At 67.7% G+C, this 56,328-nt stretch carries 54 protein-coding genes, 1 tRNA gene and 1 riboswitch (2 of these 56 running past the window's edge); of the genes, 28 read left to right on the plus strand and 27 right to left on the minus strand.

The annotated features are described in order from the left end of the window. The 5 genes from ACZ54P_RS17175 to mfd form a co-directional block, all read right to left on the minus strand. Positions 1–167, minus strand: the start of a protein-coding gene (locus ACZ54P_RS17175; protein WP_465462497.1) for a zf-HC2 domain-containing protein. The gene continues 649 nt to the left of window position 1, outside the view; only the first 167 of its 816 coding nucleotides appear in the window; it begins with the start codon at positions 165–167; the stop codon falls past the left edge of the window. Continuing rightward, entirely contained in the window at positions 164–706 is a 543-nt protein-coding gene (locus ACZ54P_RS17180; RefSeq protein WP_465462498.1) for an RNA polymerase sigma factor, read from the minus strand. Before ACZ54P_RS17180 ends, ACZ54P_RS17175 begins: the two co-directional genes overlap by 4 nt. A gap of 65 nt (positions 707–771) precedes the next feature. Further along, a complete protein-coding gene (locus tag ACZ54P_RS17185) occupies positions 772–1,692 on the minus strand; it encodes a nucleoside triphosphate pyrophosphohydrolase (protein ID WP_465462499.1) in 921 nt (306 codons plus the stop codon). Next, positions 1,689–2,693, minus strand: a complete 1,005-nt coding sequence (locus ACZ54P_RS17190) for a hypothetical protein (RefSeq protein ID WP_465462500.1) — start codon at positions 2,691–2,693, stop codon at positions 1,689–1,691. The genes ACZ54P_RS17185 and ACZ54P_RS17190 overlap by 4 nt, the downstream gene beginning before the upstream one ends. 67 nt (positions 2,694–2,760) lie before the next feature. Next, the gene (gene mfd, locus ACZ54P_RS17195; protein ID WP_465462626.1) at positions 2,761–6,315 is read right to left on the minus strand and encodes a transcription-repair coupling factor; all 3,555 of its coding nucleotides are present in this window, start codon (positions 6,313–6,315) and stop codon (positions 2,761–2,763) included. A gap of 318 nt (positions 6,316–6,633) precedes the next feature. Here mfd and ACZ54P_RS17200 point away from each other — a divergent pair, with 318 nt between their 5' ends. Both ACZ54P_RS17200 and ACZ54P_RS17205 read left to right on the plus strand, forming a co-directional pair. After that, positions 6,634–7,398, plus strand: a complete 765-nt coding sequence (locus tag ACZ54P_RS17200) for an MmyB family transcriptional regulator (RefSeq protein WP_465462501.1) — start codon at positions 6,634–6,636, stop codon at positions 7,396–7,398. 39 nt (positions 7,399–7,437) lie between these two features. Continuing rightward, complete coding sequence (locus ACZ54P_RS17205) at positions 7,438–8,619, plus strand: PQQ-dependent sugar dehydrogenase (protein WP_465462502.1); 1,182 nt, start codon at positions 7,438–7,440, stop codon at positions 8,617–8,619. On the opposite strand, the gene ACZ54P_RS17210 is transcribed toward ACZ54P_RS17205, so the two are convergent. Continuing rightward, positions 8,616–9,341, minus strand: a complete 726-nt coding sequence (locus ACZ54P_RS17210; RefSeq protein WP_465462503.1) for an SDR family NAD(P)-dependent oxidoreductase — start codon at positions 9,339–9,341, stop codon at positions 8,616–8,618. The two genes, ACZ54P_RS17205 and ACZ54P_RS17210, sit on opposite strands and share 4 nt — an antisense overlap. 32 nt (positions 9,342–9,373) lie before the next feature. Between ACZ54P_RS17210 and ACZ54P_RS17215 the strand changes: the two genes are divergently transcribed. Further along, positions 9,374–9,895 (plus strand): isochorismatase family protein, encoded by a 522-nt coding sequence (locus ACZ54P_RS17215; RefSeq protein ID WP_465462504.1) that lies wholly within the window; start codon positions 9,374–9,376, stop codon positions 9,893–9,895. A 3-nt stretch (positions 9,896–9,898) separates the two neighbouring features. Continuing rightward, positions 9,899–10,291: an NUDIX hydrolase gene (locus tag ACZ54P_RS17220; protein ID WP_465462505.1), complete on the plus strand. Its 393-nt coding sequence runs from the start codon at positions 9,899–9,901 to the stop codon at positions 10,289–10,291. 6 nt (positions 10,292–10,297) lie between these two features. Here ACZ54P_RS17220 and ACZ54P_RS17225 read toward each other — a convergent pair whose 3' ends face one another. The 3 genes from ACZ54P_RS17225 to ACZ54P_RS17235 all read right to left on the minus strand — a co-directional run bounded on the left by ACZ54P_RS17225 (position 10,298) and on the right by ACZ54P_RS17235 (position 12,271). Next, on the minus strand, positions 10,298–10,588 hold the full coding sequence (locus tag ACZ54P_RS17225; RefSeq protein ID WP_465462506.1) for a hypothetical protein: 291 nt from the start codon (positions 10,586–10,588) through the stop codon (positions 10,298–10,300). Between the two features lie 40 nt (positions 10,589–10,628). Further along, positions 10,629–11,222, minus strand: a complete 594-nt coding sequence (locus ACZ54P_RS17230; protein ID WP_465462507.1) for a TetR family transcriptional regulator — start codon at positions 11,220–11,222, stop codon at positions 10,629–10,631. A gap of 98 nt (positions 11,223–11,320) precedes the next feature. Then, positions 11,321–12,271, minus strand: coding sequence for an acyl-CoA desaturase (locus ACZ54P_RS17235; RefSeq protein WP_465462508.1), 951 nt, complete (start codon positions 12,269–12,271; stop codon positions 11,321–11,323). Between the two features lie 175 nt (positions 12,272–12,446). Here ACZ54P_RS17235 and ACZ54P_RS17240 point away from each other — a divergent pair. From ACZ54P_RS17240 to ACZ54P_RS17260, 5 genes are all read left to right on the plus strand, one after another. Next, positions 12,447–12,518 (plus strand) — tRNA-Gln (locus ACZ54P_RS17240). 43 nt (positions 12,519–12,561) lie between these two features. Then, positions 12,562–14,319, plus strand: coding sequence for a GGDEF domain-containing protein (locus ACZ54P_RS17245; RefSeq protein ID WP_465462509.1), 1,758 nt, complete (start codon positions 12,562–12,564; stop codon positions 14,317–14,319). A gap of 44 nt (positions 14,320–14,363) precedes the next feature. After that, the gene (gene glmU / locus ACZ54P_RS17250; RefSeq protein WP_465462510.1) at positions 14,364–15,851 is read left to right on the plus strand and encodes a bifunctional UDP-N-acetylglucosamine diphosphorylase/glucosamine-1-phosphate N-acetyltransferase GlmU; all 1,488 of its coding nucleotides are present in this window, start codon (positions 14,364–14,366) and stop codon (positions 15,849–15,851) included. After that, complete coding sequence (locus ACZ54P_RS17255) at positions 15,848–16,828, plus strand: ribose-phosphate diphosphokinase (protein ID WP_465462511.1); 981 nt, start codon at positions 15,848–15,850, stop codon at positions 16,826–16,828. The genes glmU and ACZ54P_RS17255 overlap by 4 nt, the downstream gene beginning before the upstream one ends. Positions 16,829–16,956: 128 nt before the next feature. Further along, a complete protein-coding gene (locus ACZ54P_RS17260; protein ID WP_465462512.1) occupies positions 16,957–17,826 on the plus strand; it encodes a TIGR03621 family F420-dependent LLM class oxidoreductase in 870 nt (289 codons plus the stop codon). Here ACZ54P_RS17260 and ACZ54P_RS17265 read toward each other — a convergent pair. Both ACZ54P_RS17265 and ACZ54P_RS17270 read right to left on the minus strand, forming a co-directional pair. Beyond that, a complete protein-coding gene (locus ACZ54P_RS17265) occupies positions 17,820–18,437 on the minus strand; it encodes an NAD(P)-dependent oxidoreductase (RefSeq protein ID WP_465462513.1) in 618 nt (205 codons plus the stop codon). The two genes, ACZ54P_RS17260 and ACZ54P_RS17265, sit on opposite strands and share 7 nt — an antisense overlap. 94 nt (positions 18,438–18,531) lie before the next feature. Next, positions 18,532–19,653, minus strand: a complete 1,122-nt coding sequence (locus tag ACZ54P_RS17270; RefSeq protein ID WP_465462514.1) for a hypothetical protein — start codon at positions 19,651–19,653, stop codon at positions 18,532–18,534. Between the two features lie 340 nt (positions 19,654–19,993). Between ACZ54P_RS17270 and ACZ54P_RS17275 the strand changes: the two genes are divergently transcribed. From ACZ54P_RS17275 to ACZ54P_RS17290, 4 genes are all read left to right on the plus strand, one after another. Further along, positions 19,994–20,599, plus strand: a complete 606-nt coding sequence (locus ACZ54P_RS17275) for a 50S ribosomal protein L25/general stress protein Ctc (protein WP_465462515.1) — start codon at positions 19,994–19,996, stop codon at positions 20,597–20,599. Between the two features lie 10 nt (positions 20,600–20,609). Beyond that, positions 20,610–21,206, plus strand: coding sequence for an aminoacyl-tRNA hydrolase (pth, locus tag ACZ54P_RS17280; RefSeq protein WP_465462516.1), 597 nt, complete (start codon positions 20,610–20,612; stop codon positions 21,204–21,206). A 157-nt stretch (positions 21,207–21,363) separates the two neighbouring features. Then, positions 21,364–21,723: a DivIVA domain-containing protein gene (locus ACZ54P_RS17285; RefSeq protein ID WP_465462517.1), complete on the plus strand. Its 360-nt coding sequence runs from the start codon at positions 21,364–21,366 to the stop codon at positions 21,721–21,723. Next, positions 21,723–22,052 (plus strand): DivIVA domain-containing protein, encoded by a 330-nt coding sequence (locus ACZ54P_RS17290; protein WP_465462518.1) that lies wholly within the window; start codon positions 21,723–21,725, stop codon positions 22,050–22,052. The genes ACZ54P_RS17285 and ACZ54P_RS17290 overlap by 1 nt, the downstream gene beginning before the upstream one ends. A 61-nt stretch (positions 22,053–22,113) precedes the next feature. Here ACZ54P_RS17290 and ACZ54P_RS17295 read toward each other — a convergent pair whose 3' ends face one another. The 5 genes from ACZ54P_RS17295 to rsmA form a co-directional block, all read right to left on the minus strand. Then, positions 22,114–23,805: a fatty acyl-AMP ligase gene (locus ACZ54P_RS17295; RefSeq protein WP_465462519.1), complete on the minus strand. Its 1,692-nt coding sequence runs from the start codon at positions 23,803–23,805 to the stop codon at positions 22,114–22,116. Positions 23,806–23,856: 51 nt separating this feature from the next. Next, the gene (locus ACZ54P_RS17300; protein ID WP_465462520.1) at positions 23,857–25,629 is read right to left on the minus strand and encodes an ABC-F family ATP-binding cassette domain-containing protein; all 1,773 of its coding nucleotides are present in this window, start codon (positions 25,627–25,629) and stop codon (positions 23,857–23,859) included. Between the two features lie 67 nt (positions 25,630–25,696). Then, the gene (locus ACZ54P_RS17305) at positions 25,697–26,662 is read right to left on the minus strand and encodes a 4-(cytidine 5'-diphospho)-2-C-methyl-D-erythritol kinase (RefSeq protein ID WP_465462521.1); all 966 of its coding nucleotides are present in this window, start codon (positions 26,660–26,662) and stop codon (positions 25,697–25,699) included. Between the two features lie 121 nt (positions 26,663–26,783). Further along, positions 26,784–27,794, minus strand: coding sequence for a methionine ABC transporter ATP-binding protein (locus tag ACZ54P_RS17310; RefSeq protein ID WP_465462522.1), 1,011 nt, complete (start codon positions 27,792–27,794; stop codon positions 26,784–26,786). A gap of 210 nt (positions 27,795–28,004) precedes the next feature. Next, positions 28,005–28,095: riboswitch (SAM riboswitch) on the minus strand. A gap of 241 nt (positions 28,096–28,336) precedes the next feature. After that, positions 28,337–29,173, minus strand: a complete 837-nt coding sequence (rsmA, locus tag ACZ54P_RS17315; protein ID WP_465462523.1) for a 16S rRNA (adenine(1518)-N(6)/adenine(1519)-N(6))-dimethyltransferase RsmA — start codon at positions 29,171–29,173, stop codon at positions 28,337–28,339. A gap of 261 nt (positions 29,174–29,434) precedes the next feature. Here rsmA and ACZ54P_RS17320 point away from each other — a divergent pair, with 261 nt between their 5' ends. Next, positions 29,435–30,499 carry a DUF222 domain-containing protein gene (locus ACZ54P_RS17320; RefSeq protein ID WP_465462524.1) on the plus strand — a complete coding sequence of 355 codons (1,065 nt, stop codon included), beginning with the start codon at positions 29,435–29,437 and terminating at the stop codon, positions 30,497–30,499. Between the two features lie 59 nt (positions 30,500–30,558). On the opposite strand, the gene ACZ54P_RS17325 is transcribed toward ACZ54P_RS17320, so the two are convergent. The 3 genes from ACZ54P_RS17325 to metG form a co-directional block, all read right to left on the minus strand. Next, positions 30,559–31,935: a transglycosylase family protein gene (locus ACZ54P_RS17325; RefSeq protein ID WP_465462627.1), complete on the minus strand. Its 1,377-nt coding sequence runs from the start codon at positions 31,933–31,935 to the stop codon at positions 30,559–30,561. Positions 31,936–32,348: 413 nt separating this feature from the next. Continuing rightward, complete coding sequence (locus tag ACZ54P_RS17330; protein WP_465462525.1) at positions 32,349–33,185, minus strand: TatD family hydrolase; 837 nt, start codon at positions 33,183–33,185, stop codon at positions 32,349–32,351. Between the two features lie 7 nt (positions 33,186–33,192). Continuing rightward, on the minus strand, positions 33,193–34,986 hold the full coding sequence (metG, locus tag ACZ54P_RS17335) for a methionine--tRNA ligase (RefSeq protein WP_465462526.1): 1,794 nt from the start codon (positions 34,984–34,986) through the stop codon (positions 33,193–33,195). Between the two features lie 62 nt (positions 34,987–35,048). Here metG and ACZ54P_RS17340 point away from each other — a divergent pair, with 62 nt between their 5' ends. The 5 genes from ACZ54P_RS17340 to ACZ54P_RS17360 all read left to right on the plus strand — a co-directional run bounded on the left by ACZ54P_RS17340 (position 35,049) and on the right by ACZ54P_RS17360 (position 39,599). After that, positions 35,049–35,642 (plus strand): PadR family transcriptional regulator, encoded by a 594-nt coding sequence (locus ACZ54P_RS17340; RefSeq protein ID WP_465462527.1) that lies wholly within the window; start codon positions 35,049–35,051, stop codon positions 35,640–35,642. Positions 35,643–35,729: 87 nt separating this feature from the next. Next, positions 35,730–36,740 (plus strand): ATP-binding cassette domain-containing protein, encoded by a 1,011-nt coding sequence (locus ACZ54P_RS17345; RefSeq protein WP_465462528.1) that lies wholly within the window; start codon positions 35,730–35,732, stop codon positions 36,738–36,740. Beyond that, complete coding sequence (locus ACZ54P_RS17350) at positions 36,730–37,494, plus strand: ABC transporter permease (RefSeq protein WP_465462529.1); 765 nt, start codon at positions 36,730–36,732, stop codon at positions 37,492–37,494. The genes ACZ54P_RS17345 and ACZ54P_RS17350 overlap by 11 nt, the downstream gene beginning before the upstream one ends. A 92-nt stretch (positions 37,495–37,586) precedes the next feature. Then, complete coding sequence (locus ACZ54P_RS17355; protein WP_465462628.1) at positions 37,587–38,201, plus strand: glycoside hydrolase family 25 protein; 615 nt, start codon at positions 37,587–37,589, stop codon at positions 38,199–38,201. Between the two features lie 120 nt (positions 38,202–38,321). Further along, positions 38,322–39,599, plus strand: a complete 1,278-nt coding sequence (locus ACZ54P_RS17360; RefSeq protein ID WP_465462530.1) for an aminodeoxychorismate synthase component I — start codon at positions 38,322–38,324, stop codon at positions 39,597–39,599. Position 39,600: 1 nt separating this feature from the next. Here ACZ54P_RS17360 and ACZ54P_RS17365 read toward each other — a convergent pair whose 3' ends face one another. Further along, the gene (locus tag ACZ54P_RS17365) at positions 39,601–40,560 is read right to left on the minus strand and encodes a quinone oxidoreductase family protein (RefSeq protein ID WP_465462531.1); all 960 of its coding nucleotides are present in this window, start codon (positions 40,558–40,560) and stop codon (positions 39,601–39,603) included. 123 nt (positions 40,561–40,683) lie between these two features. Between ACZ54P_RS17365 and ACZ54P_RS17370 the strand changes: the two genes are divergently transcribed. After that, positions 40,684–41,214 carry a QsdR family transcriptional regulator gene (locus ACZ54P_RS17370; RefSeq protein ID WP_465462532.1) on the plus strand — a complete coding sequence of 177 codons (531 nt, stop codon included), beginning with the start codon at positions 40,684–40,686 and terminating at the stop codon, positions 41,212–41,214. 4 nt (positions 41,215–41,218) lie between these two features. Here the strand turns inward: ACZ54P_RS17370 and rsmI are convergent, their stop codons facing one another. Then, positions 41,219–42,052, minus strand: a complete 834-nt coding sequence (gene rsmI, locus ACZ54P_RS17375) for a 16S rRNA (cytidine(1402)-2'-O)-methyltransferase (RefSeq protein WP_465462533.1) — start codon at positions 42,050–42,052, stop codon at positions 41,219–41,221. Between the two features lie 68 nt (positions 42,053–42,120). On the opposite strand from rsmI, the gene ACZ54P_RS17380 reads away from it, so the two are divergent. Together ACZ54P_RS17380 and ACZ54P_RS17385 are read left to right on the plus strand one after the other, a co-directional pair. Then, a complete protein-coding gene (locus ACZ54P_RS17380) occupies positions 42,121–43,692 on the plus strand; it encodes a dolichyl-phosphate-mannose--protein mannosyltransferase (protein WP_465462534.1) in 1,572 nt (523 codons plus the stop codon). A gap of 84 nt (positions 43,693–43,776) precedes the next feature. Continuing rightward, on the plus strand, positions 43,777–44,820 hold the full coding sequence (locus ACZ54P_RS17385) for a DUF3558 family protein (RefSeq protein ID WP_465462535.1): 1,044 nt from the start codon (positions 43,777–43,779) through the stop codon (positions 44,818–44,820). Positions 44,821–44,856: 36 nt separating this feature from the next. Here ACZ54P_RS17385 and ACZ54P_RS17390 read toward each other — a convergent pair whose 3' ends face one another. Continuing rightward, positions 44,857–45,114, minus strand: a complete 258-nt coding sequence (locus ACZ54P_RS17390) for a hypothetical protein (RefSeq protein ID WP_465462536.1) — start codon at positions 45,112–45,114, stop codon at positions 44,857–44,859. Positions 45,115–45,124: 10 nt separating this feature from the next. Between ACZ54P_RS17390 and ACZ54P_RS17395 the strand changes: the two genes are divergently transcribed. Continuing rightward, on the plus strand, positions 45,125–45,466 hold the full coding sequence (locus ACZ54P_RS17395) for a hypothetical protein (protein ID WP_465462537.1): 342 nt from the start codon (positions 45,125–45,127) through the stop codon (positions 45,464–45,466). Between the two features lie 88 nt (positions 45,467–45,554). On the opposite strand, the gene ACZ54P_RS17400 is transcribed toward ACZ54P_RS17395, so the two are convergent. Then, positions 45,555–47,318: a protein kinase domain-containing protein gene (locus tag ACZ54P_RS17400; RefSeq protein WP_465462538.1), complete on the minus strand. Its 1,764-nt coding sequence runs from the start codon at positions 47,316–47,318 to the stop codon at positions 45,555–45,557. A 184-nt stretch (positions 47,319–47,502) separates the two neighbouring features. On the opposite strand from ACZ54P_RS17400, the gene ACZ54P_RS17405 reads away from it, so the two are divergent. Continuing rightward, on the plus strand, positions 47,503–49,374 hold the full coding sequence (locus tag ACZ54P_RS17405) for a propionyl-CoA synthetase (RefSeq protein ID WP_465462539.1): 1,872 nt from the start codon (positions 47,503–47,505) through the stop codon (positions 49,372–49,374). Between the two features lie 109 nt (positions 49,375–49,483). Beyond that, positions 49,484–51,076 (plus strand): beta-N-acetylhexosaminidase, encoded by a 1,593-nt coding sequence (locus ACZ54P_RS17410; protein ID WP_465462540.1) that lies wholly within the window; start codon positions 49,484–49,486, stop codon positions 51,074–51,076. Between the two features lie 58 nt (positions 51,077–51,134). Here the strand turns inward: ACZ54P_RS17410 and ACZ54P_RS17415 are convergent, their stop codons facing one another. Together ACZ54P_RS17415 and ACZ54P_RS17420 are read right to left on the minus strand one after the other, a co-directional pair. Next, positions 51,135–51,746, minus strand: a complete 612-nt coding sequence (locus ACZ54P_RS17415; protein ID WP_465462541.1) for a TetR/AcrR family transcriptional regulator — start codon at positions 51,744–51,746, stop codon at positions 51,135–51,137. Next, the gene (locus ACZ54P_RS17420; protein ID WP_465462542.1) at positions 51,736–52,431 is read right to left on the minus strand and encodes an MOSC domain-containing protein; all 696 of its coding nucleotides are present in this window, start codon (positions 52,429–52,431) and stop codon (positions 51,736–51,738) included. The genes ACZ54P_RS17415 and ACZ54P_RS17420 overlap by 11 nt, the downstream gene beginning before the upstream one ends. A gap of 40 nt (positions 52,432–52,471) precedes the next feature. Here ACZ54P_RS17420 and ACZ54P_RS17425 point away from each other — a divergent pair, with 40 nt between their 5' ends. After that, positions 52,472–53,068, plus strand: coding sequence for a TIGR03086 family metal-binding protein (locus ACZ54P_RS17425; protein ID WP_465462543.1), 597 nt, complete (start codon positions 52,472–52,474; stop codon positions 53,066–53,068). 207 nt (positions 53,069–53,275) lie between these two features. Here the strand turns inward: ACZ54P_RS17425 and ACZ54P_RS17430 are convergent, their stop codons facing one another. Further along, positions 53,276–54,340 (minus strand): aldo/keto reductase, encoded by a 1,065-nt coding sequence (locus ACZ54P_RS17430; protein WP_465462544.1) that lies wholly within the window; start codon positions 54,338–54,340, stop codon positions 53,276–53,278. A gap of 111 nt (positions 54,341–54,451) precedes the next feature. On the opposite strand from ACZ54P_RS17430, the gene ACZ54P_RS17435 reads away from it, so the two are divergent. Then, positions 54,452–55,282 (plus strand): helix-turn-helix transcriptional regulator, encoded by an 831-nt coding sequence (locus ACZ54P_RS17435; protein WP_465462545.1) that lies wholly within the window; start codon positions 54,452–54,454, stop codon positions 55,280–55,282. Between the two features lie 22 nt (positions 55,283–55,304). Here the strand turns inward: ACZ54P_RS17435 and ACZ54P_RS17440 are convergent, their stop codons facing one another. Next, entirely contained in the window at positions 55,305–55,904 is a 600-nt protein-coding gene (locus ACZ54P_RS17440; protein WP_465462546.1) for a DinB family protein, read from the minus strand. Positions 55,905–55,995: 91 nt separating this feature from the next. Here ACZ54P_RS17440 and ACZ54P_RS17445 point away from each other — a divergent pair, with 91 nt between their 5' ends. Beyond that, positions 55,996–56,328: the 5' portion of an SGNH/GDSL hydrolase family protein gene (locus ACZ54P_RS17445; RefSeq protein ID WP_465462547.1), read on the plus strand. The gene runs 468 nt beyond the window's last position; the window shows 333 of its 801 coding nt (coding positions 1–333); the start codon lies at positions 55,996–55,998; its stop codon lies beyond the right edge, outside the window.

The raw sequence follows: 56,328 nt of genomic DNA on the forward strand, positions 1-56,328 counted from the left end.
TCCACCAGTGTCGACACCGCGGGCATGCTGAGCACGGCGAGCCGTCCCCGGCATTCCGCACACGACTCCAGATGGGCCTCGACCGCCCAGATCTCGTCGCTCGCCACGCCGTCGTCGCCTCGGACGTAGCCGGTGAGAAGCTGTTGGGACATGTGTTCCTTGTTCACGACAGCGCCTCCCGCATCGCGATCCGAGCCCGCCTGGCGCGGGTTTTGACGGTTCCTTCCGGCAGGCCGAGCAGGACCGCGGTCTCGCGGACGGTCAGCCCGTCGAGCACCATGGCCTGCAGGACCAGACGTAATTCGGGAGCGAGCCGGCGCAACGCGTCGCCGACGTGGTCGCCGACAGACCCGGCCAGTGCCTCGTCCTCGGCGGCGGGTGCGACAGCGGTTTCCGCGACCGGAAGCGGCTGCGCGTCCCGCGCCCGACGTCGGAAGGCGTCGACGAGCCGCCGCGCGGCGATCGTCCACAACCAGCCGACGGCGCTCCCGCCGACGGCCGAACCGGCGAACGCCCCAGCAGCGCGCCAAACCGCGAGGTAGGTCTCCTGCATCACCTCGGCGACGATCTGCTCGTCGGCGCAGCGACGGCGCAGGCGCACGGCCAGCCACGGCGACGTACGGCGGTAGAGCTCCTCGAACGCCGCACGGTCGCCTTTGGCTGTGCGGCGGACGAGCCGCTCTTCGTCCGGTTCCGTTCCCTTCACATCCGGCAAGACGCCGGGACCGCGGAAACGGTTCTCACTCGATTGTGTGCTGCATCACAGTTGGGCTAGCTAGGCCAGAACTTGCGCCAGCCGTCGGCTTCGAGCGTCATCGGTTCGAGACCGGCGTCGCGGGCGGCCTGTTCCGCATCGCGGATGTCGCGCGCGAACCGTTTCGCGACGGCGCGAAGCTCACCTTCGGGATCGACGCCCGCTCGGCGAGCGGTCGCGGCCAACCGGAACAACTGGGCCGCCGCTTCGGAACCTTCGGGAAACAGGTCGAGCGGGATCCCGGCACGCCCACTGCGTTGTCCGAGCTTCCCGGCCAGCGCCACGGCGGGCTGGCCGAGCGCGACGCCATCCACAATGGACTGCCTGCTCTTCTCGGCCTGTTTCAGTTCTTCCCATTTGAGGTTCTGGTGATCGACGCTCTCGACCCGTGGGGCGTCGGTGAATACGTGGGGGTGACGTCCGACGAGTTTCGCGACCAGGTCGGCCGCGACCTCGTCGATCCCGAACGGATTTCCCGTGTCCTCGGAAGCGACCCGCGCGTGGAACAGCACCTGCAGCAGGACGTCGCCGAGTTCCTCGCGCAGAGCGGCCCGATCGCCTTCTTCGATGGCGTCGAGCAGCTCGTAGGTCTCCTCCACCAGGTACTGGCGCAGTGATTCGTGCGTCTGGACGGCGTCCCACGGGCAGCCACCCGGCGAGCGAAGGCGGTCCATCACCTCGGCGGCCTCGACGAGCGGCGGAACAGGCGCTTCGAGCACCCGTGCGCCCGACCTGATCAACGCCGCGGCCTTCGGTTCCCTTCGCGAACCCGCTATCAGCACGAGGTCGCGCACCGGTGCGTCACCGAGCGGGGGCACGCCGAAAACGGCGGGATCGACGTCGGATGCCGCGTACACGGCATCGCTGCTTCGCAGGATCGGGAGTGCCGCGGCGGGCAGAGTCGCCCCGCGGGCGACCACGACTACGGCAGCGCTCACCGCTGTTGCGGAGTGGCACCGTGCACAGGCAGCACGATGCCCTTCTTCGAAGCTTCGTTGGCCGCGAGGTTCATCTCCACAACATCCCACACGCCGTAACGCGGATTCACCTTGAGGTCGACCTGGTCGAGGTACGGCTGGAGGAGCCGGACACCGACCTTGGCCAGCTGCTGAGCACTCGGCTGGGCGGCCTGATCCGACGCGACGGGTTTGTCGGCGGTCCGCTCACGCATCACGACGACGACCCACAGCGGCTGCTGCGGCGATGGCTGGAACGCGGCGACGGTGTTGGGCTGGATACCGAACAGGACGGTGGCCGCGGTCGCGGGCGACTGCATCGCCGGCAGCTTCTGACCGGCGCCGGCCTGCGTGTCGCTCGTCTGCTGGTCCTGCGCGATCAGCTCGGCGGCGGCGTTCGGCGAGGCGGCGAATCGCCGCGCCTTCTCGATCGCCTGCTCACGCAGCTTGTCCGCGTCGCCGCCGGTGGCGTCGGTCGACGAGACCGAGCTGAAATCGAACGTGACGGAAAGCTTGTCCAGGTACTTCAGCCCGAGCTGGCTCTGCAGCGCGGCGTCGATCAGGGCTTCGCGATGGTCCCGCACGCGGGCGACGAGCTGCTCGACGCTGGTTTCGGGCGCGTCCTGCTGCTTGACCTCCATCGGCTTCGCCAGCGGGTCCTTCTGCAACGCGGCCACGACGAGGGACTCGTCGACCCGGATCCCCTCACGCTGTGCGGCGCGCTCGGTGAGCTTGTGCAGGATCTCCTGCCGCACGATCTCCCGGCCGACCAGATCGAGCTTGTGCTCCTTGGCGAGCTGCTGCCCGTACGGATGTTCACGGACGGCCTTGTCGATCATCTGCTGTACGCGATCCACCGAGACGGACGCGCCGTCGATGATCACCGCCGCGCCGACCTGCCCCGGTCCGGCATTGCAGCCGGCGAGGAGGAGAGAACCGGCAAGAACCCCGACCAGCGCGCGACGGCGCCCCATGATCCGCATCACAGCGCATACCCTCTCATACCGGCCTCGGTGAGAGAACCAGGTTGTAGCTCGGGATTTCGGTCGGTCACGCGACGGGCGCCGGTGACTTCATCAGATTCGTCAGCAGTTTCGCGCACCAGTCCAGTAGCTCCTCGTCCCGCAACGCCGGCGCGCCGATGCGGCCACCGGCCGCGCCCTCGGTCGGCTTCGGTACGGAAACCGTGTTCGTCACGGCCTTGAAGAGAGCCTTCGGGTACAAGCGCTTCAGCCGTACCAACTGCGAATCCGCCAGCGGCAGCGGCGCGAACCGGATCGACGTGCCCTGTACGGCGACCTCGGTGACGCCCGCCGCCCGGCAGTGGTGCCGGAACGCGGCGACGGCGAGCAGCCTTCGCACCGCGGCGGGCGGCTGGCCGTAGCGGTCGATCAGTTCTTCGCGCACCGCGTCGAGCCCCGCCTGGTCGGGCGCGGCCGCGATCTTGCGGTACGCCTCCAGCCGCAGCCGCTCCCCCGGGACGTAGTCGTGCGGGATATGCGCGTCCACCGGGAGGTCGACCCGGACGTCGGCGAGTTCTTCCTCCTCCGGCGTGTCCGCGCCCGCGTGCCGCCGGAACGCGTCGACCGCTTCGCCGACGAGCCGCACATACAGATCGAAACCGACGCCCGCGATATGCCCGGACTGCTCCGCGCCGAGGATGTTGCCCGCGCCGCGGATTTCGAGGTCCTTCATCGCGACGGCCATTCCCGCGCCGAGTTCGGTGTTCTGCGCGATGGTCGCCAGCCGGTCGTGCGCCGTCTCGGTGAGCGGTGCCTCCGGCGGGTACAGGAAGTACGCGTACCCGCGCTCGCGTCCTCGCCCGACCCGGCCGCGCAACTGGTGCAGCTGCGCGAGGCCCAGCAGGTCACCGCGTTCCACCAGCAGCGTGTTGGCGTTCGAGATGTCCAGCCCGGTCTCGACGATCGTGGTGCAGACGAGCACGTCGTACTCGTTCTCCCAGAACCCCTCGATGATCTTCTCGAGTTTGTCCTCGTTCATCTGCCCGTGGGCGGTGACGACACGCGCCTCGGGCACCAGCTCGCGAAGGCGCTTCGCGGCCTTCTCGATCGAAGAAACCCTGTTGTGGACGTAGAAGACCTGGCCGTCGCGCAGCAGCTCACGCCGGATCGCCGCACCGACCTGTTTGTCGTCGTACGCGCCGACGTAGGTCAGGATCGGGTGCCTGTCCTCGGGCGGGGTCAGGATCGTGGACATCTCGCGGATCCCGGCGAGCGACATCTCCAGCGTCCGCGGGATCGGGGTCGCCGACATCGTCAGGACGTCGACGTGTGTCCGCAGCGCCTTGATGTGCTCCTTGTGCTCGACACCGAACCGCTGCTCTTCGTCGACGATCACCAGGCCGAGGTCCTTGTACCGGATTCCGGTCTGCAGCAGGCGATGCGTGCCGATCACGATGTCGACGTCGCCGGAAGCCAGCTGCTCCAGGATCGCGTCCGACTCGATCTTGTTGGTGAACCGCGAAAGGCCCCTGATCTTCACCGGGAACGAGCTCATCCGTTCGGCGAAGGTGTTGAGATGCTGCTGCGCGAGCAGCGTCGTGGGCACCAGCACCGCGACCTGCTTGCCGTCCTGCACCGCCTTGAACGCCGCGCGCACCGCGATCTCGGTCTTGCCGTAGCCGACGTCGCCGCAGATGACCCGGTCCATCGGGACGCCGCGTTCCATATCCGCCTTGACCTCGTCGATCGCGGCGAGCTGATCGTTGGTCTCGGTGAACGGGAAGGCGTCCTCGAGTTCGTTCTGCCACGGGGTGTCCGGCCCGAACGCGTGCCCGGGCGCGGCCTGCCGCGCGGCGTAGAGCTGCACCAGTTCGGCGGCGATCTCCTTGACCGCCTTCTTCGCCCTGGCCTTGGTGTTCTTCCAGTCGGAGCCGCCGAGCTTGTTCAGCGTCGGCAGCTCACCGCCGACGTAGCGGGACACCTCGTCGAGCTGGTCGGTCGGCACGAACAGCCGGTCGCCGGGATGGCCGCGTTTGGAAGAGGCGTACTCCAGCAACAGGTATTCGCGGGTGGCGCCGGCGACGGTGCGCTGCACCATCTCGACGAACCGCCCGATGCCGTGCTGGTCGTGCACGACGTAGTCGCCGGCCTTGAGGGCGAGCGGGTCGACGGCGTTGCGGCGCCGCGACGGCATCTTGGTGCTGAAGTCCTTTGTGGACGTTCCAGCGCCGGAGCCCCGCCCGGTCAGATCCGACTCGGACAACACGACCAGCGCGCGCTCCGGCGACACGAAACCGTCCGACAGACCGCCACAGGTCACCGTCACGACACCGGCCGTCGGCGGGCCGGTGAGCCCTTCCGCCAGCGTCGCGGGCACGTCACCGGCGGACAGCTGCTCGACCGCGCGTGCCGCGGTGCCGTGCCCGGCGACGACGAGCACGGCCGCCCCGCCCGCGGCTGTATGCGCGCGCAGGTCGGTCGTCGCGCGCTCGACCTCGCCGCGGTAGTTCGGCGCGGCCTCGATCGAGACGCGGTAGACGTCGGGATCGTCGCTGGCCAGCTGCGTCAGCGTCCACCAGGGCCGCTTCGTCTCCTGAGCGCGCTTCGCGACCTCCGCGAGGCCCCGATACGCGGAGGCGCCGAGGTCGATCGGCGCCTGACCGCCCGCGGCGGCCGTGGTCCAGGACGCTTCGAGGAACTCCTGCCCGGTGCGGACCAGGTCGGCCGCGCGGGCCCGGATCTTCTCCGGATCGGCCAGCAGCACGTGCGTGCCCGTGGGCATCGCGTCGGTGAGCAGCTCCAGATCGTCTTCGCACAGCACGGGGATGAGCGCTTCCATCCCCTCGACGGGGATCCCGCCGGACAGCTTGGTGAGCATCTCGGTGAGCTGGGCGTCCGCTTCGTAGGTCGTCGCCAGCTCCGCCGCCTTCGCGCGTACCGGCTCGGTGAGCAGCAGCTCACGGCACGGCGGCGCGCTGACGTGCCGGATCTCCCCCGGCAGCGACCGCTGGTCGGAGACCGCGAACGCGCGGATCTCACTGACCTCGTCGCCCCAGAACTCGACCCGCACCGGATGCTGCGCCGTCGGCCCGAACAGGTCGAGGATGCCGCCGCGCACGGCGAACTCGCCGCGCTTCTCGACCATGTCCACCCGCGTGTAGGCCAGCTCGACCAGCCGGTCCAGCAGGCCTTCGAAACTCTGCTCCTCGCCGACGACCAGGTCGATCGGCGCGAGTGAACCCAGCCCGGGCGCCATCGGCTGGATCAGGCTGCGCACGGTCGCGACGACGACACGCAGGTCGTCGTCTCCCGTCTTGAGCCGGTGCAGCACCTCCAGCCGTCGTCCGACGGTGTCCGCCCGCGGGGACAGCCGCTCGTGCGGCAGCGTCTCCCAGGACGGGAAGTCGGCGACGGCGCCCTCGCCGAGGAACGACGTCAGCGAAGCGGTCAGTTCGTCGGCCTCGCGGCCGGTGGCCGTCACCGCGAGCACGGGGCGGCCGGCGCCCTCGTCCGCGGCGAGGGCGGCCACGACCAGCTGCCGGGTCGCGATCGCGCCCTGGAGTTCGAGCAAGGGGGCGCCGGCCCGCTCGACGACCCCGCGCAGGGCCGGATCGGGAAGGATGGAATGAAGGAGTCCGGACAATGGAGCGTTTGTCACCGTCCCAGCCTACGTGGGGGCACCGACAGTCCGCCGCGCGATTACCTGGCCAGTGTCTCGGCCACCTTCGGAAGCTGCTCGTCGAATTCGGCCGGTTACCTGCGTCGCGACGCGGATCAACACGTGTTCGGCACCCGCTCCGGCGTATTCGCGAAGCCTCGCGGCGACCTGGGCCCGCGAACCCCGCGCCGACCCCGAGACCCAGACCGAATTTCATGCCGGAAGCATCTCCACGGCGGGGAATCGTCTTAATTCCTTCGAGGGAATGGCGGCGGCACGCGCGACTCGGCCAGGATGACGGCCATGGTTTCCGGATTCGGTCCCGCGCTCCGGGGCTGGCGCGAGCGGCGGCGGTGGTCCCAGCTGGAACTGGCGCTCCGGGCAGGCACCACCCAGCGGCACGTGAGTTTCCTGGAAGGCGGCCGGTCGATCCCCGGCCGCGGCCTGGTGCTGCGCGTCGCCGAATCGCTCGAACTCCCGCTCCGGGAACGTAACGGTCTGCTGCTCGCGGCGGGGTTCGCGCCCGGTTTCCCCGAGACTTCCCTGGACGATCCCGGACTGCGGCCGGTCCTCGACGGCATGCGGCGGCTGCTCGACGGGCATCGGCCGTACCCGGCCATCGTGGTCGACCGCTACGGCGTCCTCGTCGCCCGCAACGACGCGCTCGACCTGCTCTTCGAGGACGTGGCGCCGGAACTGCTGGAAGAACCGGTCAACACCCTGCGGCTCGCGCTGCATCCGAAGGGGATGGCGCCGCGGGTGCGCAACCTCGCGTACTGGGCCCGGCACATCCTGGAGCGGTTGACGCGGGAGATCGCGCACGCCCCCGACGAGCGGCTCACGGACCTGCTGGCCGAACTCGAAGGCTACGTTCCGGAGCCCGGACCGCCAGGGCCGGATCACCTCGGGTCCGCCGTCCCGATGCGCCTGTCCACTTCGGCCGGTGAACTGCGGCTGATCACGGCCATCACGACGTTCGCGACCACCGCCGACGTCACGGTGTCGGAGCTGAAACTGGAGACGTTCCTGCCCGCCGATGCCGCAACCGCCGAGATCCTGACCCGCTGACCGGCGGTGCCGCGCGCCCGCAGGTGGCATGCTGAGGTCATGCGCTCTACGGCTGTCGTCGCGTTCACGTCCCTGTCCTTGCTGGTCACGGCCTGTTCGGGGGCGTCGAGTGAGACGGTGCAGAGCGCGCCGCCGGTCACCTCGAAACCCGCCGTGTCGAAACTGAAGGTCGAGCAGGTGACGGCGGGCCTCGAACACGGCTGGGACGTCGGCTTCCTGCCGGACGGGAAGATCCTCGTCACCCAGCGCCCCGGGAAGCTGGCCCTGGTCGACGGAGGTACGAAACGCGACGTCACCGCCGACTTCTCCGACGTCCACGTGCGCGGCGAAGGCGGCCTGATGGGGATGGTGATCAGCAAGGATTTCGCGACGTCGCGTGAGTTCATCACCTGCCAGACCCACAAGGAGGGCGACAACGCCGTCGACATCCGGCTGGTCACCTGGCGGCTTTCCGAGGACGGCGCGAACGCCACGAAGGTCAAGGATCTGCTGACCGGTCTGCCGGTGAATCCCAGCGGCAGGCATTCGGGCTGCCGTCCCACGTTCGGCGCGGACGGAGCGCTGCTGGTCGGCACCGGCGACACCGCCCGCCCACAGCATCCGCAAGACCGTACGAGCCTCGGCGGCAAGGTGCTGCGCGTCGACGCGAAGACCGGGAACCCGTTGCCCGACAACCCGTTCATCACCTCGGCGAACCCGAACGAACAGCGGGTCTTCACCTACGGGCACCGCAATGTCCAGGGCGTGACGGTCCGGCCCGGCTCCGGCCAGCTGTTCACCGCCGAGCACGGGCCGACCATCGACGACGAGGTCAACCTGGAACGGGCGGGCGCGAACTACGGCTGGGATCCGTCGAAGGGCGGCACCCAGACCAGCTACGACGAAAGCGTGCCGATGACCGACACACAACGGTTTCCGGACGCCGTCCGGCCTTTGTGGACAACCGGGGAGATCACCGAGGCGATCTGTGGCGCCGAATTCCTCACCGGATCGCAGTGGGGCGCACTCGAAGGCTCCCTCGCCGTCACCGCGCTCAAGGGCCAGAAGCTGCTGCTGTTCCGCCTCGACGACACCGGCAAGGTCACCGAAGTGACGCTGCCGCCGGAGTTCGACGACAAGTTCGGCAGGCTGCGCGCCGTCCGCGCCGCGCCGGACGGCTCCCTCTACGTGACGACCTCGGAAGGTGAGGACGACAAACTGCTGCGCGTCACGCCGGCCTAGCGGCCGAGGTAAGCACCGCCGTTGACGTGGACGACCTGGCCGGTGACGTGCCGCGCGGCCGGGCTCGCCAGGAACGTCACCACTTCGGCGACGTCGGCGGGCTCACCGGCGCGTTTGGTCAGCGTGTTGCCGATCAGCATCGCACGGCGTTCGTCGGAGAGCTTGCCGTGGAAGAACTCGGTGTCCCCGACCAGACCGGGTGCGACGACGTTCGCGGTGATCCCGCGCGGTCCGAATTCCCTCGCCACATCGACGTTCCAGGCTTCCAGCGCGGCCTTGGCGGCACCGTAGGAACCGGCTCCGGTGTGGGCGGCGATGGAACCGATGGTGACGATCCGCGCGCCGTCGGCGAGCCTGTCCCGCAGGGCGCGGGTGACCAGGACGGCGCTGAACACGTTCGCGGCCAGATTGGCCTGCCAGTTCGCGGCGAACGCTTTCAGGTCCTCGACGGGGCCGGTCTGGAAATCGATGTTGCCACCGGCGTTGTTGACGAGGACGTCGACCCGTTCCGGCAGCGCCGCCAGCGCCCGCTCCACCGCGTCCGGATCGGCCGCGTCGAACGGCACCGGGTTCGCGCCGAGCAACGTGGCGGCTTCGGTGAGGACCTGTTCGCGTCGGCCGGTGATCGTGACGCGTTCGCCCTGCGCGGCGAACGCCGCCGCGACCGCGTACCCGATTCCCGTTCCACCGCCGGTGACCACGACTTCCCTGTGCTTCCCCATAACTTCAGCATAGGGACACTAGGCTCTCGCGCATGACGAAGATCGACCCGGCGACGACCGCGCTCGTCCTGATCGACCTCCAGACGCGGATCGTCGCACTCGAAACCGTGCCGATCGAAGGCACCGAAGTCGTGTCGAACGCCGTCCTGCTGCGTGACGCCTTCAGCTCGGCAGGCGCACCGATCGTCCATGTGCGGGCGCATCGGCCGGACGTCGACGAACAACCGCCCGGCAGTGAACTGGTCACCGAACTGACGCCCCGCGAGGGCGAACAACTGATCACGAAGCACACGATCGGCGCGTTCTACCGCACCGGACTCGACGAACTCCTGCGTGGGCTCGGCGTGAAGACACTGGTGCTCGGCGGGATCGCCACGGAGTACGGCGTCGAATCGACTTTGCGCGCCGCGATCGACCACGGCTACGAGACCATCGCCGTTTCGGACGCGATGACGGGTATCGCCGCGGTCTCCCACGAATCGGCGATCACGAAGGTGTTCCCGCGGCTGGGCGAAGTGCTCACGACCGCCGAGACCGCCGCGGCGCTGGGCTGAGCCGTGATCGACAAGATCGCTTGGCTGCACCTGCGGGACGGCCGGATCCTGAGCACGCGCTCACGCGGCAAGTCCGTGTTCTACCTGCCCGGCGGCAAACGCGAACCCGGCGAAAGCGACGCCGAGACGCTGATCCGGGAGATCCGCGAGGAACTGACCGTCGAGATCGTCCCGGCGAGCGTCGAGCCCGCCGGGGTCTTCGAGGCGCAGGCCGACGGGCATACGGCGGGCGTCGTGGTCCGGATGACGTGCTACACCGCCGATTTCGCCGGAACGCTCACGGCCAGCAGCGAGATCGACGAGGTCGCGTGGCTCGGCTACGCCGACAGGGACCGGGTCTCCGCGGTGGACAAGATCATCTTCGACCACCTGCGGGAGAGCGGCCTCCTGCGCTGACGATCCCTACTTCAGTTCATCGAGGCACAGCACCCGTTCGCGAGGGATCAGCCCGCCGGACTGCCTTTCAATGGCGAGCACCTTGAAATGCGCTCCCGCGCAGCCCACCTTCTCGAGCTTCTGCGACGCGAAGACATCCGCGGGGAGGCAGTCGCCGACGGCAGGCAACCGCGGGCCCGGATTCTTGAGATTTTCCAGGCAAAGCAGCGTGCCGTCGGAAGCCGTCTTCTTGCCCTGGAAGTAGTACAGGTCGGCGGTGGGATAATCGTCGCATTCGAATCCACCGGAGAGCCTCAACCCGGTGCCCGGAGAACGTTACTGCCGCGCCACGCAGCTCTCAGTACAGCCGCAGCTTGGGCTTGTGCTCCAAATTGGACAGACCGTTCCAGGCGAGGTTCACCAGATGCGCGGCGACCTCGTCCCGCTTCGGTTTCCGCGCGTCGAGCCACCATTGCCCGGTCAGCGCGACCATCCCGACGAGCGCCTGCGCGTACAGCGCGGCCAGCTTCTCGTCGTAGCCCCGCGCGGCGAACTGCTGCGCGAGGATGTGCTCGACCTGGCTGGCGATGTCGTTCAGCACCGTGGAGAACGTGCCCGTCGAACTCGCGACCGGTGAATCCCGCACCAGGATGCGGAAACCGTCGTGCGAATCCTCGACGTAGGAGAGCAATGCGATCGCCGCCTGCTCCAGCATCACCCTCGGGTGCCCGCCGTGGAGAGTGGAGACCATCCGGTCGAGCAGCGCCTGCGTTTCGCGGTCGACGACGACGGCGTAGATGCCTTCCTTGCCACCGAAATGTTCGTAAACCACCGGTTTGGAGACGTTCGCGCGATGCGCGATCTCCTCGATGGAAGTGCCTTCGAAACCCTTCTCCGCGAAAAGGGCTCTGGCGACGTTGAGCAGTTGCTGCCTGCGCTCGGTCCCCGTCATGCGCACCCGGGCCACCGGGGCGACTGGACGTGCCCCGGTGACCACTTCACGTTTGCTTCGCCGTCTCCCCGCCATTCGAGAAGACTAACGCGACCTCGCTATTTGCTTTCGGCGGCGATGCGCGCGAGGCGCTGCGGGGTCGGCCAGCGCACGTCATGGGCCCAGCCGAACTTCTCGAAGAGCCAAATGAGCCGCGCGGAAATGTCGATCTGACCGCGCTGCACGCCGTGCCGGGCCGAGGTCGGGTCCGCGTGGTGCAGGTTGTGCCACGACTCGCCGAAGGAAAAGATCGCCAGCGGCCAGAAGTTGGCCGACTTGTCACGGGCGGCGAACGGGCGCTCGCCGATCATGTGGCAGACCGAGTTGACCGACCAGGTCACGTGGTGCAGCACGCAGACCCGGACGAGCCCGGCCCAGAAGAACGCGGTCACCCCGCCCCAGAACGACCAGGTGATCAAACCACCGAGGATCCCGGGCAGCACGAGGGTGAGCAGGCTCCACAGCCAGAACAGGTCGTCGACCTTCTTGATGGCCGGATCCTTCACCAGGTCCGGCGCAAAACGCTCGGCGTTGGTCTGGTCGCGGTCGAACAGCCAGCCCATGTGCGCGTGCCAGAAACCCTTGGCGATGGCGACCGGGGTCGTCCCGAACAGCCACGGCGAGTGCGGGTCGCCGTCACGGTCGGAAAAGGCGTGGTGGCGCCGGTGGTCGGCGACCCAGGTGATCACGGGGCCCTGTACGGCCATGCTGCCGGCGATCGCCATCGCGACGCGCAGCCACGGCTTGGCCTTGAACGAGCCGTGCGTGAAGTACCGGTGGTACGAGACGGTGATACCGAGTCCGCTGATCGCGTAGAAGACCACGAACAGGCCGACGTCGACCCACGTCAATCCCCAGCCCCAGGCGAACGGGACAGCCGCGAGCAACGCGGCGAGCGGGAAGATGACCCCGAGGTAGACCGAGAGCTGCACGCCGCTCGATCGGTGTCCTTCCAGAACCGGCTTGGGGCCCTTCGCGGGCGTCTGGGAACGGTCGAGGGTAGCCGTCATGCAGTCACTTCTTTTCTCCGTGCAACCCTTGGGGGGCGACCCTAAGGGTGTCCTTACCTACGATGCCGTAAGTTACGGTACAGGAGGTTTCGCCCGCTGGGGAGAGGCCGCGGCCGTGAGGTAACCCCCGGGCGCGCGCGGGCGTCTCCGGCATGGCTATCCTGACCAGGATCGATCCGCCGTAGTGTAATCGGCAGCACTTCAGATTTTGGTTCTGACAGTTCAGGTTCGAATCCTGGCGGCGGAGCAGACGAACAGATGACCAGCGGCGTTTTCAACGGTGGGGGTGTGTGCGGCTGACCGAGGACGCGATCGACCCGACGACCAGCAGCAGGCGGCCGGCGCTTGCCGAGATGTCCGACGCCTGGCTGTACGGTCGCGCGCGCGAACTCGGTGCGGCCATCCAGCGCGTCGCCTTCGCCGAGCAGCTGGACATCGTGACCAGCCTCGACGAACTCCTCGACGAGACGCAGCGCCGCGGCGAACCACTGCTGGTCGCGCAGCTGCTGCGCTACTCCGCGGTGGCCAGGCTGGTCACCCGCGGCCTCGCGGCCGAAGCCGAACCCCGGCTCGACGAGATGCTCGCGCACACCAGGCGGCACGGTCTCGCGTTGATGCGGGCCGACGCGCACGCCCTGCGCGGACGTCGGCTGGTGATCGCCAAACAGGAGGACGCCGCCCTCACCGAGATCGCCAGGGCGCTGGCCATCCTCGACGACTCCGCGGTCCCGGACCGTCAGGTCGGCAGGCGCAACTGGGACCGGATGCTGTCCTCGACCCTGGTCGACTGCTGGCTCGTGCTGAACCAGCTGGGCGTCTACGAGGCGGCCGAGGAGGCCATCGCCCGCGCCGCGCAGGCGATCCGCGACAGCGCGAGCCCGCACGAGATCGCGCTCCAGCTGATCAACCGGGTCAAGATGCTGCTGGGCTGGGGCCTGCGGCTCGAACGCATCGAGCGGTACGACGAGGGAGCGGACAAGTTCCGCACCGCGGCCTCGATGGCGCAAGCCGCCGAGGGCCCGTTCACCGAGTCGCTGTTCCCACGCAAATCCGGGGTGCCCGCGATCGACCAGGTCGGCGTCCTCGCCGCGGCCGCCGCGCTCGCGTCGCCCGATTCGTCGCATATCGAACGGTTGAACTCCCTGCTGCATCCGGAGCTGATGTTCCCGCACGAACGCGAGATCATCGCCATCGCGCTGGCCCGTTGCCTGGACAACACCGGCCGCCGCGAGGAAGCGCTGCAAGTCCTCAAGGAGGTCCGTGAGGACAACGAGGACGGCTCGCTGCCTTCGATGCGGCTGAATCTCGCTCGCGAGCTGGCCAGGCTCGACACCACCCCCGACTACGCGTCCGGGGCGAGCCAGTCGCTCATCGACTACGCGACCATCCTGGAATCGGAGATGTGGTCGCTGCGGGAATCGCAGATCGCCACGCTCAACGCACGCCGCGAACACGAACGCCTGTCCGCCGAGCACGGCGCGATCACCCAGCAGGCTTTGCAAGACCCGCTCACCGGGCTGCCGAACCGGCGCGCGCTCGACGAAAAGCTGCGTTCGCTGGCGTCGTCCGCGGACGCCCAGCCGCTCGCGGTCGCGCTGGTCGACCTCGACGGTTTCAAGGACGTCAACGACAAGCAGTCGCACGCCGAGGGCGACAACGTGCTCCGTGTCATCGCGAGCACGCTGCGCGACGCCCTGCGCGGCGACGACGTCGTCGCCCGATACGGCGGCGACGAGTTCATAGTGCTTCTACCTGGGGCTCCGGCGTCGGCGGCGAAGCAGGCGCTCGGTCGCTCTGTGAATGCCGTCGCATCTCTGCCGCACCACCTTTCGCACGGGGTCACCCTCTCCGTCGGCCTCGTCTCGCTCCGCCCGCAGGAGCGGGCCGAACAGGTCCTCGCGCGTGCCGACGCGGCCATGTACCAGGCGAAACGCGGCGGCGGGAACCAGGTTTCGTCGGTGAACTCGATGGCCGTCGATCCGGTGACCGGATGGCCCGGCGAGGATGCTCCGACCGACCCCGCGTGGGGCTCCGAGCAGCCCACGTAGGATCAATGCCCGACAACCACCGTTGGTGAAATGTTGGGAGCGCCGTGACCGGCCCGCTGAGCACGTTGATCCTCGCCGCGGGTGAGGGCACCCGCATGCGTTCGTCCACCCCGAAGGTGCTGCACCCCATCGCCGGCCGTCCGCTGGTCGAGCACGCGGTGCGGGCCGCCGCGGGGCTGAACCCGGAACACCTGGTCGTGGTCATCGGCCACGGTCGCGACTCGGTCGGCGCGAAGCTGGCGAAGGTCGGCGAGGCGCTCGGCCGCGAGGTCGTCACCGCCGTCCAGGAAGAGCAGAAGGGCACCGGGCACGCCGTCTCGTGCGCGCTCTCGGCGCTGCCGGGCGGACTGACCGGCACCGTCGTCGTCAGCTACGGCGACGTCCCGCTGCTCGACACCGAAACGCTCGGTTCCCTGGTCGCCGAGCACACCTCGACGGGTAACGCGGTCACCGTACTGACCGCGGTCGTCGCGGACCCGACCGGTTACGGCCGGATCGTCCGTGCCGCGAACGGCGTCGTCACCTCGATCGTCGAGCAGAAGGACGCCACCCCCGAACAGCACGAAATCGCCGAAATCAACTCCGGCGTCTACGCCTTCGACGCTTCGGTACTGGTCGACGGGCTCTCGAAGCTTTCGACCGACAACGCGCAAGGCGAGCTCTACCTCACCGACGTCCTCGGCATCGCCCGCGGCGACGGCAAGGGTGTCGGCGCGCTGGTCATCGACGACCCGTGGGTGACCGAAGGCGTCAACGACCGCGTGCAGCTCTCGGTACTCGGCGCCGAACTGAACCGCCGGATCGTCCGCGGCTGGCAGCGGGCCGGCGTCACCGTCGTCGACCCGTCCAGCACCTGGATCGACGCGGGAGTGACCCTCTCGCGCGACGTCGTCATCGAGCCCGGCGTGCAACTGAAGGGTTCGACGTCGGTCGGCGAAGGCGCGCAGCTCGGCCCGGACAGCACCCTGGAAAACGTCTCCGTCGGCGCGGGCGCGTCAGTGGTGCGGACGCACGGTTCCGATTCGGAACTGGGCGACGGCGTGAAGGTCGGCCCGTTCACCTACCTGCGGCCCGGCACGAAGCTGGGGACCAAGGGCAAGCTCGGCGCGTTCGTCGAGACGAAGAACGCGGACATCGGGGCCGGGACGAAGGTTCCGCACCTGACCTACGTCGGCGACGCGACCATCGGCGAAAACAGCAACATCGGTTGTTCCAGCGTCTTCGTCAACTACGACGGCGTGAACAAGCACCACACCACGATCGGCTCCCATGTGCGGCTCGGCGCGGACAACACGTTCGTCGCCCCGGTGACCATCGGCGATGGCGCTTACAGTGGGGCGGGCACCGTGATCAGGCAGGACGTGCCCCCGGGCGCGCTCGCCGTGTCGACCGGGCCGCAGCGCAACATCGAAGACTGGGTGTCCCGGCGCAGGCCGGGCACACCCGCGGCGGAAGCAGCTTCCGCCGCGAAGCAGGACACCACCGCCGTGTCCGATTCAAATAAGGGAAACGACGGGGAGTCGCCAGCATGAGTTCGAAGTCCGGCACACCGAAGAAGAACCTGATGCTCTTTTCCGGGCGCGCACACCCGGAGCTCGCGCAGGAGGTGGCCAAACACCTCAACGTGTCGGTCGTTCCGCAGACCGCGCACAACTTCGCCAACGGGGAGATCTTCGTCCGGTTCAACGAATCGGTGCGCGGGACCGACGCGTTCGTGATCCAGAGCCACCCGGCGCCCATCAACGAATGGGTGATGGAGCAGCTGATCATGGTGGACGCCCTCAAGCGGGCGAGCGCCAAGCGGATCACCGTGATCATGCCGTTCTACCCGTACGCGCGGCAGGACAAGAAGCACAAGGGCCGCGAGCCGATCTCCGCGCGCCTGATCGCGGACCTGTTCAAGACCGCGGGCGCCGACCGGATCATGACGGTCGATCTGCACACCGCGCAGATCCAGGGCTTCTTCGACGGCCCGGTCGACCACCTGCTCGCGCAGAACGTGCTGGCCGCGCACATCAACAAGACCTACCACGGTGAGAACATCACCGTCGTCTCGCCGGACTCGGGCCGCGTGCGGCTCGCCGAGAAGTGGGCGGCGCAGCTGGGCGACCGGCCGATCGCGTTCATCCACAAGACCCGCGACCCGGACAAGCCGAACCAGGCCGTCGCCAACCGCGTCGTCGGCAAGGTCCGCGGTCAGCTGTGCGTGCTGATCGACGACATGATCGACACCGGTGGCACGATCGTGAAGGCCACCGAGGCCCTGCTCGACGAAGGCGCGGCCGACGTCGTCATCGCCTCGACCCACGGCATCCTGTCCGACCCCGCCACCGAGCGGCTGTCGAACTGCAAGGCGCGCGAGGTGATCGTCACCAACACGCTGCCGATCCCGGAGGAGAAGCGGTTCCCGGGCCTGACCGTGCTGTCCATCGCTCCGCTGCTGGCGCAGGCGATCCAGCAGGTCTTCGAGGACGGGTCGGTCACGTCCCTCTTCGACGGCAACGCCTGATCCCCTCGAAGCAAGGGACCTTTGCTATCGCTCTCTCCCGGAGAGTGACAGCAAAGGTCCCTTGCTTCGTTTTCGGCTCCTCGCGAAAAGGGCGCGCCCAGCCACCCCGCGTGACTAGGTTGCCGTTCATGGGGAAATTCAAGTTCGGCGTGAACCTGTGGGGCGCCGAGAACCGCGAAGACTGGGTCAAGAAGTGCCACCGCGTCGAGGCCCTCGGCTACGACGTCATCTCCGTGCCCGACCATCTCGGCCCAGGGCGGAACGCGCCTTTCCCGGCTTTGACCATGGCCGCCGCGGTGACCCAGCGGCCGCGCGTAGGCACTCTTGTCTCCAACGTCCCCTTCTACAACTTCGCGCTCTTCGCCCGCGAAGTCGCGACGACGGTGAAGATGACCGGCGACCGGCTGGACCTCGGCCTCGGCTCCGGCCACATGAAATCGGAATTCGACGATGCCGGCCTGCCGTGGAGCCCCGCCAAGGAACGCATCGAATACCTCACGAAGAGCCTTGACCACCTGCGCGAACACTTCGCCGCCGAAAGGGTCACGCCTCCGCCGCTGCTCCTCGCGGGCAACAGCGACGGCGTGCTCTCCCTCGCCGCCCGCGAAGCCGACATAGCCGGTTTCGCGGGTCTGCGCCAAGCACCGGGAAAGCCGCCGGGCACCTTCCGTCTGGACGACGCCGAGCGCATGGACGAACGCGTCGCCTTCTTCCGCTCACACGCGAACGGCCGGGACCCCGAACTGAACATGCTCGTCCAGCGCGTCGTCGTCACGGACGACCGGCGCGCTGCCGCCGAGGCCTGGCAGGAAGAAGACGAAGACGGCCTCGACGTGGACAGGCTGCTCGAAACGCCACAATTGCTGTTCGGGACCGTCGACGAGATCGTCCGGCTACTCCAGGAGCGTCGTGAACGGTACGGCTTCTCCTACATCACGGTGTTCGAACCGATGCTGGAAACGTTCGCGCCGGTCGTGAAGGAATTGTCCGGTCAGTAGGCGACGCAGAAACGCTGACGGCGGTGCTGCGGCTTTTCGATCTCGTCGACGAACGCGCTCGCGTAGTCGGCGCCGCTGATCTTCGATCCACCGTTCTCGTCGGTCAGGAGCACGTCGCTCCCGAGCCGGAAGTCGCCGGTCCGCTCGCCCTCGGCCCACGCGCCGAACTCGGCGGCCGGGCTGAGGTAGAACCAGTCGATGTCCTCGGGAAGCGCCCGGAACGCTTCCAGCACCTTCGCGTGCGACCCCGCTTCGCCCTTGTACTCGTCCGGGAACTCGGGGGTGTCGATCAGCCGTGGCCCGCCCTCGGCCACGTGCAGGCTCCCGGCACCGCCGACCACGCCGATCCGGGCGCCGTTGTCCTTCGCGGCCTGAGCGATCGAGGGCACCGCGTCCAGCAGGCCGCTCTGCCCGTGAACCGCGATGACCAGGACGTCGGCACCCTTGGCGACCTCGGCCAGGAACGCCTCGTCGTACAGCGACCCCGCCCGGGCGCCCTCACCTTCGGCGGTCCTCGACACCGCCAGGACCTCGTGCCCGCGGCCGCGCGCTTCAGCGGTGATCTTCCCGCCCGCGTACCCGGTTCCTCCGAACACAACCAGCTTCGCCATCACGTTCTCCCTTATCTCGGTGGTGACACCGATGCTAAGAACGCAAGATCGGCTACTTCAACGTATGCAACGCACCCCGAGGTGAGTGTGCAGGTCAGCCGCCCAGCGCGGTGAACTCGGTCTTGAGCTTCTCGCGTACGCCGTTGACGTCGACCGGGGCACGGACCTCGCCGCGAGCCGACGGCTTGGCCTGCACTTGATAGCTGGCGTTCCGATTCGGCAGCCTGAACTTGACCTCGCAGCTCATGGGCGTCGTGGTGTCCGGCGCCGCGTTCGCCTCCGTCGTGCAGGTCTGGGCACCAAGCGATTGAGCGGTGAATTCGACGGACAGCATCAGATGCACGGGTGTCCCGCCCACGTCACCGATGACGGTGTTGGCGACGTCGATGGTCGCCCGGCAGGTCCCGACGAAGTCCGTGCAGTCCAGTTTGTCGTTGACCACGCTGACGCTGACCTGGGTGAGCGCGTCGAACGGCTGTCCGATCCCGCCGATCGCGCCGTCCAGATCCGTCTGGAGTTTCTTGAGCGTGTCCCCGGCGAGCGGCTCGACCCGCATCTCGGCGCCGAGCGTCTTGCCGCCCGCCGCGTCGATGAGGGAGGGCGCGAAACTGATCACGCGATGCGGCGCCGCCGTGGTCACCCTCAGCATCCCGATCCCGCTCCCGACGTCGTAGACCTCGGTCCCGTCGGGCAACTTCGAACGAACCGGATCGGTCAGCCGGTTCATCGCGGACACCGCTGTCCGGAGCGTCGACGCGGCCTTGCGCGGGCTGAGCACCTCGACGGCGTTCACCGGCAGGTCGGTGCTGTCGGTGCGGACCCAGCTGGTGCCGTACTGGTCGCTGTTGCCGAGCCCGTGCGCCTTCCAGTACTCCGGCGTCGCCGAGAGGTACAGCTGCTTGTCGGCCGAGAGCACCTGGATGGCCTGGCCTTCGACCGGCAGCGCGCCAAGTGCGCTTCCGTTGCGGGTGATCCGGAACAGCAATTCGGCCGGATTACCCGAGGCATCCTTGATTGTCGACTTGTAGACAACAGCTGGTGCCTGCTCGAGCACCTTCAACGCGCTCTCGACAGCACCGCGCTGCTCCGCGCGCCGGTCCACCCGCTGCTGTTCGGCGGGCGAGATCCCCGCCGTACCGTCGATCGCGACATCGCAACCGGCCACGAGGCAGCACAAAACGGTGATAGCGCCGATCCTCAACCGTCGTGCCGGCATTCCGCCCCCTGTGTCTCGCGTGCGAAGAGATCACACCTTAGAAAAGGGGTCGCGCACCACCACATCCGCGGGTCCCGGAAGCAGCTGTCACCGACTTGTCACCTGAACGAGCCACCCGGCGGGACCCCGGTGCGACCGGTTGGTCTACACTTTCCCGGTCTCGGCGAGGCGGGTTCCGTGAGCACCTGGTGCCCGACGTGATCGACGCGGCGGCTTGAGTGGCCACACGCGGTCGAGCACGCCTGTGGAATTCGCCGCCGAACACCAGAACCGCCCCGAACCATCCCCACCTCAGCATGATTTCGCTGAACATGTTGGTGAATTGAAGGAGTGCTACACCGTGTCCGAGGTACGCCTGTCCGTCGAGCCCCGCACCGAATTCGGCAAGGGTGCCGCGCGCCGCACGCGTCGCGCCGGCAAGATCCCCGCGGTGCTGTACGGGCACGGCTCGGAGCCCCGTCACTACGCCCTGCCCGCCATCGAGTTCGCCCGCGTCGTGCGTGAGAACGGCAGCAACGCCGTCATCACCCTCGACCTCGAGGGCAAGAGCGAGCTGGCGCTGACGAAGACCATCGTCGTCCACCCGCTGAAGAACTACATCGAGCACGTCGACCTGCTGGTCGTCATCCGCGGCGAGAAGGTCACCGTCGACATCCCGGTCGTCGTCACCGGCACCCCCGGCCCCGGCACCCTGGTCACCACCGACCTCGACGCCATCCAGATCGAGGTCGAGGCGCTGCACATCCCCGAGCAGGTCGAGGTCTCGGTCGAGGGCGTCGTCGCCGGCACCCAGATCAACGCTTCGGACGTCACCCTGCCGAAGGGCGCGACCCTGGTCACCGACCCCGACGCGCTGGTCGTCGCGGTGAACGAGTCGCCGTCCGAGGCCGCGCTCGAGGGCGAAGAGGCCGAGGCGGAGGAGCCCCCCGCCGAGGCCGCCGAATAAAGTCACTCGTGTGACCGAAGCAGTACTTCCCGGGGCCGGCGAGCAGATCCTGCTCGCCGGCCTCGGCAATCCCGGGCCCCAGTACGCAGGCAACCGGCACAACGTCGGCTTCATGGTGCTCGACGAGCTCGCCGCCCGCGTCGGCGGCAAGTTCAAGGCCCACAAGAGCGGCGCTGAAGTCCTCGAAGGCAGGCTCGCCGGGCAGCGAGTGGTCCTGGCCAAGCCGCGCTCGTACATGAACCTCTCAGGCGGCCCTGTGGTGGGCGTGGCCCGGTTCTACAAGATCCCCCCGGCCGGTGTCGTGGTCGTCCACGACGAGCTCGACGTCGATTTCGGCGCGCTCAAGATGAAGCTGGGCGGCGGCGACAACGGCCACAACGGTCTCCGCTCGATCACCAAATCTCTCGGCACGAAGGACTACTACCGCGTCCGTTTCGGTGTCGGACGCCCGCCTGGACGACAGGATCCGGCGGATTTCGTGCTGAAAGACTTCTCGACGGTCGAACGCAAGGAGCTCGCTTTCGAGATCGATCGTTGCGCCGACGCCGTTGAAGCGCTTATCAGCACCGGACTCGCTGCGGCCCAGAACACCTTCCACGCTGGGTGAACCCGCTCACATGGCGCTGTGTTACCTCGCATCACTCGAAGGCGTTCACCACGCCCCTGATCGAGTCGTGGAATAGGGCGAACTCTTCCGGGGAACTCTCAAACCCGTTAGGACGGAATGCGGAGATCGCATTCCCCACGAAACCGGAGAGAGTTTCATGTCGTTTACGGCCGAAGACATCACCGGCGCCACTTTCCCGAACGCCCCGATCGGGCGGCGCGGATACGCCAAACACGAAGTCGACGCGTTCCTGGAGCGGATCGCGGACACGATCTCGGACCGGGACGACCTGACGGCGGCCGAAGTCCACCACGTCATGTTCTCGCGCCCGCTGATCGGGAAGCGCGGCTACGACGAACGCGAAGTCGACGAGTTCCTCGACAAGGTCGAAGGGCAACTCGCTCACCGGACCGGCCAGCAGGTACTCGGAGTGCCCGGCGCACGTAAAGAAGACCAGACGACCACCGAACGCGCCGTTCCGGACCGCGGTCCCGTCGAGTTCCTCCAGGAGCGCTAGTGCCCGTCACCGCGTTCGAGGCGAGAACCCGGCAGTTCGACCGCGCGCCCATCGGCGCCCGGGGATACCACGAACCCGCGGTCGACGCCTTCCTCGAACGCGTCGCGGCGACCCTCGACGGCGACGACGACCTCTCGGTTTCGGACGTCCACAACGTGGCGTTCGCCAAAGCGCCGCTCTCGAAACGAGGCTACGACCCGGCGGCCGTCGACGCGTTCCTCCGGGATGTGGAAGGCACGCTGGCCGGACTCTCCCAGTCCGCCGACTACTACATAGCGCCGGCTTTGGAACACACCCACATCCGCAAGCCGCTCTGGCGACGCCGCTGACCCACGGGAGGTGCGACGACGGAGCCGGGCCGGTGATGTCCACCAGCCCGACCCCTTCGTGTCAGGTGGTGGCCGCGTTCTTGGCGATCTTGTCCGCGAACTGGGTGGCCGTCGCGGCTCGTTTCACCTTGCCCGACGGCGTCTTGGGCAGACTTCCGGCCGGAAGCACGACGACCGCGAACGGCCGCATGTCGACCGCATCGCGCACTTTGGCCGCGACCTCCTTCGCCAGCGCCTTCTCGGTGTCGGGGTCCCCAGCGAGCTTCGACTCGACGACGATGGCGAACCGCTCCCGACGGCTGCCGGCGTCGATCCGCACGGCCACCGCGTTCCCCGCTCGAACCCCCTCGACCGACATGGCCGCGCGTTCGATATCGGTCGGATACAGATTCCTGCCGCCCATGATGATGACGTCCTTGTGGCGACCACAGATCACGATCATGCCGTCCACCAGGTAACCGAGGTCGCCGGTGAGCAGCCAGCCGTTCTCGTCCTGTGTCGCGAGCGGACCGTCCATCGTCAGGTACCCCGGCGTGACGGCCTCACCGCGCAGGCGGATCTCCCCGACCTGGCGCTCACCGAGAACAGTGCCCTTGTCGTCGACGATCTCAGCCTCGAGCCCATCGAGCGGTGGCCCGAGGATCGCGAACGAGCGGACGGCGTCGGTCCCGCGCCGCGGGTCGCCCTCGGGCACCGGAACCGCGCGGTTGTCCGTTTCGAGCGCATCGGCTTCGACGATGTCGAGGGTCAGCCCTGTGAACAACGGCGCGAACGAAACCGCGAGAGTCGCCTCCGCCATGCCGTACGCGGGGAAAACGCATTCGGCGGGCATCTTGAACCGTGCCCCGGCGTCCACGAACGTCTGCACAGCCGTCTCATCGATCGGCTCGGCACCGTTCAGCGCGATCCGAAGCTTCGAGAGGTCATAGGCGTCGTCATCGTCGACACGCGCCATCCGCTTTCCCACGATCGCGTACGCGAAGTTCGGCGCGGCCGTGGTCGTCCCGTTGTACTTGCTGATCAGCTGAGGCCAGATCAACGGCCCCGACAGGAACTCGAGCGGCGTGATCTTGACCAGTTCGACGCCGAAGGTCATCGGAACGGTCAGGAACCCGACCATCCCCATGTCGTGGAAGGTGGGGAGCCAGGAAACCATCACATCGACGTCGAAATCGAACTCGGCGCGGTCGACCATCGCCTTGACGTTCGAGTAGAGGTTTCCGTAGGTGATCTGAACGGCTTTCGGGTCCGCCGTCGACCCACTGGTCAGCTGCAGGAGCGCGGTGTCGGATTCGGCCGTCGGAACGGGCTCGGCCAGCGGTTCGGCCTCAAGCAGCTCGGTGATCACCTGGAAGGCGATGCCATGCTCGGTGAGCACCGGCGCCAGCTGATCGAACGGCTCACCGAGCAGAACCAGACCGGATCCGATCATCCGCAGCACGCGAACGGTGTCCTCGGCCCATTCGGCCAGGTCAGTGCGCTGGGTGGGCTGGTGCAGCATCGTCACGCTGCCACCGGCGAGCCATACGGCCTGCACCGTCGGCGCGATCAACGATGGCGCCGCCGCCAGGACCGCGACCGCCTTGCCCGGCTCCAGCCCGCCGGCGACCAGGCCACCGGCCACCCGCTTGGCCTGCTCGTGAATTTCGGCCCAGGTACGCCGAACCGGCTCCTTGGGCTCACCCGTGACCATTCCCCGCTGCTGACCCCGCCCCGCCGCGGTGGCGACGAGCGTGTCCACGAACCGACTCATGCGCGTCACATTACTGTCCGCCCTGGAACGCCCGCTCGCCGTCGAGTGAACTCACTCGGCCGCTTCGGAGGTCTCGAGCCACTGGGCCTCGACCTCCTCCTTTTCCGTTTCGACGGCTTTCAGTTCGGTGTTGAGCTCGATGAGCTTCGTCGGATCGGTCGCCGCGGCGAGCAGTGCCGCGTGCAGCTTCCCTTCCTTGGCGTGCAACTGATCGAGCTTGCGCTCGAGGCGGGACAGCTCCTTCTGCGCCGCTCGCTGTTCCGCGGCACTCTTCTTGGGCTCGGACGCCTGCCCGCTGCCCGACTTCCTGTCGGCACTGGCCTTCGCCAGGCTCTTGACCCGCCGTTCGAGGTACTCCTCGATACCGCCCGGCAGATGGGTCACGTGCCCGTCGCCGAACAAGGCGACGATGGTGTCGCAGACACGTTCCACCAGGTACCGGTCGTGTGAAACGACGACGAGGCTGCCCGGCCACGAGTCGAGCAGGTCTTCCAGCTGCTGCAAAGTGTCGATATCCAGGTCGTTCGTCGGTTCGTCGAGCAGCAGCACGTTGGGTTCGGCCATCAGGAGCCGGCACAGCTGCAGCCGACGGCGTTCACCACCGGAAAGGTCTTCGACCGGGGTCCACTGCCTCGCCGCGGGGAAACCCAGCTTTTCGGCCAGCTGCGAAGCGGAAAGCTCCTGCTTGCCGAACACGACGCGTCCGGAGATCTCTTCGATCGCCTGCAGGACACGCAGGTCGCCCGGCAGGTCGTCGAGTTCCTGCCGAAGGTGCGCGAGGCTGACCGTCTTTCCCTCGATGCGGCGCCCCGTCTCGGGCTCCTTGTCGCCGCCGAGCAGCTTGAGCAACGTCGTCTTGCCCGACCCGTTGACGCCGACCAACCCGATCCGGTCGCCGGGCCCGATCCGCCACGTGACGTGGTCGAGCAGCGTGCGGTCGCCGGCGGTCAGGGTGGCGTCCTCGATTTCCAGGACGGTCTTCCCCAGCCGTCGCCGCGCGAACGTCTGCAGTTCGACCGAGTCACGCGGCTCCGGGACATCGGAGATCAGCGCCTCCGCCGCTTCGACTCGGTAACGCGGCTTCGAAGTCCTGGCCTGTGGGCCGCGCCGCAGCCACGCGAGTTCCTTGCGCGCCAGGTTCTGCCGCTTCTCCTCGGCTGTCGCCGCCAACCTCGCCCGCTCCGCCCGCGCGAAGATCCAGTCCGCGTAGCCACCTTCGTACTGTTCGACGCGACCGTTGGCGACCTCCCAGGTCACACTCGCGACCGTGTCGAGGAACCACCGGTCGTGGGTGACGACCACGACCGCGATCTTGCGGTTGAGCAGGTGATCCGCCAGCCAGCGCACACCTTCGACGTCCAAGTGGTTCGTCGGCTCGTCGAGCACCACGAGGTCCAGCTCGCCGGTGAGAGCCGCGGCCAGCGCGACTCGGCGCCGTTCACCGCCGGACAGGTTCGCCGTCGGGGTGTCGACACCGAGAGCGGTGATCCCCAAACCGTCCATAATGGACCTGACTCGCGCGTCGGCGGCCCATTCGTGCTCCGCGCCGTATCGCTCAAGCACGACGTCGCCGATGGTGCTGCCACCGGGAAGTTCGGTGCGCTGGGTAACGACAGCCATCCGCAGGCCACGGACATGACTCACCCGCCCCGCGTCCGGCTCACTGAGCCCCGCGAGGACTTCCAGCAATGTCGTCTTCCCGCCTCCGTTGAGGCCGACGACGCCGACGCGCTGTCCCTCCGCCACACCAAGCGAAACACCGTCGAGCAGCGGGCGCACCCCGTAGGACTTGCTCACCGACTCCAGGTTGACCAAGTTGGCCATGCCTCAGCCGATCCTTTCCAAAAAGCTTGCACCACAAGGAAATTGATAGACGTCCAGCCGGACATCCTCACGCGTGTACTCGAGGCGGCGCCGGTCGCGGCGCGTCATCCCCACCGACCAGCCGGGCGCCGGGAACCGGCCCGTGCGCGACCCGAACCGTCCGGCACACTCCCGCACCGGACAACTCCGCGGCGACCTCGACCGCCGACTGCGCGTCCTCGCAGAGGAACGCGCAGGTCGGCCCGGAGCCGGAGACGGTACCCGCGAGTGCCCCCGCGTTGACTCCCGCCCGCAAGGTGCGCCGCAGTCCAGGACGCAACGAGACGGCGGCCGCCTGCAGGTCGTTGCCCAGGAGAAGAGCCAGCTGCCGAGGGTCGCCCGACGCCAGCGCTTCGACCACCGGAGTATGGGAACCGATCCGCGGCGGGTCGCCCTCTTCGCGCAACCTGTCCAGTTCGCCGAACACACGCGGGGTCGAAAGACCACGCTGGTCGAACGCCAATACCCAGTGGAAGGTGTGCCGCGACAGGACCGGCACCAGTTGCTCACCTCGACCTGTCCCCAGCGCGGTCCCACCGTAGAGCGCGAAGGGGACGTCGCTGCCGAGCTTGGCTGCGATACCAGCCAGTTCGTCGCGGGAGATGTCGAGTTTCCAAAGCGACGCGAGTCCGACCAGGGTCGCGGCCGCGTCAGCGCTGCCCCCGGCCATCCCGCCGGCGACCGGGATGCCTTTGCGAAGCACCACGCGAACCTTGGATTCGCCTTCCGTCTTGCCCACATGAGCCGCCAACGCTTGCGCGGCCTTCCATGCCAGGTTGTTGGCCCCGGTCGGCACGGAACCTTCCCCCTCGCCATAGACCTCGACACCCGGGTCTTCGGTGACCGCCACGGTCACCTCGTCGGTCAGGGAAAGCGCCTGGAACACGGTCACCAGCTCGTGGTAGCCGTCCGGACGTACGTCACCGACCGACAGGTGCAGGTTGACCTTGGCGGGAACCCTGACGGTGACTGGAGGCGGTACGACGGCGAGCACGAGCCAAGCCTACGTGGCCGCCCCACTTGTGCTGCCACCAGGAGAAAGAGAACAGGACGAGTCAGACATGAACTCGCCGCCCTGGACGGATTCCGTCCAGGGCGGCGAGTTCGGGAAGAAATCAGGCGGCGACGCCCTGCGGTCCGCGAACCGGGTGGGTCACGTGGCCGCCGCGTTCGGCGATCCAGGCGAGCGCGGCGTCCGCGTGCTCACCGCGCACGCCGAGGCGGAACCGGCCGACCGGCGTGTCGCCGATGCGGGTCAGACCGCCCCCGATGGTGGCGAGTTCGACGTCGAAGCGACCGGCGGCCTCGGGCAACAGGGCGCCGACCGACGCGAAGCCGACGAGCACGACGTCCACCGCGCGGTCGTACTTCGAGGCCTGAGCCCGGCTGGTTTCGATCGAGGGAAGCAGCGCCTGCGCGGTCCGGCTGTTCGGGTCGGAGACCAAGTCGAGCACGGTCCCACGCTCGATGATCGCACCGGCTTCGAGCACCGCCACGTCATCGCAGACACGGCGAACCACGCCGGCGTCAGGTGTGGTGAGCAGCACGGTCACGCCGAGCTCGGCGCGCGCACGGTCGAGCACGGTCAACACCGCGCCGGACTCCTCCGGCCGCACACCCGCGGTCGGGTCGTCGGCCAGAAGCACGGACGGCCCGGCGGCCAAGGCCTTGGCGATCGCCACCCGGCGCAGCTGCCCCTCGGACAGTTCACTCGGCCGCTGACCTGCTCGCGGCGTGAGTCCGACCAGGTCGAGCAGGTTGCCCACCCGGTTTCGGCGCTGCGGTCCATCGAGGCCGAGCTGCTCGAGCGGCGAGGCGATGTTGCCGGCAATGGTGCGCTCCGCGAGCAACTCCGACTTGGTGCTCACGACACCGACCTGGCGGCGAATCTCGCGCAGGCGGCGTCCGTCCAGAGTGCCGGTGTTGAGACCGTCGAGCCGGACGACGCCCCGGTCAGGACGCTCCTGCAGCCCGATGCAACGAGCGAGGGTCGACTTGCCGGAGCCGGCCGGACCGACGACTCCGAACAACGAGCCGGCTTGGATGTCCACGCTGACGTCGCGCAGGGCGACGACGGGATTTCCGTTGAGGGGGAAAGACTTGGACAAGTTTTCGACAGTGATCACGAAAGGCTCCATGCGCATGGGGCGCCGCTTCTTTCGAGCGCGCCAACCGTCACCGATTGACCGTCCAGACCGGACGGATTTCAGAGGTAAGGGAAAGACTCAGGCAGTAACGGTGGAGCGTCGACACGCACTTACCGTGCGGCGACCTTCATCGACGACACGTCGCCTGGTCAGCAGGAGCGGGTGGGTGACCCTGTTCATTAGGCACAGCCTCCATCGGTCCTGGCGGTAGCACCTGCCCTGTGGAGGGTGGTTGCTGCGACTTCGGCGAGCCAGGTCTCTCAGTCGCTCGGGATGGCCCACTGAGTAAAACCGATCCCACTGGATGAAAGCAAGCGCGTAGGCGCAGATCACACGTCTGGTCGCGTCCATACTACAGGATTGACTGTCCATACTATGAGACAGCGGCAGCGATTCCAGATCTACGTCAAGGTCTCTGCCTGCTAAGACAGGCTAGGGCAGCGCAGATCGAGAAGAAGGTTTATGCCGTCGTGCCGACCTCGGCTGGCATCTGGGCGGCGCCCGTCATGACCACCCGCTGGTCACTCGGCCGCAGCGGCGATCCGAGCGAATTGATGAACATCCAACTGCTCGCCACGGGCTTTGGGGTCGACACCCGCCTTCTCGAGCAACTCCCCCGCGCGTTCGGCGGAACCGGCCCATGACGCCAACGCCGCGCGCAAAGTCTTTCGCCGCTGCGAGAAGGCGGCGTCGACGACCGCGAACAGCCGCTGCCTGTCCACGGACCACACCAAGTCGCCACGTTCGAAGGCGACCAATGCGGAATCCACATTCGGCACCGGCCAGAACACCGACCGGGGCACCGCGGCGACTTTGCGCGCCTTCCCGTACCACGCCAGCTTGACACTGGGCACGCCGTAAGTCCGGCTTCCCGGCCCGGCGGCCATCCGGTCCGCGACCTCGGTCTGGACCATCACGAGACCACTGGTCAGCGACGGCAGCTCGGCGAGTAGGTGAAGAACGACGGGAACGGCGACGTTGTACGGGAGATTCGCGACAAGCGCCGTGGGCCGTTCAGGCAGGTCCTCCGCTTTGATCCGCAGAGCGTCCGCCCCGACGACCGTCAGTCTTTCGGCCCCACCTCGCCCGGCCACCGTGTCCGGCAACCGCCCGGCCAGGACGGGATCGATCTCGACCGCGACGACCTTGGCGCCGGTCGCGAGCAGACCGAGCGTCAACGAGCCGAGCCCCGGTCCGACTTCCAGCACGACGTCGTCTTCGCCGACTCCCGAAAGGTCGACGATACGGCGCACGGTGTTCGGATCGTGCACGAAATTCTGGCCGAGCTTCTTGGTCGGACGTACGTCCAGCTCGGCCGCCAACGCCCTGATCTCCGCAGGCCCGAGCAGTTCAGTCACCTGACGATCGTAGCCAGCCCCGGCGGGCCGCGATTGGCCGGTGGACGACGTCGCACTCGAAGGCGAGAAAGTCTGGCCGGGGCGCATCAACGGCGTCCGGCTCCGCTCCCCCTCAACTCGCCCGCATCATCCTTGGGCGTCTTCCACGCGACCTAAGTCATTCGTCGGAGTGATGGGCGCAAGTTCGGCCCGCCGGAGCGTGATCAACATCTACCCGATCGATACCGTGCACTAGTTCGAATTTGGCTCGACAATCGAGGGATGACCAGCACAAACACTTCCAAGACCTTCCCGCTGAATCTGCCGGAAGGTGACCCCGAGCTGCTTCTCCACGAGTTGCAGACACGACTGCGCGAAGGGCGACGCCTTTTCGCCGAAGTCGGCCAGATCCTGGCCGAGATCGAATCCCGCGGTGTCCGAGACCTCTACGGGTACAACTCGATCGCCGTCTTCTACGAGCATGTGGCCCGGGTTTCCCGAGCCGAGGCGAACAAGGTGACCGGTCGAGCGCTGGCCCTCAACTCGAGACGGACGCGCGACGGGACCACGACTCCACCCGTCGCGCCGATGACCGGAGCCGCAGCCGCCACCGGCGTACTGGCCGATGCCGGCATCGACCGAATTGTCACGGTGATGAAGAGGTTGCCAGAGCACGTCGCCGCGAGTGCCCGGCTCGACGCCGAAAAAGTCCTGGTCGACCTCGCCAGCGTCGTAAGACCACGCGACGTCACGATTGCCGGAACGGACCTGCTCACGCGCCTCGATCCTGACGGCAACGACACCCACGACCCGACCCCGAGAACTCCGCGAAGCGAGTTCTGGTTGCGTCAGAAACGCACCGGTCGCTGGGACATGCGGGGCAACCTCGACGCAGAGACGGGCGCTCGCCTGAACGCGCTTCTCGTGCCGTTGGCGAAACCGGCCCCGGACGGGCAAGCCGACAGCCGTACGCCGGCGGAAAGACGCGGCGACGCTTTCGCAGAGATCGTCGATCTCGCGGAGAGCGGCCCGGAGGTCCCTTTGCCTCGGCATGAATCAGAGCGGATCACCGAGCAGCCTGAGACCGCGGAGCCGGGTGAGAAACCAGCGAACAGCTCCGCTACCGCCCAGCCACCGGAACAGGGCCACCAAAGTGCGCACAGCGACAGCGACAGCGTGCGGTCGGACAAGGCTCGCGACGTGACCCACATACGCCCACCGCGCTGGTGGTTCCGGCTGTCGAGACCAAGACCTGGCGCCGAATCCCCATCGCTGACGCTTGACCGATCGGTTGGGCAAATCCCCGACGAAAACGCTACGCACTCTCAACGGCGAAAAACGGCCTGAAGGCCACCCTGCGGGAGGAATCCACACGATGGCCTTCAGGAAAGGAGAGTGATCTGGCGTCAGGCCTTCTTGCCGCAGTGCGGCCAAGCGCCGTAACCGCCACGGTCGTCGCGGACCTTCTCGGCGACAGCGATCTGCTGGGCCTTGCTGGCCTGATGCGGGTACGCGGCGTACTCATCGCCACCGTAAGCGTCCCAGGTGCTCTTGTTGAACTGCAGGCCACCGTAGTAGCCGTTGCCGGTGTTGGCGGACCAGTTGCCGGTCGACTCGCACTGCGCGATGCGGTCCCAGGCGCCGGCGTCACCGATGACCGGGTCCGCGGGCTTCTTCGTACCGACCTTGACGATCTTGGGCTTGGCCTCGGTGATGACCTCTTCGGAGACCTTCTCGCGGCCGACCTCTTTGCCGTTGCGCTGGGTGACCTTGTAGGTCACGGTCTTCTGGCCAGGGGTGCCCGGGTCTTCGACCTTGGTCTTGCCCTTTTCGAGCTCCGGGTCGTCGACCTTCTGCTCGGGCGGCGCGATTTCCTCGTTCTGCTTGACCATGGTGACGCCGGTCCGGCTGACGTGGACCTCGGCGCCGTCGACCAGCTTGACGTCGAGGCCGCCGACGGCCTCGTCGTCCGGGCCGAGGGTCATCCGCAGCTCGCCAAGGAATTCCTTGGTGGTGACCGAGTTGGTCTGGACCTTGCGGGGTTCGTTCGCACCGTCGTAGAGGGTGACGTTCTTGAGGGTTTTGACCTCGACAGTGGCGCCCTCGAGGGGGAGTTCGCCGTTCTGCGGCATCGAGGTCCAGGTACCGGCCTTCGCGAGATCGGCACGGCCGAGCTGGTTCAGGGCCTCACCGAGGTTGGTCGCGCGAACCCAGGATTCCTGCGCTACGCCGTCGACGACCAGGTTCAGCTTGCGGCCGCGCTCCAGCTTGATGACGCCGCCGTCGCCGACCTCGGCCTGAGGTGAGGGCGAGAGCGAGTCGTGCGCACCGACGGAGAGGCCGGCGTCTTCGAGGACCTCGCCGACCGTGTCGCCGAAGCTGTGAACAGTGCGCTGCTGGCCGTCGATGTCGAGCGTGACGCTCTTGTTCATCGCCAACGCGGCCGCGCCGCCACCACCGAGGGTGAGCAGCACCGCCATGACGGTTCCCTTGAGGAAACGCTTCTTCCACACACGGGTCGAGTTCGAGATGACCTCGTCCTTGGTCGCGGCCCTCATCGGCGCGCCCGCGGTGCGGTCCTCGGCCACCTCGTCCGGAATGACGATCGGCGGGAGCATGGTGGTCTCGGCGCTGATGAGGCGAATCAGCTCGTCGACATCGACGTCGATCTCGGCCATCAGGGCATCGGCGTCGGGGCCGAGCGCGGCCAGGACGTCCTGGTGCGTGATGCGCGGATCGTCGGAGTAGTCCAGCTCGCCGTAGTGGGTATCGCGGTCGAGCACGGCAACCGAACCGGCGGAAGCGAAGGTGTTCGTCTCTGCGCCGAGGCGCGAGGCATCCTGCCTACTGCTACCAGTCACTGGGTCGTTCCCTTTCCCAAGACGTCAAGGAACTCGACAACCGCTCCACAACGTCCTTCGTCTCGATGCGCGCTTCGGCACACCTCATAGAAGTCCGACACCCGCAGCCAGCGCCATCGTCACGGTTCCAGGCCGTACCTCTCCTGGTTCCGCTTCCCCGACGTGCACTGACGTGACTGAGGGCGTACAGCCGGAGACCGCATGAGCGAGCACCGACCGGCACGATCACGGGACAGTAACGAACCTCGCCGGGTTGCGCAAACACCGCCCGGAGTGTCGTGACGTTGGTCACTCATCAGAGTGGCCCATCGGTGATCACTAATGTCGCAATCCGTTCAACTGGGGGTGACTGTGGGCAAACGGAAGACCCGTTCAGCGGTAACCCGCACCGATTCGGCCACCTCGTGCACCGCCTCGCCCCTGAACGAGGCGAGGTGACGAACGGTGTAGGCGGCGCAGTAGGGCTCGTTAGGTCGCCCACGGAACGGATGAGGGGTCAGGAACGGCGCGTCCGTCTCGACGAGGTACTGGCCCGCCGGAACGATTCGTGCCGCCTCATGGAGTCCGCGGGCGTTGCGAAAGCTGACCGTGCCGGCGAACGAGAGCACATATCCCGCGTCGATGCAGCGGCGAGCGATGTGTTCGTCCCCGGAGAAGCAGTGGAAGACGACCTGCTCGGGCGCTTCCTCTTCCTCGAGGATCCGGAGGACGTCGTCGTGAGCGTCTCGATCATGGATCATCAGCGGCTTGCCGATCCGCTTCGCGAGATCGATGTGCCACCGGAAGGCGTCCTGCTGCGCATCGTGGGGCGAGTAGTCCCAGTAGTAGTCGAGGCCGGTCTCGCCGACCGCGACCACTCTGGACTCCTTCGCGAGACTCTCCACTTCGGATTTCTCGGCCTCACCGAAATCCTTGGTGCGCGTGGGATGGATCGCGACGGCGGCCCAGACCCGAGAGTCCCAAGTGGACGCCTGCGCGGCCCAGCGAGCGGCCGCGAGATCGTCCGCGACGGTGATCACCCGCGAGACACCGGCGCGTTCGGCGCGGTCGACCATGGCGGTGACATCCGCCGCGGTGACCGCGCCGCACGCGTCGAGGTGGGTGTGCGCGTCCACCACCGAAACCGGCAGCCTGTCCGGGATCGGTGGCAACTCCTTCTTCTCTGCGCCCATCAGCTGATCATTTCGAGATCGGCGCCCATTCGGGGCCGGTCTCGCCCAGCTCCGGGTCCAGCTTGGCGAACAACGGGGTCGGCTTTTCGAGCGGCTTGCCGACCTCGATCGGCACGGACTTCCAGCGCGCCTGCTCGGTCTTGTAGTCCCCGGTCAGGATGGGGTTGATCCGGCCGGGGATGTCGAGGTCCTCGACCTCCTGCAGTTCGGGCTGGGCGGCCCAGACTCCGGAACCGCCGAGTGCCTCGTGCACCTTCTGAGCCGAGTGGGGCAGGAAGGGGGTCAGCAGTGTGTTGGCGTCCGAAACGACCTGCAGAGCGGTGTGCAGGACGCTGTCGCGGCGAGCCGGGTCGTCCTTGAGCTTCCAGGGCTCCTGGTCCGAGAGGTAGCGGTTCGCGGCGGTGACGACGCGCATGGCCTCGCTCGCCGCCGCTTTGAACCTGGACCGCTGCAGGTGGGCACCGGCGGTGTCGAATGCCTTGCGGGAGAGTGTCTTGAGTTCCTCGTCCGCGGCCATGGGAGCGTCCGGACGCGGAATGGCGCCGACGTTCTTGTGCGCCATCGAAATGGACCGGTTGACGAGGTTGCCCCATTCGTTGGCCAGCTCGAAGTTGGTCCGGCGGACGAATTCGTCCCAGGTGAAGTCGGTGTCCTGCGTCTCCGGGCCCGCGACCGAGATGAAGTAGCGCAGGGTGTCCGGGCCGAAGTCGCGCAGGAAGTCGTGGACGTAGATGACCGTGCCGCGCGAAGTCGAGAACTTCGAGCCGCTCATGGTGAGGAACTCGCTGGAGACGATCTCGTCCGGCAGGTGCAGCTTGCCGTACTTACCGGGCTCTCCGCCTCGGTCGCCCTCGCCGTTGTGACCGAACAGCAGCGCCGGCCAGATCTGGGCGTGGAAGGTGATGTTGTCCTTGCCCATGAAGTAATAGGCGCGGGCGTCCGGGTTGCTCCACCATTCCTGCCAGGCGTCCGGGTTGCCGGATCGGCGCGCCCACTCGATGCTCGCCGAGAAGTAACCGATGACCGCGTCGAACCAGACGTAGAACCGCTTGAGCGGCTGGTCGCGCCAGCCTTCCAGCGGGATCTTCACGCCCCAGTCGAGATCGCGGGTGATCGGCCGCGGCCGCATGTCGTCGATCAGGTTCTTGGTGAAGTTGAGGACGTTCGGGCGCCAGTCGGTCTTGCTGGACAGCCACTTGCCCAAGGTGTCGACGAACGCGGTCAAGTCGAGGAAGTAGTGCTCGGTCTCGACGAACTTCGGCGTTTCACCGTTGATGCGGGACTTCGGGTTGATCAACTCGGCGGCGTCGAGCTGGTTACCGCAGTTGTCGCACTGGTCGCCGCGCGCGCCGTCGTAGCCGCAGATCGGACACGTGCCCTCGATGTACCGGTCGGGCAAAGTGCGGCCGGTCGAGGGGCTGATCGCGCCGCGGGCGGTCTTGGGGACCACGTAACCGTTGCGGTGCAGCGCGAGGAAGATCTGCTGCGTGACCTCGGCGTGGTTGCCGGTGGTGGTACGGGTGAACAGGTCGTAGGTGAGGCCGAGCCCCTGCAGGTCCTGGCCGATCTGACGGGTGTACTTGTCCGCCGTCTGCTGGGAGGTCAGGCCTTCCTTGTCGGCCTGGACGGTGATCGGGGTGCCGTGTTCGTCGGTACCGGACACCATGAGCACCCGGTTGCCGGCCATTCGCTGGTAGCGGGAGAAGACGTCGGACGGGACGCCGAATCCGGACACGTGGCCGATGTGGCGGGGGCCGTTGGCGTAGGGCCAGGCCACCGCAGTCAACACTGGGGTGCTCATGCTTGTTTAGCCTACGGACGTCGTCTAAGGCATTGTTGTCCGGGAGAGGATCGGAGGCCTCGGTGTCCGCCACGCGTCTGCTGGTGCTGGGTGTCGTGCGCATGTACGGGAAGGCACACGGCTATCAGGTCCGGCGCGAGCTTCTCTCGTGGGCTGCCGACAAGTGGGGCAATGTCCAGCCTGGTTCGATCTATCACGCGCTGAAGAAGATGACCACCGAAGGCCTCCTGGAACAGGTCGAGGACATCGAGGCCGGCGGCGGGCCTGACCGGACCGCGTACAGGCTGACCGACGACGGCGAGACCGAGTTCCTCGTGCAACTCGGCAGGGCGTTGTCGAGCGATGACGCGACCGGGTACTCGCTGTCGGCGGCGGTCACGTTCATGCCGAGCCTGCCGCGATCGCAGGTGCTGGCCCTGTTGAAACAGCAGCTGGCGAATATGGAAGCGCACGCGAAGTCGACCCACTACGCCCGTGAGCACGCGACCGACCTGGGGAAGCCGGCACACGTCAGCGAGCTGTACCGCCTGTGGAGCGTCCACGCCGAGGCGAACGTGACCTGGATGAAAGATCTGATCAGCCGGCTTGAAGCGGGCGAGTACGTCATGGCGGGCGAAGGCGACGGTGAAGCGGTGTTCGGCGCGCCGCCCAAGTAATCAAATTTGACTATGGAGCGACTCCTAGGGCACAGTGCGCCCGGCAACTAGTCAAGTTTGATTAGTTGGACTCGGAAAGGAGTAGTCATGATCAAGGCACGCGGCCTCGAGCGGCGGTTCCGCCGCAAGGGCCGCAATGGGGGCGAGGTCCACGCCGTCAAGGGCGTCGATCTCGACGTGTCGGCCGGGGAACTGGTCGGCTTCCTCGGACCGAACGGCGCCGGTAAAACCACGACCCTGCGCATGCTGACCACGTTGCTCAAGCCCACGGCGGGCGAAGCGACCGTGGGGGGCTGTGACCTGCTCACCGACCCGCTGGGGGTACGTCGTCGAATCGGCTACGTCGCACAGGGCGGCGGCACCGCGCCGGCCAGCAAAGTCGTCGAGGAGATCGAATTCCAGGGCAGGCTGTACCGGATGAGCAAGGCGGACGCGCTCGCGCGTGGGGCCGTCCTCGCCGAACAGCTGGACCTGGCCGGGCTCGACCAGCGGACGACCGCGACCCTGTCGGGCGGGCAGCGCCGTCGCCTCGACATCGCGCTCGGGCTGATCCACTCGCCTGGCCTCGTCTTCCTCGACGAGCCGTCGACGGGGCTCGATCCGCAGAGCCGCGCGAACCTGTGGGACCACATCCGCAGACTGCGCGACGAACAGGGCGTCACGGTCTTCCTGACCACGCACTACCTCGACGAGGCCGACGCGCTCTCCGACCGGCTGATCGTCATCGACGACGGGAAGATCGTCGCCGAAGGCACGCCGGATGCGCTGAAAGCGAGGGTCTCGGGCGACAGCGTCGTCATCGGGGTTCCACCGGAATCGGCGGCGGAGACCGCGGAGATCGCGGGCAGGCTCGAAGGGGCCCACGAAATGACCGTCACCGACGGCACGGTGCGGTTCCGGGTGCCTCGCGGGGACACCGCGATGCCCGAACTGCTGCGGGCTCTGGACGCGCGTGCGATCACGATGACGTCCATGCAGGTGCACCGGCCGACGCTCGATGACGTCTTCCTGACCTTGACGGGACGAAGCCTGCGTGACGCCGAGGAAGGCGCGCCGGTCGACGACGCTCCGGCGAAGGAGTCCACGCATGTTGCATGACACTTGGTTGATCTTCCGCCGGGACATGCTCGCGGCGTTGCGCAACCCGACGTGGCTCGCGATCGGCATCATGCAGCCACTGCTTTATCTCTTCTTTTTCGGGCCGCTTCTGGTGAAGGCGCTCAACGCGCAAGGGCTGTCCGATGTGGACGGCTGGATGATCTTCACCCCGGCGATCATCGCGCAGCTCGCGCTGTTCGGCAGTTCGTTCGTCGGGTTCGGCCTCCTCGCGGAATACCGCTCGGGCGTGGTCGAGCGGATGCGTGTGACGCCGGTGAGCCGGGTGGCGCTGTTGCTGGGCAAAGTGCTCGCCAACGCGCTGCAGACCATCGTCCAGGCTTTGGTCATCATCGCGCTGGCGTATCTGGTCTTCGACCTGAACGCGCCGTTCGCTGGTGTCGTGCTCAGCCTGGTGATCGTCTTCCTCTTGGCGGTCACGCTGGCGTCGTGCTCCTACGCGCTGGCGCTGACGCTCAAGAGCGAGGACGCTTTCCCCGCTTTGCTCAACGCGGTTCTCATGCCGTTGCTGCTGCTTTCCGGAATCCTGATCCCGATCACCGCGGGATCGGCGCCGGCGTGGCTGTACACGATTTCCCGCATCAATCCGTTCCGGCATGTGGTCGATGTGGAGCGGAACAGTTTCCGCGGCGACTTCTCGATGGACGCGCTGTTCACCGGCAGTGTCGTGGTGCTGGTGATGGCGGTGCTGGCCATCTGGTGGGGCTCACGAACGTTCCAACGCGAAAACGCCTGAGACACGCTGTACCGAAAGGTCACCTTATGTCCGCTCCTCGGACGTAAGGTGACCTTTCCGGCGTACTGGGGTGAAATTCGAGGCAGGTGACTTTGATCGATCCGGAAGGTGAGCACGGCGTCACCCTGTCCCATCGTGAGACGGTGACGGACTGGGCGGCGGTGCGTGGCGCCGACATCCGGTTCGCCTCGGTCACCGTCAGCGAGAACACCAACTGGCGGGACGTCGCCGCGGAACGCAATCTGGCCGGTGCGCAGCACGCCGGTATCCACACCGGCGCACGGCACTACGCGCGTCCCGGTGCCGTCCACGATCAGGCCGACCATTTCGTGCGGACGGCCAGCGCGCTCGGCGCCTTCGCGCCCGGTTCGCTCGCGCCGGCGCTCGAAGTGGAGGCGCCCAGCGTCGACGACCGTTTCGTCAAGGCGTGGATCAAACACGTCAGGCAGGCGGCACGCGTCGAGCGCGTCCTGGTGTACGCCGGGCTCGACTGCTGGACGAACCGTCTGCATCCGGACAAATGGGCGGACAGCGAAGTGGTGTTGTGGCTGGTCAGGCACAACGAGATCCCGGGACGGCCGGGATGGTTCCACTCCCGGCTGGGCCTGCACCAGCATGGCTTCGGCACTGGCTTGCCGGGGGTGACCGGGCCGATCGCCCAAGACACCGTGGTCTACCCCTTCAAGCTCGGGGACGTCCTCCTGTAGCGATCCGCCAGTGACCGCGGGTGCGCCCAAAGTGACCGACGTCGGCTCGCGTGGTCGCGGACGTCACTTTCCGACGGACGCGGGTTGCCTTTTCGCCCGCTCGGACGGCGACAATGTCGCGTGCGGTTGATGTGCCGGAAGCTGCGGACGGACGTCACGCCCGAACGGGCGCTGACGGCCCTCGGCGTACGGGCCGAGGCGCTCGGACTCGCACCGCCTGCGGCGCTTTGCGGAGACTGGTTCTCCTCACGCGCGGTCATCGCACCGAGCGTTTCCCTCTCTCCTGTCCGGGATGTGGCCGAAGCGTTCGCGATTCCCACCCGGCTGCCTCTGATTCGTGACGCGGTGCCCGGCGCCGTCGGCGGCGGCTGGTTCGGTTACCTGGGTTACGACCTGACTGATCCTTCCGGGCGTTCGGGCGACCTTCCGCCGGCCGCCTGGGGCTGGGTCGACCGGGTGCTGCGCCTGGACGAGCACGGTTCGTGGTGGTTCGAGGCGCTGCTTCCCGACGGCGATCCGGACCCGGCCGACGAGGTATCCGCGATGGAATCGTCGCTGGCAGGGCAGTTCGACGAGACAACCTGGAAGTCCGGTCCGTTGTCGCGTCCGCTTCCCTCGGAGCACTACGACGCGGTCAAGGCGTGTGTGCACGCCATCGAGGCGGGTGAGCTGTTCCAAGCGAACATCTGTGCTCGCTTCACCGGGGGATTCACGGGTGCTCCGATCGCGTTGTTCGCCGAAGGTGTGCGCCGTCTGCGGGCCCGGCGGTCGGCGTTCCTCGACGGCGATTGGGGCTCGATCGTCTCGTTCTCCCCTGAGCTTTTCCTTGCCAGACATGGGCAGCGGGTCCGGTCGACGCCGATCAAGGGGACTCTCCCTCGGCGGGACGCGGCCGACGAGCACTTCGCGCGGCTGCTGCGGGAATCCACCAAGGACGTCGCCGAGAACGTGATGATCACCGACCTCGTCCGCAACGACCTCGGCCGCGTGTGCGCCACCGGCAGCGTTCGCGTCCCGGAACTGCTCAAGGTCCGCCCCGCTCCGGGAGTCTGGCATCTTGAGTCCTCTGTGGAGGGATTGCTCGCCGACGGGGTCGACGACGCGGATTTGCTCGCGGCGACGTTCCCGCCGGGTTCGGTGACCGGAGCCCCGAAGATCCGGGCGCTGGAGCTGATCGCCGAACTGGAACCCACGGCGCGTGGTGTCTACACGGGCGCGATCGGGCTCGCGTCGCCGGTCGCCGGCCTGGAGCTGAACGTCGCGATCAGAACCTTCGAAATCCACGACGGCATGATCGCGCTGGGAGTCGGCGGCGGGATCACCGCCGACTCCGGCAGCGAAGCGGAATGGCAGGAATGCCTGCACAAATCCGCTCCGCTGGAGCGGCTGCTCGGCTGACCTACTTGGTGGGGTCCAGCAGGAGCTTGCCGGAGGTGCCGCGCGAACGCAGGGCCTCATGGGCGGCACGTGCGTCCGACAGCGCGTACTCACCGCCGGCGACAGCGCGGATCTGACCGGCGAGCGCCAGCGAGAAGAGGTCGTCGAGCGCGCGACCGAAGACGTTTCCGGGAAGTTTGAAGACGTGCGGCAGCCACATCCCGGACACGGTGGTGCTGTGCCCGAGGAGGTTGCGGGCCTCGATCGGCTTGGGTTGCTGCCGGCTGGCCATTCCGTAGAACGCGAGGCGGCCGAAGGGCGCGAGCGCCGCGATGCTCTGGTCGGTTACAGCGCCGCCGGTCATGTCGAGAACGACGTCGACGCGTTTGCCGCCATTCGCCTCACGAAGTGCGTCGGTCATGTTCTCGGCGCGCGAATCGATGGCGACATCGGCGCCGAGCTCGAGGGCGAGGGCCCGCTTCTCGTCACTGCTGGCGGTCGCGATGACGCGGCTCGCTCCCCATGCCTTCGCGAGCTGGACGGCGATGGAGCCGACCCCGCCCGCCGCCGCGTGCACGACGACGGATTCGCCGGGCTCGAGGTGGGCGTTCTTGCGCAGCAGGATCGCGGCGGTGGTGCCCTGGACGATGAAGGACAGCGCGGTCAGGTCGTCGACGCCGTCGGGCACGCCGAAGGTGGTGGCCTCGTCCGCCACCGCGCGCTCGGCGTAGCCGCCACCGCCGTTGAGCAGCGCGACGACACGTTTGCCGTCGGTGGTGCGGCCGACGACCTCGCCGCCGGGCACGAGCGGGAGCTTGCTCGGCGCGAGATAGGAGTTTTCGGCCTGGTGCGTATCGGCGTAGTTGACGCCGATCCGGTCGACCTCGATGACCAGCTGACCTGGGCCGGGGACGGGATCGGGCAGGTCGACGAGGTCGAGCACCTCGGGTCCGCCGAATTCGGTCACCTGTACTGCACGCATCCGCATCCTCCTCGTCGAGATGAGACATTCTTGCATATGTCTCATCCTTGAGACATCGCGTGATATGTTTCACTCATCGAAACCGCACTCGAACGCCAGCTGACCTCGCCGCGCCCGGACGCCGTGCGCGCGTTCACGATCGCGCGTGCCTGGTTCCTGGAGGGCCGCCGCGTCGACATGGGTGATCTCGCGGGCGAACTGGGGATCAGCCGGGCCACCCTGCACCGCTGGGTAGGCGGCCGGGATCAGCTGCTCGGCGAGATCCTGTGGTCGATGACCGTGGAGGTGTTCGAAGCGCGGGCTTCCGGCAAGCTCGGCCGCGGCGCGGCGGGGATCGCGGAGCTCATCGGCACGTTCGTCCGTACCGTGAACGACTCGAAGCCGTTCCGTGAGTTCCTGCGCAACGAGCCCGAGCGGGCACTGCGGATCCTGACGACGAAGGCCAGCGTGGTGCAGAGCCGGGCGATCGCGAAGATGCGCGAGTTCCTCGACGAAGAGGTCACAGCCGGGCGGCTGACCCCGCCGCTGCCGGTGGAGGACCTGGCCTACCTGCTCGTGCGGATCAGCGAGTCCTTCATCTACACCGACGTCATCACCGGCGCCGAGCCCGATGCCGCGAAGGCGTATGCGGCCGCGTCGGCCTTGCTGACCTGAACCCTTACTTCCGCGACGCGAGGACAGCGTCGTAAAGCTCCTTCTTCGACACTCCCGTCGCTTCGGCGACCTCGGCTGCGGCGGATTTGAGGCGTTCGCCCGCCGCGACCCGCGACGAAACTTCCGAAACCAGATCCGCGACGCTCACCGCACGCGGCGGCGCGCCCGCGAGAACGACGGTGATCTCGCCCTTGACCCCGTCGGCGGCCCACGCGGCCAGTTCCGGGAGGGTGCCTCGTTTGACCTCTTCATACGTTTTGGTCAGCTCGCGGCAGACGGCGGCGCGGCGATCGGGGCCCAGGACTCCAGCGGCATCGGAGAGCGTGCTCGCCAGGCGGTGCGGCGACTCGAAGAACACGGCCGTGCGGGGCTCGTCCCTCAGCGAACCGAGCCATTTCGCGCGTTCGCCGGGCTTGCGCGGGGCGAATCCTTCGAAACAGAAACGGTCACACGGCAGGCCGGACAGCGCGAGCGCCGTCGTCACCGCGGACGGGCCGGGGAGACAGGTCACCGGCACTTCCGCCTCGACACACGCCGCGACCAGGCGGAACCCGGGGTCCGAGACGCTCGGCATCCCGGCGTCGGTCACCAGCACCACCGTTTCGCCCGACCGGAGCGATTCGAGGAGTTTCGGCAGACGTGCGGTCTCGACGTCCTCGTAGAAGCTGACCACGCGTCCGACCGGGGAAACGTCGAGAGCGGCGGTGAGGGTGCGCAGGCGGCGGGTGTCCTCGGCGGCGATCACGTCGGCCGTCGCGAGGGCCTCGGACAGGCGTGGCGAAGCGTCGCGGACGTCTCCGAGCGGGGTGGCTGCCAGCACGAGGCGTCCTTCGGTCATTCCCGAAGGTTAACCGGTTCACGGATCCGGACACCGAGTTCACTCTTCCGCCCGTAGGATCATGCCCCGTGACCGCGCTGCTGACCCGTGACGACGAGAGCATGCGGCCGGATCCGGTCGACGCGCTCCGACCATCGAGCGACCGGGAGGCCACCCTCCTCGGCCGTGGCATGCCGACGGACCGCCTGCGCGGCTGGATCGTCACGCTGGTGCTGACGCTCATCGGCGGCATCGTCCGGATCCAGAACCTGGGCACGCCCACGGACAAGGGCACCCCCGTCTTCGACGAGAAGCACTACGTCCCGCAGGCGTGGCAGATGCTGCGCAACGGCGGTTACGAAGACAACTACGGCTACGAACTGATCGTGCACCCTCCGTTGGCCAAGCACCTCATCGCGATCGGCGAAGGGGTGTTCGGCTACAACGCCTGGGGCTGGCGGATCATGCCTGCGCTGGCCGGCACGCTGATCGTGTTCCTCACCATCCGGATCGCCCGGCGGCTCACCCGCTCGACCTTGCTCGGCGCGGTCGCCGGGATCCTGATCATCAGCGACGGCGTACTGCACCTGCAGTCGCGGATGGGCATGCTCGACATCTTCATCGCCGTGTTCGTGCTCGCCGCGTTCGCCTGCGTGCTGTGCGATCGCGACCAGGTGCGGCAACGGCTGGCCGTGGCCGTGGCCGAAGGCTGGATCGACGAGTCGCGGTTCGGCCCGAAGCTGGGATTCCGGTGGTGGCGGTTCGCCGGCGGCCTGATGATCGGGCTGACCTTCGGTGTCAAGTGGTCGGCGCTGTACTACATCGCCGCGTTCGGGCTGCTCACCGTCTTTTTCGACGTCGCCGCGCGTCGCGCCGCCGGCGTGCAGCGGCCGTGGGTCGGCACGCTGCGCCGGGACGTGCTTCCGGCGCTGTGGGCGATCGTCGTCATCCCGATCCTGGTGTATCTCGCCTGCTATTGGGCCTGGTTCGCGAGCGAGACCGCGACCGACCGCAACTACGTGGCGATCAAGGACATCGATCCCGGCTTCTGGGCATGGATGCCACCGGCCCTGCGGTCGCTCGGCGACTACTCGATGAACGTCCTCGACTTCCACGCGAACCTGGTCACGCCCAAGGACAAACCGCATCCGTGGGAATCGAAGCCGTGGACGTGGCCGATGGGCTTGCGGCCGATGCTCTACGCATACGAGGGCGGCACCGACGCGACCGGCTGTGGCGAGTCGACCTGCGTGCGGGCGACGATGCTGATCGGGACACCGGCGATGTGGTGGCTCGCGCTGCCGATGCTGGGCTGGAGCCTGTGGCGGTCGTTCTTCCGCGCGGACTGGCGCTACGCCGCCGTGCTCGTCGGCTACTTCGCCGGGTTCCTGCCCTGGTTCACCAACCTCGACCGCCAGATGTACTTCTTCTACGCGACGCCGCTGGCGCCGTTCCTGGTACTCGGGTTGACGTTGGTCCTCGGCCAGATCCTCGGCGGCGCGAAACGCGGGTTCGAACGGCGGGGCACCGGCATGCTCGTCGTCGCGCTCTACGTGGGTCTCGTCGTGGCCAACTTCGCCTGGTTGTGGCCGATCCTCAACGGCAACGCGATCACGAACGAGCACTGGAACGCCGAGTTGTGGCTTCCGTCCTGGAAATGACCACCATCGGTTGACCCAAGACCCAGCGAGACCGCTGAAACCGTCTTAGACTCCCGTCCGAATTGAGGACTACTGGGGGTCACCATGTCTCGTTGGCCGTATTTCGTGGCCATCGCTCTCCTGCTCACCGGATGCTCCAGCGCCGTCGACGGCAAGGCCTTCCCCGAAGGTTCGGCACCGGGCGCGAGCGAAGCGAAGTATCCGAAGTACAAGCCGCCCGCCGACGGATCGGGTTTCAGCGACCAGGTGCTCGATCAGCCGCTGGCCCTGCCGTCCAAACAGGGCGAAGAAGGCTGCGATTGGCTGGATTCGATCAAACCCGATCTGCAACCGCTCGGCCTGATCAGCACCAAGGGCGTGCTCAGCGGCTGCCAGTTCGTATTCCCGGACAACAAGGGCGCGCAGGTGCACGCCTACAGTCCGTACAGCTGGATCACGCAGGACTCCCCGGTGATGGAACCGGTGGAGATCGCCGGGATCAAGGGCCGGACCTATGCCTTCGACCCGGAACCGGCGACCTTCTGCTCGGTCAACATGGACGTTCGCGCCTACGCCTCGATCGCCGTCGACGCCTATGACGTCAACAGCGACGAAGGAGGGACCCGCGCCGAGCACTGTGAACTGGCGAAGAAGGTCGCCGAAGTGGTGTTGAAGAAGTTCGTCCCGCTCGCGGGCGGCAAGCCGGTGCCGAGCACGGTCCAGGAGCCGCCGCCGGAGGCATTGCGGGACGCCGACCCCTGTGAGGTCGTGAAGTTCACTCACGCGAATTACGCGGGCGTCAACGGGGGCCGCGAAGGCGCACAGAAGGGCGAGAGCCCGACCGGACCGACCTGTACCCACGAAGTCGCCTACGCGAAGGTCGTCGGGATGTACACCACCGGCACCGGCGGCCTCGAAGCCGTGCCGCCGAAACAGGGCGCGGAAGTGCGGAACGGGAAATTCGGCACGCTGAAGGCCAGGTACGAACAGACCGAGGAGACCTGTGCCGTGAGTGCGCAGCTCCCCAACGGCCAGGTGGTGCAGGTCGACTTCATCGGCAAGAAGAAGGAAGCGATGAGCCGGACCTGCGTATCCGCCCAGCTCGTCTTGTCGGTGTCGATGCTCGCCCTGATCAACGGTGACGGCTGATTTCCCGATTCAGATGTGACACTTGGGCATTAGTTGTTACTCTCCCCTGGTCAGCAGCAGTTCGACAGGGGGCACCATGACGATCCGACCGCTCGGAATGACTTGCGCGGCCGCGGCGCTGTTCTTGATCGCGGGCTGCGAAGAGCAGACGCCGGGCACGGCGGCACCGCAGGCTTCGGCCATTCCGAGCACTTCGGTGGCGCCGGGCAGCAGCTCGAGCGCGCCTACGTCGACTACGAGTCCCAGCGCAACAGTTCCTTCGGCGACGGCCGCGACGATCACCAAACCCGCCACCGGCGGCGCGGTGGCCCACACCCTGGAAGGGGCCGCGACCGTGATGGAGGAATATCACCACGCGTTGGGCGCCAAGGACCTCGACACCGTTTGCCGCATCACCGCGCCGGCGTTCGACGGCGGGATGAAGGAGTGCCGCAGCCTTACCCCGTTCCAGTTCGAGATGTTCACGCCCGCGGATTTGAAGAACCTGAAAGTCACCCGGGTCGACCGGACGAAGGTGAAGAGCCAGGGGCCCGACCAGGTCACCGTCCCGCCCGAGGCGATCGCGCCGAAGGCGACGATCATGGACGGCGACCCCAAGATCTTCACCATGGGCTGGCGCGGGGGGACCTGGGTCATCATCAAGTGAGAGAGCAAGGGACCTTTGCTGGCGTTCGTTAGTACACTAACTAACGCTAGCAAAGGTCCCTTGCTCTCTTTTCGCAGGTCAGCGCGGGTCAGCGCGGGTGGCGCTGGGGCTGCGGCTGGTGTTGCGGTTGCGGCGGGCGGCGCGGAACGATCTGCGTCACCGGGCCGTCCGGCGACTTGCCCGCCCGGGCCAGCCAGCCTTCGACGTCGCGCCGCACGGCGGCCAGCGTCGGACGGCGGCGGGGCTCTTGGTCCAGCGACGCGATGAGGATCCGGGCGTGCGCGCTGCGGTTCGGCAGCTTCGACACCGGTTCGGCGCGGGCGGCGGCCATCAGCGCGGCCATCGGGGTCTCGCGCGTGCCGCGCGGCGGCTGGCCGGACAGCGCGTAGCTGACCGTCGCCGCGAGCTGCCAGGCGTCCGACGCCGGGCTCGCCGGGGAACCCATCGCCTGCTCGGGGGCGACGAAGTCCGGCGTGCCGATCATCATCCCGGTCGCGGTCATCTTCGAGTCGCCCTGGCTGCGGGCGATGCCGAAGTCGATGAGATGGGCGAGGCCGTTGCGGTCGAGGATGATGTTCGACGGCTTGAGGTCGCGGTGCAGCACACCTTTCTCGTGCGCCGCGGCGAGCGCGCCCGCCATGGTCGACCAGAGCCGTCCGGCGGCGATGTCGTCGAGCGGGCCTTGCGAGTCGACGATCTCGGCCAGCGACTTGCCTTCGAGGTATTCCATCACCAGCGCGAGCCCGTCGGGCTCTTCGACGAGGTCGTACACACGGACACAGTTGGGGTGGTTCACGACGGCCAGCGCTCGGGCCTCGCGCTGCATCCGCTCCTCGGTGTCGCGGTCCGGCGCGTGCGCGATCTTCAGCGCGACGGTGCGGTTGAGCTGGGTGTCGATCGCTTCCCAGACGGTGCCGAAGCCACCGTGACCAAGCCGTCGGACGCGCTTGTAGCGGCTGCCGCCGGAGTTACGGGATCCCGGGGGCGCCGGGACCGGTCCCGGCATCGCGGCCAGTGCCGGCGGTTCGGGCGCCTGCGCCAGTGCCGTCGCCGGGTACTGCTTGGCAGGCGGCGGGGGCGGCAACTGCTGCTGCGGCTTCGGGGCGGGCGGCTCCGGGCGGTACGGCTCGACCTTGGGCCGGGGCTGCGGATCCGGCCGGTTGATGACCGACCAGGCAGGCGGGCCGACCAGCGCCACGGGAATCAGGCCCAGCACGCTGAACGGCAGGAACCCGAGCCAGAAGTGCACGGCGGTGTTCGCGCCCATGCCGACGCTCGCCAGCACCATCAGCACGAACGGGATCCAGAAGAACCGCGAAGGCCACTTCGGGCCGCGACGGAACGCGGTGCGTGCCTGCAGCATCACGAACAGCAGCGCCAGCGCCGGGAGCCCGACCAGCAGGATCAGGTAGAAGACGTAGCCCAACTGCATGCCGCTCGGATAGAACAGGACCTCGTAGACGTTCTGGCCGCGGCCGAGGTACTCGCTCTGCTTGCCGATCAGCGGGCTGTAGTCGGTGCTGAACGTCGACAGGTCGCTACTGGAGAAACCGGACGCACCGCCCGCCTCCGACGAGGCCGCCTCCTGATAGGTCTGCGAAACCCCGGTCGCCAGCAGCCACGGCAGCAGGAAGACGGCGACCACGCCGATCCCGCCGAAAATGGACAGGGTCACCACGTCGTAGCGGTTGCCGGTGCCTTTGCGGATGATCGCGACGACCATCGCCCCCAGTGCGGGCAGCAGCGCGACCAGCGCTCCCGCGGTGCTCGTCGCCCACACCCAGTCCCCGGGCCAGATGCCCGGTCCGAACAGGCCGTGCGCGAACGAGAGCAGCGCGCTCGCTAGTCCCATGGACCCTGCTCCCCTCGCCAGTCAAGGCCGTTTCCGGCCGGTTTTTCCCTAGTTCAGCTTAGGACGCTCTAGGCACTTACAGGGTTGCCGGGTTGCCGCGGGCGTCTCCACGCCGTTACCACCAGGCATTGGCGCGGTCGAAAGTCCATGATGGGGTCCGTACCCGAGCGCGAAGGAGCATTCGATGTACGCCGAGTCCTACCAGCGGAGCCTCGAAGACCCGGAGGGTTTCTGGCTCGAAGCCGCACGGGCGATCGACTGGACCCGCCCGCCGACGCAGGCCCTCGACGCGTCGAAAGCGCCCTTCTACCGCTGGTTCCCGGACGGGGAGCTCAACACGGCGTTCAACGCGCTCGACCGGCACGTGCGGGACGGCCGCGGCGAGCAGCTCGCGCTGATCTGGGATTCCCCGGTCACCGATTCGGTCCGCCGGTTCACCTACGCGGAATTGCTGGCCGACGTCGCCCGGTTCGCCGGCGCGCTCGCCTCGCTCGGCGTCGGCAAGGGTGATCGCGTCATCATCTACCTGCCGATGGTGCCCGAAGCCGCGATCGCGATGCTCGCCTGTGCCCGGCTCGGCGCGGTGCACTCGGTGGTGTTCGGCGGCTTCGCGCCCAAGGAACTGGCGGCGCGGATCGAGGACGCGAAGCCCAAGGTGATCGTGGCGGCTTCGTGCGGGATCGAACCGACGCGGGTCGTCGAGTACAAGCCGATCATCGACGAGGCGCTCGCGGGAACGGCGCACCAGCCGGACAAGGTCGTCGTGCTGCAGCGAGAACGCTCCCGCGCCGAACTCGGCGAACGCGACGCCGACTGGGACGAACTGGTCGCGAAGGCGTCCCCGGCCGATCCGGTACCGGTCGCCGCCACCGAGCCGCTCTACATCCTGTACACCTCCGGCACCACCGGGAAGCCGAAAGGCGTCGTGCGCGACACCGGCGGCCACGCGGTGGCGCTGGCCTGGTCGATGGGCGCGATCTACGACGTCCATCCCGGCGACGTGTGGTGGACGGCGTCCGACGTCGGCTGGGTGGTCGGCCATTCCTACATCGTGTACGCGCCACTGCTCATCGGCGCGACGACGCTGATGTACGAGGGCAAACCAATCGGGACCCCGGACGCGGGCGCGTTCTGGCGGGTCATCGCCGACCACGGAGTGAAGGCGCTGTTCACCGCGCCGACGGCGTTGCGCGCGATCAAGAAGGTCGATCCGGACGCGAACGAAGTGAAGAAATACGACGTCAGCCACTTCGAGACGTTGTTCATGGCGGGGGAACGACTCGATCCGGAGACCTATCACTGGGCGCGCGAGAAGCTCGGCGTTCCGGTGATCGACCACTGGTGGCAGACCGAGACCGGCTGGCCGATCGCGGCGAATCCGCGCGGACTGGAGCCGATGCCGGTCAAACCCGGTTCCGCGACGAAACCGGTGCCGGGCTGGGACGTGCGGATCCTGGACCAGTCGGGCGAACCGCTGTCGGCGGGGCAGGAAGGCGCGATCGCCATCAAGCTGCCCCTGCCGCCGGGTTCGCTGCCGACGCTCTGGGAGGACGACGAGCGGTATCGAGAGGCGTATCTTTCGCGGTACGACGGCTACTACCTGACGGGTGACTCCGGGTACGTCGACGAAGACGGCTACCTGTTCGTCATGGGCCGCACCGACGACGTCATCAACGTCGCGGGCCACCGGCTTTCGACCGGTTCGATGGAGGCAGTGCTGGCTTCCCATCCCGCCGTCGCCGAATGCGCGGTGATCGGGGTCCGTGACCAGCTCAAGGGGCAGCTGCCGCGCGGCTTCGTAGTGCTGAAGTCAGGCGTCGAGGCCGACGCTGAAACGCTCAAATCGGAACTGGTCGCGCTGGTGCGGCGCGACATCGGCCCGGTCGCCGCCTTCCGTGACGTGTCCATTGTGGACGCGCTGCCGAAGACGCGATCCGGCAAGATCCTGCGCAAGACCATGCGGGGTATCGCCGACGGCCGCGACGAACACGTGCCTTCGACGATCGAAGACGCGAGCGTTCTCGACGCGCTGAAAGCGGTGCTACGCGGCGAGTGAACCGGTGACCGGTACGCCGTCGTAGTCCGATCGGGTGTTGTCGCGTTTGCCCTATTGGTCTATACCTCTAAGAGCAGAGAGTCTCCAGGTACCCGACCGGAGGTGCTCCATGAGTAAACGCATGTCCAGAGCCGTGCTCGGCGTGGCCGTCCTGGGTCTCGTGACCTTCGGACTGCCCGCGACGGCGAGCGCGGACCCCGCGGCGGCACAGCGCGCGAAGGCCGAGCGGACCGTCGCCGACGTCGTCCCCGCGCCGGTCGAAGCGAAGCCCGACCCCCGCGCCGACTTCCGGCTCAGCCCCGCGACCGTCATCCGCACCGACCGCGACGGCAAACAGGTCGCCGACTACCTGGCCGGACTGCTCCGGTCCGCCACCGGCTACCGGCTGCCCGTCGTCAGCGGTCACCGCGGCGGCGGTCCCGCCATCTCGCTCGAAACCGGCCACGCGGGCGGGAGGGTCGGCACCGAGGGCTACCAGCTCAAGGTCTCCCCCGGCGGCGTGACCCTGAAGGCGAACACCGACAAGGGCCTCTTCCTCGGCGTGCAGACGTTGCGCCAGTTGCTTCCGTCGGCGATCGAGGCGAAGACCGTCCAGCGCCGTTCCTGGGTGATCTCGGGCGGCTCCGTGCTCGACTATCCGCGTTTCGGTTACCGCGGCGCGATGCTCGACGTCGCCCGGCACTTCTTCACCCCGGCGCAGGTCAAGCTCTACATCGACCAGATCGCGCAGTACAAGATCAACACCCTGCACCTGCACCTGAGCGACGACCAGGGCTGGCGGATCGAGATCAAGAGCTGGCCGAAGCTGGCGACCGTGGGCGGGCAGACCGCCGTCGGCGGCGCGCCCGGCGGCTACTACACCCAGGAGCAGTACAAGGACCTGGTGCGCTACGCGGCTTCGCGGCACATCACGATCGTTCCCGAAATCGACATGCCGGGGCACACCAACGCGGCACAGCACTCCTACGCCGAACTGAACTGCGACGGCGTGGCGGTGCCCCCGCGCACGGACACCGCGGTCGGCTACAGCTCGCTGTGCATCACCAAGGACATCACCTACAAGTTCGTCGACGACGTCCTTCGTGAACTGTCCGCGATCACCCCGGGGAAGTACATCAACATCGGGGGCGACGAGGCGCACGCGACCACTCCGGAGGATTACCAGACCTTCGCCAAGAGGGTTCAGCCGATCGTCGCGAAGTACGGCAAACAGATCACCGGCTGGCACGAGATCGCCAAGACCAACCCCCCGGTTTCGGCACTCCCGCAGTACTGGGGCACGACCGGCACGGACGCCCATGTCGCCGCGGCCGCGCAGCGGGGCAACAAGATCCTGATGTCGCCTGCCAACAAGGCGTACCTGGACATGAAGTACCACCCGCAGACGCGGCTCGGCCTGAGCTGGGCGGGGTTGATCGAGGTCAAGACCGGCTACGACTGGGACCCGGCCACGCACCTGCAGGGCGTGACGGAACAGAACGTCGCCGGAGTCGAGGCGCCACTGTGGTCGGAAACGCTCGTCACCAGTGACGACATCGAGTTCATGGCGTTCCCGAGGTTGCCGGGTTACGCCGAGATCGGCTGGTCACCGAAGGCTTCCCGCACGTGGGACGCCTACCGGCTCCGGCTGGCGAAGCAAAGCCCGCGGTGGGTTCAGCAGGGGATCGACTTCTACCGGTCCACTCAGGTCGACTGGAAGTAGCGCCTCGCGAGTGCATTGAAAGGCCCCTTCATTGCAAAATTTGCAATGAAGGGGCCTTTCAATGCACTGCCGCGGAGTCGAGACGGGCGGCGATGGCGGCCCGAGCCAGCGCGTACGGCTCCTTGCCGCCGAACATGACCGAGTCCGCGTTCGCGGCCCGGCCGAGGGCGTTCAGCTCGAAGGCCAGCCTGTCCACGTCGACGGATTCGCGAAGGTGTCCGGCCTTTCGTGCTTCGACGACGGTGGACCGGATGAACTTGGCGAAGGCGCGGCTCGCGTTCGCCACCGCGTCGTGGACCCGGCCGGTCCGCGCGTCGAACTCGGCCCCGGCGTTGAAGAAGAAGCAGCCACCGGGGAATACCCGGCGTTCCGAGTAGTCCAGCCAGTTCGCGCACAAGGCGCGCAGCCGGGCGATCCCCTGCTCGACCTCCAGCGTCGGGGTGACGACGTTCTCCGCGAAGATCGCGCTCGCCGTCTCGATCGCCGCGAGCTGCAGTTCCTCCTTGGAACCGAACAACGCGAACACCCCGGATTTGCTCAGTTCCAGCTCGGTGGCGAGCCTGCCGAGAGACAACCCCTCGAGCCCTTCGACCGACGCGATGTCGACGGCGCGCCGCAGGACGATCCGCCTCGTCGCGTCGCCGCGGGCCACCCGGCCGTCAACCGGCATCCCGATCCTCCCGCCGCCGTTTCGCCGATTCCAGGCCGTCACGGTACTGCCGGGAGAGCGCCGGTGCCGCGAGGACCCGATCCAGCAGCGCCCAGTACGCGGCCCGGTGATCGTCGTCCAACTGGGCGACGTTGGTGAACGACGCGACGTAGACCTCGGCGATCGTCGGGTTCACCGGATCGCGTTCTTCGAGTGTCATGCGCCCCGAAGTGGGGACTTCGCCCGTCCGGAGCACCCGCAGGTACCAGCCGCTGCGGCCGGAATCGATCATCGCCGGGATGACGTCCTTGCGCCCGGTCTTCATCGCGAGTTTGAAACACGGCGTCCGCGGCTGCGAGACCTGGACCAGCGCGTCTCCCCAGGCCCAGACATCGCCGACGCGTACGTCGTACTCGTCGGCGCCCGTCACCGACGCGTTCTCCCCGAAATCGCCCGCGACCACCGGGAAGCCCTGCTCGGACCAGGCCGCGTAGTGCGTGGCCGGATAGACGTAGACCGCCTTGTCGACGCCGCCGTGAACGGTGCGATCCGCCTGGTCGTCACCGGCCAAATTGATCTCGCCGAGTTTCACCGAGGACGTCTCCACGCGTGATTTCGCTATGGCGCTGTACACCGGGACGTCACGCTTCAGCCCCAGCACTGACGGCCGTCCTACGAAGACCGCGTTCACTTCGAGAGTGCTCACCCTCCAGAAGATAGCACGATCGTTCGTATAGTTTAAGTCCATGGACCTTCTCTCACTGTCGACCCGGGCGCATCACGCCACCCGGACCACGATCGCGGGAATCGGTGCCGACGACTGGGACCGCTCGACCCCCTGCGCCGAGTGGACCGTCCGCGACCTCGTGGAACACCTGATCGACAACAACGAGCGGGCTGCCGCGCGGGCGGCGGACCGCCCTCGCACGACCCGCTCGACGACAGTCGACAACCTCGCCACGGCCTACGAAGAAAGCTCCGCCGAGTTCCTCGCCGCCTTCGACGACCAGGCCCTGCAGAAGACCTTCGACTTCGGCGAACTCGGGCCGCTGCCGGGCAAGAACGTCCTGGCTGTGCTCTTCGTCGACACCCTCGTGCACGACTGGGACCTCGACATCGCGCTCGGCCGCGAACACCGCTGGGACGACGAACTCGCGACGGCCGCACTGGGCGTAGCGAGCCGCTACCCCGATGGCACGCCAGTGCGCGGACCCGGCGGTGCCTTCGACCACGCTGTCGAGGCACCGCCGCGCGCCGGCACCGGCGACCGGCTCATCGCGTTGCTCGGCCGTTCGCTTCCGTTTACGCCCTCGAACAAGGTGACATCGCCGGGCGTTCTCTGACCACGACACAATCTTTGACGGAGCAGGGTAGGCCAGCTGAAGCCTTAAGGATGACCATCCTGCCGTGCTCATCGACAGCAGGGTGGGATCACGACCGCGGCTGCTCAGGGTCCCTGCGGATACCCCTTCGCCTGCACTGATGAGGTTTTCGGCAGGTACAGGGTGCTGGAGCCGGTTCCAGGTGGTCCCGCGCTTGCCACGCGCGCGTCAGCGACGGGTCTCGATCTTCATATCACCTCGGGAGACCTTGCGGCCGTGGTCGCTGGCGAGCAGGTCGTGGGGGGTGCCGAGTTCGATCGCGCTGGCCTCGTCGAGGCGGGCCAGTTGGGGTGCGGTGAAGTCGACCTCCAGGGCACCCAGGTTGTCCTCCAGTTGCGCGGGGGTGCGTGCGCCGATGATCGGTGCCGTCACGCCGGGGCTCCGCAGGGTCCAGGCCAGCCCGACCTGGGCAGGTGTGCGGTCCAGGTCCGCGGCGACCTCCCGCACGACGTCGGCGATGGCGAGGGCGCGTTCGGTGAGCATCCCCAAGCCCAGGTTGACGTCCTTGCGGGTGCTGTCGCCGGAGCCCGGGCCCGGTGCGGTCAGGTCGGCGCGGCTGTACTTGCCGGTGAGCAGGCCTCCCGCCAGCGGCGAGTACGGGGTCACGCCCAGCCCCATCTCCCGTGCCATGGGGATCAGGTCGCGTTCCGCGGTCCGGTTGACGAGGTTGTACTCGACCTGCAACGCGACCAGCGGCGACCAGCCGCGCAGGTCGGCGATCGCCTGCATCCGCGAGATCTCCCAGGCGGGCACATTGGACATCGCCACGTAGAGGACCTTGCCCTGCCGGACCAGGTCGTCCATGCCGCGCAGGATCTCCTCGACCGGCGTCGTGAAGTCCCACACGTGCAGGTGGAGCAGGTCGATGTAGTCGGTGTTCAGCCGCCGCAGGCTGCCCTCCACCGACGTGAACAGGCTCTTGCGGCTGCTGCCCCCGGAGTTCGGGTCTCCGGGCGTGCGCAGCGTCGTGTACTTCGTCGCCAGCACAAGGCTCTCGCGGTCGTCGCGGGCGAACTCGCCCAGCAGGCGCTCGGAACTGCCGTCGGTGTAGGTGTTGGCGGTGTCCAGGAAGTTGCCGCCTCGATCGACGTAGGTGTCAAACAGCTTGCGCGCCTCGTGCTTCTCGGCGCCCCAGCCCCATTCGGTGCCGAAGGTGGCCGTGCCGAGCCCCAGCGGTGAGACCCGTAGCCCGGAGCGGCCCAGCAGCCGGTAGGTGTCGAGGGTGAGTGGCATCGTGTTCTCCGTCCTTGGTGGAACACGAAGTCTGGGATCATCGCCAGCGGGGGATAAGGGAGGGAAGTTCCTGGGAAGGCCAGTCCCACCCTGCCGGTAGCATCGACCGCGATGACGCGCACCGTGGACACGACACAGCAGCTGGCCGCGTTCCTGCGGGCCCGGCGCGAACGCCTTGACCCGAACGAGTTTGGTCTGCCCGCGCGCCGTCAGTCCCGGCGAACACCGGGACTGCGCCGGGAGGAGGTCGCCGAACTGGCCGGGGTGAGCGTCGACTACGTCGTGCGGCTGGAACAGGCCCGCGGGCTGCGGCCCTCGGCGGACGTGGTGGAGGCGCTGGCCGACGCGCTGCGCCTGACCCCCGACGAGCGCACGTACCTGTTCGACTTGGCCCAGCAGCGCCCGCCCAACGCCGACAAGCCGGCCACCACCGCGGCACCACCGCTGGCGAGGCTGGTCGCCGACCTGTCGCCGCTGCCTGCCATGCTGATGAACCACCGCTCCGACATCCTGGCCTGGAACGACGAGATGGCGAAGCTGTTACTGGACTTCAGCACGCTGCCGCCATCGCAGCGCAACTCGATCTGGCTGTGCCTGGCGCACCCGGAGATCCGCGAGTTCTACGTCGACCGCGAACAGGTGGTGCGGGAGGGCGTGGCCCACCTGCGCGCCGCGTGGGCCACGCACCCCGAGGACCACGTGCTGAACGACCTCATCGCCGACCTCCTCGCAGGCGTCGAGGACTTCGCGCGACTGTGGACGCAGCAGGACGTCAAGGTGAAGGGCCGAGGGCGCAAGGTGATGCGGCACCCGTTAGCCGGCCTGATCGCGGTGGACTTCGAAGTGCTCACGCCGCTCCAAGACCCGGACCAACTGCTGGCGATCCACCGCGCGGCGGACGAGGAGAGCCGAACGGCGTTGGACCGGTTGTGGGCACGCTGAGGGCGGATCGTCCCCTCCTTGCCTAGGACCGACCGCCGCGAGCGGGCTGGGCGGCGGCCTTGGCGGCTTGCTCGATCTGGTCGCGCCGGGTTTCCCAGAAGGCCTCGTCACGCTGCCGGGTGGAGTAGTCGGTACCAGTCCCGGTCGAGCCGTCCAGTTGTTCGCGCAGGATGTCGGCGTGTCCAGCGTGCCGGCTGGTTTCGGTGAGGATGTGGACCAGAATGGTGAACAGCGTCACGTGAGGTCGCGGCCACCAGGGCACGTGGCCAGGCGAGTCAAGGGCCAGAGCCGCGATCGTCGCGTCGGAGTGGTCCCAGACGCGTCGGTAGCGGCCGACGATCTCCTCGCGCGTCTCGTGCTCGGTGGCCCACATGTCGGCACCTCGTTGCCCGAGGTCGTCCCATCGGGGCAAGGGCTCGGGAAACGGCCGGTCGAAGACCTCGCCGAAGTACCGGGACTCCCAGAGCGACAGGTGCTTGACCAACCCGAGAAGGTTGGTCCCGGTCCGGGTCAGGGGACGGCGGATCTCGTACTCCCCCAGCCCGTCGAGCTTCCAGAGCATCACCTCGCGGACTTCGCGCAGATCACTATGCAGGGACTCTTGCGCGACATCGTCGATCATGACACGAGCCTGCCACGCGCCGAGTAGACAGCGTCTACATCAGTTTGATAGAAAGTGTCTACAAGGTGAACTCGCGGTTACGGAGATCTGGATGGGCTACCAACGTTTCGTCGCGCTCGGCGACAGCTGCGCCGAAGGGCTGGCCGACCCTCATCCGGCGGGCGGGTACTACCGCGGCTGGGCCGACTTCGTCGCGGGACGCCTCGCCGAGGACGAGCCCGGATTGCGCTACGCCAACCTCGCGGTCCGCGGTCGCAGACTCGACCAGATCCACGCCGAACAGACCCCGGCGGCGAGCAGGCTCCAGCCGGATCTGATCGCGCTGTTCGGCGGCGGGAACGACGTGATGAGCCGAGGCTGGGACGCGCGGACGGTCGCCCGCCGCGTCGACACGGCCATCCGTGCCTGCACCGAGATCGCGCCA

It is taken from the genome of Amycolatopsis sp. NPDC034160, assembly GCF_055575355.1.

Coding starts and splice junctions, on each gene's coding strand:
- ACZ54P_RS17255 (WP_465462511.1), top strand. CDS start 15,848: ATGAGTTCGAAGTCCGGCACACCGAAGAAGAACCTGATGCTCTTTTCC.
- metG (WP_465462526.1), bottom strand. CDS start 34,986: ATGAGCACCCCAGTGTTGACTGCGGTGGCCTGGCCCTACGCCAACGGC.
- ACZ54P_RS17285 (WP_465462517.1), top strand. CDS start 21,364: ATGTCGTTTACGGCCGAAGACATCACCGGCGCCACTTTCCCGAACGCC.
- ACZ54P_RS17410 (WP_465462540.1), top strand. CDS start 49,484: ATGAGTAAACGCATGTCCAGAGCCGTGCTCGGCGTGGCCGTCCTGGGT.
- ACZ54P_RS17205 (WP_465462502.1), top strand. CDS start 7,438: ATGCGCTCTACGGCTGTCGTCGCGTTCACGTCCCTGTCCTTGCTGGTC.
- ACZ54P_RS17300 (WP_465462520.1), bottom strand. CDS start 25,629: ATGGCCAACTTGGTCAACCTGGAGTCGGTGAGCAAGTCCTACGGGGTG.
- ACZ54P_RS17190 (WP_465462500.1), bottom strand. CDS start 2,693: ATGCGGATCATGGGGCGCCGTCGCGCGCTGGTCGGGGTTCTTGCCGGT.
- ACZ54P_RS17230 (WP_465462507.1), bottom strand. CDS start 11,222: ATGACGGGGACCGAGCGCAGGCAGCAACTGCTCAACGTCGCCAGAGCC.
- ACZ54P_RS17415 (WP_465462541.1), bottom strand. CDS start 51,746: ATGCCGGTTGACGGCCGGGTGGCCCGCGGCGACGCGACGAGGCGGATC.
- ACZ54P_RS17270 (WP_465462514.1), bottom strand. CDS start 19,653: ATGCCGGCACGACGGTTGAGGATCGGCGCTATCACCGTTTTGTGCTGC.
- ACZ54P_RS17400 (WP_465462538.1), bottom strand. CDS start 47,318: ATGGGACTAGCGAGCGCGCTGCTCTCGTTCGCGCACGGCCTGTTCGGA.
- ACZ54P_RS17210 (WP_465462503.1), bottom strand. CDS start 9,341: ATGGGGAAGCACAGGGAAGTCGTGGTCACCGGCGGTGGAACGGGAATC.
- ACZ54P_RS17235 (WP_465462508.1), bottom strand. CDS start 12,271: ATGACGGCTACCCTCGACCGTTCCCAGACGCCCGCGAAGGGCCCCAAG.
- ACZ54P_RS17265 (WP_465462513.1), bottom strand. CDS start 18,437: ATGGCGAAGCTGGTTGTGTTCGGAGGAACCGGGTACGCGGGCGGGAAG.
- ACZ54P_RS17350 (WP_465462529.1), top strand. CDS start 36,730: ATGTTGCATGACACTTGGTTGATCTTCCGCCGGGACATGCTCGCGGCG.
- rsmI (WP_465462533.1), bottom strand. CDS start 42,052: ATGACCGAAGGACGCCTCGTGCTGGCAGCCACCCCGCTCGGAGACGTC.
- ACZ54P_RS17200 (WP_465462501.1), top strand. CDS start 6,634: ATGGTTTCCGGATTCGGTCCCGCGCTCCGGGGCTGGCGCGAGCGGCGG.
- ACZ54P_RS17345 (WP_465462528.1), top strand. CDS start 35,730: ATGATCAAGGCACGCGGCCTCGAGCGGCGGTTCCGCCGCAAGGGCCGC.
- ACZ54P_RS17385 (WP_465462535.1), top strand. CDS start 43,777: ATGTCTCGTTGGCCGTATTTCGTGGCCATCGCTCTCCTGCTCACCGGA.
- ACZ54P_RS17430 (WP_465462544.1), bottom strand. CDS start 54,340: ATGCCACTCACCCTCGACACCTACCGGCTGCTGGGCCGCTCCGGGCTA.
- ACZ54P_RS17405 (WP_465462539.1), top strand. CDS start 47,503: ATGTACGCCGAGTCCTACCAGCGGAGCCTCGAAGACCCGGAGGGTTTC.
- ACZ54P_RS17330 (WP_465462525.1), bottom strand. CDS start 33,185: ATGGGCGCAGAGAAGAAGGAGTTGCCACCGATCCCGGACAGGCTGCCG.
- ACZ54P_RS17320 (WP_465462524.1), top strand. CDS start 29,435: ATGACCAGCACAAACACTTCCAAGACCTTCCCGCTGAATCTGCCGGAA.
- ACZ54P_RS17365 (WP_465462531.1), bottom strand. CDS start 40,560: ATGCGTGCAGTACAGGTGACCGAATTCGGCGGACCCGAGGTGCTCGAC.
- ACZ54P_RS17260 (WP_465462512.1), top strand. CDS start 16,957: ATGGGGAAATTCAAGTTCGGCGTGAACCTGTGGGGCGCCGAGAACCGC.
- ACZ54P_RS17435 (WP_465462545.1), top strand. CDS start 54,452: ATGACGCGCACCGTGGACACGACACAGCAGCTGGCCGCGTTCCTGCGG.
- ACZ54P_RS17295 (WP_465462519.1), bottom strand. CDS start 23,805: ATGAGTCGGTTCGTGGACACGCTCGTCGCCACCGCGGCGGGGCGGGGT.
- ACZ54P_RS17215 (WP_465462504.1), top strand. CDS start 9,374: ATGACGAAGATCGACCCGGCGACGACCGCGCTCGTCCTGATCGACCTC.
- ACZ54P_RS17425 (WP_465462543.1), top strand. CDS start 52,472: ATGGACCTTCTCTCACTGTCGACCCGGGCGCATCACGCCACCCGGACC.
- ACZ54P_RS17440 (WP_465462546.1), bottom strand. CDS start 55,904: ATGATCGACGATGTCGCGCAAGAGTCCCTGCATAGTGATCTGCGCGAA.